Source organism: Microbacterium sp. NPDC055521 (assembly GCF_053619695.1).
This window is the reverse complement of the sequence record NZ_JBSHJX010000010.1, coordinates 1-56775: the sequence shown is the minus strand read 5'-3', so window position 1 is coordinate 56775 and position 56775 is coordinate 1. Positions and strand designations below refer to the sequence as shown.

General features: G+C 70.2%; 51 protein-coding genes and 1 tRNA gene (1 of these 52 only partly in view). 34 read left to right on the top strand and 18 right to left on the bottom strand.

The window, feature by feature from the left end; genetic code table 11:
• The 5 genes from ACWGSM_RS10695 to ACWGSM_RS10675 all read left to right on the top strand — a co-directional run.
• Positions 1-1153: the 3' portion of a peptide ABC transporter substrate-binding protein gene (locus ACWGSM_RS10695; protein ID WP_452322899.1), read on the top strand. The gene continues 485 nt to the left of window position 1, outside the view; 1153 of the gene's 1638 nt are visible here — the last part of the coding sequence; its start codon lies beyond the left edge, outside the window; its stop codon occupies positions 1151-1153.
• A 96-nt stretch (positions 1154-1249) separates the two neighbouring features.
• Entirely contained in the window at positions 1250-2182 is a 933-nt protein-coding gene (locus ACWGSM_RS10690) for an ABC transporter permease (RefSeq protein ID WP_452322898.1), read from the top strand.
• A complete protein-coding gene (locus ACWGSM_RS10685; protein WP_452322897.1) occupies positions 2169-3110 on the top strand; it encodes an ABC transporter permease in 942 nt (313 codons plus the stop codon). The genes ACWGSM_RS10690 and ACWGSM_RS10685 overlap by 14 nt, the downstream gene beginning before the upstream one ends.
• Positions 3107-4756 (top strand): dipeptide ABC transporter ATP-binding protein, encoded by a 1650-nt coding sequence (locus ACWGSM_RS10680; protein ID WP_452322896.1) that lies wholly within the window; start codon positions 3107-3109, stop codon positions 4754-4756. The genes ACWGSM_RS10685 and ACWGSM_RS10680 overlap by 4 nt, the downstream gene beginning before the upstream one ends.
• Positions 4753-5322, top strand: a complete 570-nt coding sequence (locus ACWGSM_RS10675) for a PH domain-containing protein (RefSeq protein ID WP_452322895.1) — start codon at positions 4753-4755, stop codon at positions 5320-5322. The genes ACWGSM_RS10680 and ACWGSM_RS10675 overlap by 4 nt, the downstream gene beginning before the upstream one ends.
• 9 nt (positions 5323-5331) lie before the next feature.
• Here ACWGSM_RS10675 and ACWGSM_RS10670 read toward each other — a convergent pair whose 3' ends face one another.
• Complete coding sequence (locus ACWGSM_RS10670) at positions 5332-6096, bottom strand: CPBP family intramembrane glutamic endopeptidase (protein WP_452322894.1); 765 nt, start codon at positions 6094-6096, stop codon at positions 5332-5334.
• 184 nt (positions 6097-6280) lie between these two features.
• On the opposite strand from ACWGSM_RS10670, the gene typA reads away from it, so the two are divergent.
• Together typA and ACWGSM_RS10660 are read left to right on the top strand one after the other, a co-directional pair.
• Positions 6281-8191 (top strand): translational GTPase TypA, encoded by a 1911-nt coding sequence (gene typA / locus ACWGSM_RS10665; RefSeq protein ID WP_452322893.1) that lies wholly within the window; start codon positions 6281-6283, stop codon positions 8189-8191.
• Between the two features lie 263 nt (positions 8192-8454).
• Positions 8455-9336, top strand: a complete 882-nt coding sequence (locus ACWGSM_RS10660; RefSeq protein ID WP_452322892.1) for an aggregation-promoting factor C-terminal-like domain-containing protein — start codon at positions 8455-8457, stop codon at positions 9334-9336.
• Between the two features lie 17 nt (positions 9337-9353).
• Here ACWGSM_RS10660 and ACWGSM_RS10655 read toward each other — a convergent pair whose 3' ends face one another.
• Positions 9354-9899 carry a helix-turn-helix domain-containing protein gene (locus ACWGSM_RS10655; protein ID WP_452322891.1) on the bottom strand — a complete coding sequence of 182 codons (546 nt, stop codon included), beginning with the start codon at positions 9897-9899 and terminating at the stop codon, positions 9354-9356.
• 65 nt (positions 9900-9964) lie between these two features.
• On the opposite strand from ACWGSM_RS10655, the gene ACWGSM_RS10650 reads away from it, so the two are divergent.
• The 6 genes from ACWGSM_RS10650 to ACWGSM_RS10625 all read left to right on the top strand — a co-directional run bounded on the left by ACWGSM_RS10650 (position 9965) and on the right by ACWGSM_RS10625 (position 14350).
• Positions 9965-10693 carry an AzlC family ABC transporter permease gene (locus ACWGSM_RS10650; RefSeq protein ID WP_452322890.1) on the top strand — a complete coding sequence of 243 codons (729 nt, stop codon included), beginning with the start codon at positions 9965-9967 and terminating at the stop codon, positions 10691-10693.
• Entirely contained in the window at positions 10690-11004 is a 315-nt protein-coding gene (locus ACWGSM_RS10645) for an AzlD domain-containing protein (protein WP_452322889.1), read from the top strand. Before ACWGSM_RS10650 ends, ACWGSM_RS10645 begins: the two co-directional genes overlap by 4 nt.
• A gap of 53 nt (positions 11005-11057) precedes the next feature.
• Complete coding sequence (locus ACWGSM_RS10640; RefSeq protein WP_452322944.1) at positions 11058-11465, top strand: histidinol dehydrogenase; 408 nt, start codon at positions 11058-11060, stop codon at positions 11463-11465.
• 4 nt (positions 11466-11469) lie between these two features.
• Positions 11470-11790, top strand: coding sequence for a ferredoxin (gene fdxA, locus ACWGSM_RS10635; protein WP_452322888.1), 321 nt, complete (start codon positions 11470-11472; stop codon positions 11788-11790).
• On the top strand, positions 11791-12903 hold the full coding sequence (gene dapC / locus ACWGSM_RS10630; RefSeq protein ID WP_452322887.1) for a succinyldiaminopimelate transaminase: 1113 nt from the start codon (positions 11791-11793) through the stop codon (positions 12901-12903).
• Between the two features lie 157 nt (positions 12904-13060).
• Positions 13061-14350 carry a citrate synthase gene (locus ACWGSM_RS10625; protein WP_313358197.1) on the top strand — a complete coding sequence of 430 codons (1290 nt, stop codon included), beginning with the start codon at positions 13061-13063 and terminating at the stop codon, positions 14348-14350.
• Between the two features lie 122 nt (positions 14351-14472).
• Here the strand turns inward: ACWGSM_RS10625 and ACWGSM_RS10620 are convergent, their stop codons facing one another.
• The gene (locus ACWGSM_RS10620; protein ID WP_452322886.1) at positions 14473-15978 is read right to left on the bottom strand and encodes a DEAD/DEAH box helicase; all 1506 of its coding nucleotides are present in this window, start codon (positions 15976-15978) and stop codon (positions 14473-14475) included.
• A 197-nt stretch (positions 15979-16175) separates the two neighbouring features.
• A complete protein-coding gene (gene dapD / locus ACWGSM_RS10615; RefSeq protein ID WP_452322885.1) occupies positions 16176-17129 on the bottom strand; it encodes a 2,3,4,5-tetrahydropyridine-2,6-dicarboxylate N-succinyltransferase in 954 nt (317 codons plus the stop codon).
• 64 nt (positions 17130-17193) lie between these two features.
• Between dapD and dapE the strand changes: the two genes are divergently transcribed.
• From dapE to ACWGSM_RS10600, 3 genes are all read left to right on the top strand, one after another.
• Complete coding sequence (dapE, locus tag ACWGSM_RS10610) at positions 17194-18267, top strand: succinyl-diaminopimelate desuccinylase (RefSeq protein WP_452322884.1); 1074 nt, start codon at positions 17194-17196, stop codon at positions 18265-18267.
• A complete protein-coding gene (locus tag ACWGSM_RS10605; RefSeq protein ID WP_452322883.1) occupies positions 18249-19463 on the top strand; it encodes a hypothetical protein in 1215 nt (404 codons plus the stop codon). The genes dapE and ACWGSM_RS10605 overlap by 19 nt, the downstream gene beginning before the upstream one ends.
• 80 nt (positions 19464-19543) lie before the next feature.
• Positions 19544-19714 carry a DUF3117 domain-containing protein gene (locus ACWGSM_RS10600; protein ID WP_071644972.1) on the top strand — a complete coding sequence of 57 codons (171 nt, stop codon included), beginning with the start codon at positions 19544-19546 and terminating at the stop codon, positions 19712-19714.
• 110 nt (positions 19715-19824) lie between these two features.
• Here ACWGSM_RS10600 and ACWGSM_RS10595 read toward each other — a convergent pair whose 3' ends face one another.
• The gene (locus ACWGSM_RS10595; RefSeq protein WP_313356743.1) at positions 19825-20457 is read right to left on the bottom strand and encodes an O-methyltransferase; all 633 of its coding nucleotides are present in this window, start codon (positions 20455-20457) and stop codon (positions 19825-19827) included.
• Positions 20458-20544: 87 nt separating this feature from the next.
• On the opposite strand from ACWGSM_RS10595, the gene ACWGSM_RS10590 reads away from it, so the two are divergent.
• Entirely contained in the window at positions 20545-20931 is a 387-nt protein-coding gene (locus ACWGSM_RS10590) for a Sec-independent protein translocase TatB (RefSeq protein WP_452322882.1), read from the top strand.
• 6 nt (positions 20932-20937) lie between these two features.
• Here the strand turns inward: ACWGSM_RS10590 and ACWGSM_RS10585 are convergent, their stop codons facing one another.
• The 3 genes from ACWGSM_RS10585 to ACWGSM_RS10575 are packed head-to-tail and all read right to left on the bottom strand — an operon-like array spanning position 20938 to position 23835.
• Positions 20938-22059 (bottom strand): Mrp/NBP35 family ATP-binding protein, encoded by a 1122-nt coding sequence (locus ACWGSM_RS10585; RefSeq protein ID WP_452322881.1) that lies wholly within the window; start codon positions 22057-22059, stop codon positions 20938-20940.
• A complete protein-coding gene (locus ACWGSM_RS10580) occupies positions 22046-22576 on the bottom strand; it encodes a DUF1003 domain-containing protein (RefSeq protein ID WP_452322880.1) in 531 nt (176 codons plus the stop codon). Before ACWGSM_RS10580 ends, ACWGSM_RS10585 begins: the two co-directional genes overlap by 14 nt.
• Positions 22576-23835: a magnesium transporter MgtE N-terminal domain-containing protein gene (locus ACWGSM_RS10575; RefSeq protein WP_452322879.1), complete on the bottom strand. Its 1260-nt coding sequence runs from the start codon at positions 23833-23835 to the stop codon at positions 22576-22578. The genes ACWGSM_RS10580 and ACWGSM_RS10575 overlap by 1 nt, the downstream gene beginning before the upstream one ends.
• Before the next feature lie 76 nt (positions 23836-23911).
• On the opposite strand from ACWGSM_RS10575, the gene ACWGSM_RS10570 reads away from it, so the two are divergent.
• From ACWGSM_RS10570 to ACWGSM_RS10560, 3 genes are read left to right on the top strand one after another with little or no spacing between them, the layout of a single operon-like run.
• A complete protein-coding gene (locus tag ACWGSM_RS10570; RefSeq protein ID WP_452322878.1) occupies positions 23912-24880 on the top strand; it encodes a general stress protein in 969 nt (322 codons plus the stop codon).
• On the top strand, positions 24877-25284 hold the full coding sequence (locus ACWGSM_RS10565; protein WP_452322877.1) for a hypothetical protein: 408 nt from the start codon (positions 24877-24879) through the stop codon (positions 25282-25284). Before ACWGSM_RS10570 ends, ACWGSM_RS10565 begins: the two co-directional genes overlap by 4 nt.
• Positions 25284-25949: an alpha/beta hydrolase family protein gene (locus tag ACWGSM_RS10560; protein WP_452322876.1), complete on the top strand. Its 666-nt coding sequence runs from the start codon at positions 25284-25286 to the stop codon at positions 25947-25949. Before ACWGSM_RS10565 ends, ACWGSM_RS10560 begins: the two co-directional genes overlap by 1 nt.
• Before the next feature lie 256 nt (positions 25950-26205).
• Here the strand turns inward: ACWGSM_RS10560 and ACWGSM_RS10555 are convergent, their stop codons facing one another.
• The gene (locus ACWGSM_RS10555) at positions 26206-27087 is read right to left on the bottom strand and encodes a DUF222 domain-containing protein (RefSeq protein WP_452322875.1); all 882 of its coding nucleotides are present in this window, start codon (positions 27085-27087) and stop codon (positions 26206-26208) included.
• A 331-nt stretch (positions 27088-27418) separates the two neighbouring features.
• Here ACWGSM_RS10555 and ACWGSM_RS10550 point away from each other — a divergent pair, with 331 nt between their 5' ends.
• Positions 27419-27775: a hypothetical protein gene (locus ACWGSM_RS10550; RefSeq protein ID WP_452322874.1), complete on the top strand. Its 357-nt coding sequence runs from the start codon at positions 27419-27421 to the stop codon at positions 27773-27775.
• Between the two features lie 84 nt (positions 27776-27859).
• Here ACWGSM_RS10550 and ACWGSM_RS10545 read toward each other — a convergent pair whose 3' ends face one another.
• Entirely contained in the window at positions 27860-28591 is a 732-nt protein-coding gene (locus ACWGSM_RS10545; protein ID WP_452322873.1) for an alpha/beta fold hydrolase, read from the bottom strand.
• A gap of 73 nt (positions 28592-28664) precedes the next feature.
• On the opposite strand from ACWGSM_RS10545, the gene ACWGSM_RS10540 reads away from it, so the two are divergent.
• Positions 28665-29363 (top strand): helix-turn-helix transcriptional regulator, encoded by a 699-nt coding sequence (locus ACWGSM_RS10540; RefSeq protein WP_452322872.1) that lies wholly within the window; start codon positions 28665-28667, stop codon positions 29361-29363.
• Between the two features lie 367 nt (positions 29364-29730).
• Here the strand turns inward: ACWGSM_RS10540 and ACWGSM_RS10535 are convergent, their stop codons facing one another.
• From ACWGSM_RS10535 to ACWGSM_RS10525, 3 genes are all read right to left on the bottom strand, one after another.
• Positions 29731-31149 (bottom strand): aminopeptidase P family protein, encoded by a 1419-nt coding sequence (locus ACWGSM_RS10535; protein ID WP_452322871.1) that lies wholly within the window; start codon positions 31147-31149, stop codon positions 29731-29733.
• An 87-nt stretch (positions 31150-31236) separates the two neighbouring features.
• Complete coding sequence (locus ACWGSM_RS10530; RefSeq protein WP_452322870.1) at positions 31237-32736, bottom strand: S8 family peptidase; 1500 nt, start codon at positions 32734-32736, stop codon at positions 31237-31239.
• 119 nt (positions 32737-32855) lie between these two features.
• On the bottom strand, positions 32856-33878 hold the full coding sequence (locus ACWGSM_RS10525) for an endonuclease/exonuclease/phosphatase family protein (protein WP_452322869.1): 1023 nt from the start codon (positions 33876-33878) through the stop codon (positions 32856-32858).
• 54 nt (positions 33879-33932) lie between these two features.
• On the opposite strand from ACWGSM_RS10525, the gene ACWGSM_RS10520 reads away from it, so the two are divergent.
• A complete protein-coding gene (locus ACWGSM_RS10520) occupies positions 33933-34811 on the top strand; it encodes a PHP domain-containing protein (RefSeq protein ID WP_452322868.1) in 879 nt (292 codons plus the stop codon).
• A 72-nt stretch (positions 34812-34883) separates the two neighbouring features.
• Here the strand turns inward: ACWGSM_RS10520 and ACWGSM_RS10515 are convergent, their stop codons facing one another.
• A complete protein-coding gene (locus ACWGSM_RS10515) occupies positions 34884-36404 on the bottom strand; it encodes a DEAD/DEAH box helicase (RefSeq protein ID WP_452322867.1) in 1521 nt (506 codons plus the stop codon).
• 162 nt (positions 36405-36566) lie between these two features.
• Between ACWGSM_RS10515 and ACWGSM_RS10510 the strand changes: the two genes are divergently transcribed.
• Positions 36567-37277: a ferritin-like fold-containing protein gene (locus ACWGSM_RS10510; RefSeq protein WP_452322866.1), complete on the top strand. Its 711-nt coding sequence runs from the start codon at positions 36567-36569 to the stop codon at positions 37275-37277.
• A 38-nt stretch (positions 37278-37315) separates the two neighbouring features.
• Here ACWGSM_RS10510 and ACWGSM_RS10505 read toward each other — a convergent pair whose 3' ends face one another.
• Both ACWGSM_RS10505 and ACWGSM_RS10500 read right to left on the bottom strand, forming a co-directional pair.
• Positions 37316-37603, bottom strand: coding sequence for a hypothetical protein (locus ACWGSM_RS10505; protein WP_452322865.1), 288 nt, complete (start codon positions 37601-37603; stop codon positions 37316-37318).
• Between the two features lies 1 nt (position 37604).
• The gene (locus ACWGSM_RS10500; RefSeq protein WP_452322864.1) at positions 37605-37829 is read right to left on the bottom strand and encodes a DUF3107 domain-containing protein; all 225 of its coding nucleotides are present in this window, start codon (positions 37827-37829) and stop codon (positions 37605-37607) included.
• A 149-nt stretch (positions 37830-37978) separates the two neighbouring features.
• On the opposite strand from ACWGSM_RS10500, the gene ACWGSM_RS10495 reads away from it, so the two are divergent.
• Positions 37979-41212, top strand: coding sequence for an ATP-dependent helicase (locus ACWGSM_RS10495; protein WP_452322863.1), 3234 nt, complete (start codon positions 37979-37981; stop codon positions 41210-41212).
• On the top strand, positions 41209-44688 hold the full coding sequence (locus ACWGSM_RS10490) for a UvrD-helicase domain-containing protein (protein ID WP_452322862.1): 3480 nt from the start codon (positions 41209-41211) through the stop codon (positions 44686-44688). The genes ACWGSM_RS10495 and ACWGSM_RS10490 overlap by 4 nt, the downstream gene beginning before the upstream one ends.
• On the opposite strand, the gene ACWGSM_RS10485 is transcribed toward ACWGSM_RS10490, so the two are convergent.
• Positions 44634-46052, bottom strand: coding sequence for a phosphotransferase (locus ACWGSM_RS10485; RefSeq protein WP_452322861.1), 1419 nt, complete (start codon positions 46050-46052; stop codon positions 44634-44636). The genes ACWGSM_RS10490 and ACWGSM_RS10485 overlap by 55 nt on opposite strands.
• Positions 46053-46156: 104 nt before the next feature.
• On the opposite strand from ACWGSM_RS10485, the gene nudC reads away from it, so the two are divergent.
• Positions 46157-47038, top strand: coding sequence for an NAD(+) diphosphatase (gene nudC / locus ACWGSM_RS10480; protein ID WP_452322860.1), 882 nt, complete (start codon positions 46157-46159; stop codon positions 47036-47038).
• Positions 47035-48759 (top strand): ATP-dependent helicase, encoded by a 1725-nt coding sequence (locus ACWGSM_RS10475; protein ID WP_452322859.1) that lies wholly within the window; start codon positions 47035-47037, stop codon positions 48757-48759. The genes nudC and ACWGSM_RS10475 overlap by 4 nt, the downstream gene beginning before the upstream one ends.
• An 830-nt stretch (positions 48760-49589) precedes the next feature.
• Here ACWGSM_RS10475 and ACWGSM_RS10470 read toward each other — a convergent pair.
• Positions 49590-50972, bottom strand: a complete 1383-nt coding sequence (locus tag ACWGSM_RS10470; RefSeq protein WP_452322858.1) for a zinc-dependent metalloprotease — start codon at positions 50970-50972, stop codon at positions 49590-49592.
• A gap of 119 nt (positions 50973-51091) precedes the next feature.
• Here ACWGSM_RS10470 and ACWGSM_RS10465 point away from each other — a divergent pair, with 119 nt between their 5' ends.
• The 6 genes from ACWGSM_RS10465 to ACWGSM_RS10440 all read left to right on the top strand — a co-directional run bounded on the left by ACWGSM_RS10465 (position 51092) and on the right by ACWGSM_RS10440 (position 56683).
• Positions 51092-52183 (top strand): YlbL family protein, encoded by a 1092-nt coding sequence (locus ACWGSM_RS10465; RefSeq protein ID WP_452322857.1) that lies wholly within the window; start codon positions 51092-51094, stop codon positions 52181-52183.
• Positions 52184-52261: 78 nt separating this feature from the next.
• A complete protein-coding gene (locus ACWGSM_RS10460) occupies positions 52262-55177 on the top strand; it encodes a UPF0182 family membrane protein (RefSeq protein WP_452322856.1) in 2916 nt (971 codons plus the stop codon).
• Between the two features lie 121 nt (positions 55178-55298).
• On the top strand, positions 55299-55502 hold the full coding sequence (locus tag ACWGSM_RS10455; RefSeq protein WP_452322855.1) for a DUF1918 domain-containing protein: 204 nt from the start codon (positions 55299-55301) through the stop codon (positions 55500-55502).
• Between the two features lie 64 nt (positions 55503-55566).
• Positions 55567-55640 (top strand) — tRNA-Met (locus ACWGSM_RS10450).
• Positions 55641-55679: 39 nt separating this feature from the next.
• A complete protein-coding gene (locus ACWGSM_RS10445) occupies positions 55680-55865 on the top strand; it encodes a hypothetical protein (protein WP_452322854.1) in 186 nt (61 codons plus the stop codon).
• Between the two features lie 14 nt (positions 55866-55879).
• Positions 55880-56683 carry a carbon-nitrogen hydrolase family protein gene (locus ACWGSM_RS10440; protein ID WP_452322853.1) on the top strand — a complete coding sequence of 268 codons (804 nt, stop codon included), beginning with the start codon at positions 55880-55882 and terminating at the stop codon, positions 56681-56683.
• Positions 56684-56775 lie beyond the last annotated feature (92 nt).

The window sequence follows — 56775 nt, the reverse complement described above, 5'->3', positions numbered from 1 at the left end:
GCAGGTCGACGACCACACCTTCACGATCAAGCTCAACAAGCCGGCCGCCGACTTCGCGCAGCGCCTCGGCTACTCGGCCTATTACCCGCTCCCCGACGTCGCGTTCGAGGACATGGAGGCCTTCGGCGAGAACCCGATCGGCAACGGCTCCTACATGCTCGACGGTGAGGGCTCCTGGAAGCACGACGTGGGCATCAACCTCGTCGCCAACCCCGACTACGACGGCCCGAACAAGGCGGCGAACGGCGGTCTCGAGATCGTCTTCTACGCCTCGCAGGACGCCGCGTACAACGACCTGCTCGCCGACGAGCTCGACGTCCTCGACGCCATCCCGGACTCGGCCTTCGGCAACTACGAGTCCGACCTGGGCGACCGCGCGGTCAACCAGCCGGCAGCCATCTTCCAGTCCTTCACCATCCCCGAGCGCCTCGCGCACTTCGGCGGCGAAGAGGGCAAGCTGCGTCGCCAGGCGCTGTCGATGGCGATCAACCGCAAGGAGATCACGGACGTGATCTTCCAGGGCACCCGCACCCCGGCCAGCGACTTCACCTCGCCGGTCATCGACGGCTGGAGCGACGAGCTCAAGGGCGCCGAGGTGCTCGAGTTCAACGAGAAGAAGGCCAAGGAGCTGTGGGCCGAGGCCGACAAGATCAGCCCGTGGAGCGGCACATTCCAGATCGCGTACAACGCCGACGGCGGCCACCAGGCCTGGGTCGACGCGACCACGAACTCGATCAAGAACACGCTCGGCATCGACGCATCGGGTGCTCCCTACCCGACCTTCAAGGAGCTGCGCACCAAGGTCACCGACCGCACGATCGAGACCGCCTTCCGCACGGGATGGCAGGCCGACTACCCGGGTCTGTACAACTTCCTCGGACCGCTGTACGCGACCAACGCAGGCTCCAACGACGGTGACTACTCGAACCCCGAGTTCGACAAGCTGCTGTCGGAGGGCGTGTCCGAGACCGACCCGAAGGCGGCGAACAAGCTGTACCAGCAGGCTCAGGAGATCCTCCTCCAGGATCTGCCCGCCATGCCCCTGTGGTACTCGAACGTCGTCGGCGGCTACGGCGAGAACGTCGAGAACGTGAAGTTCGGCTGGAACTCCGTTCCGCTCTTCTCGCAGATCGAGAAGAAGAAGGCGGAGTAACCCTTCGCGACGAGGCGGTGGTGCTCGCACCACCGCCTCGTCATCTTTGCCCTCGAGGCGTGTGATCCGCGCCCCGTACCCGAAGGGAGGTCGAGGGTGGCCTTTTACATCCTCAGACGGATCCTGCAGGCGATCCCCGTGTTCTTCGGAGCCACCCTGCTGATCTACTTCATGGTCTTCGCCATGCCCGGCGACCCGATCGCCGGACTGTTCGGCGACAAGCAGCCGAACCCGGCGGTGCTCGAGCGGCTTCGCGCCGAGTACCACCTCGACGAGCCGTTCATCGTGCAGTACGGCTACTACATCGCCGGTATCTTCCGGCTCGACTTCGGCACGAGCTTCTCGGGCCAGTCCGTCACCGACATCCTGGCGCGCACGTTCCCGATCACGCTGCGCCTCGCGGTCATGGCGGTCGCCATCGCATTCGTGCTCGCGATCATCATCGGCCTGTTCTCCGCCCTCGACAAGGGTGGCGCGTTCGACAACTCGATGCTCGTGCTGGCGCTGATCTTCATCGCCGTGCCGATCTTCGTGCTGTCGTTCCTCGCGCAGTACTTCCTCGCCGTGCAGCTGGGCTGGTTCAGACCCACTGTCGGTGCGCGCAACGACTGGGGCGATCTCTGGCTGCCTGCCATCGTGCTGGGCTTCAGCGTCTACGCCACCAGCATGCGGCTCACCCGTGCTTCCACGATCGAGACCCTCGGTCAGGACTGGGTGCGCACGGCGTACAGCAAGGGCCTGTCGCGCAGTCGCGTCATCCCCGTGCACGTGCTGCGCAACTCACTCATCCCGATGGTCACCGACCTCGGAACCGTTTTCGGCGTCCTCATGGTCGGCGCGACGGTGACCGAGGGCATCTTCAACGTGCCCGGAGTGGGCAACACCCTCTATCAAGCGATCATCCGCGGTGAGAATCCCACGGTCGTGTCGTTCGTGACGGTGTTCGTCGTCGTGTACGTGCTCATCAACCTCGTCGTGGACCTTCTCTACGGCCTGCTCGATCCGAGGATCCGCTATGTCTCGACCTGACCTCGACCGCGGCCACTACGTCGCGCCCGCGGACACCACATCGGTGCCCGTCGATGTCGTGCGCATCGACGCCAAGCCGAGCAACCTGTGGCTGGATGCGTGGCGCGACCTGCGTCGGCGTCCGCTGTTCTGGATATCGGCGGCCTTCGTGCTGCTGGTCGTCATCGTCGCACTCGCGCCGAGCCTGTTCACCAACGTGCCGCCGGCCGACGGCTGCGTGCTGACGAAGAGCAACAAGGGGCCCGAGGCGGGGCATCCGCTCGGCTTCACCCGCCAGGGCTGCGACGTGTACTCGCGCACCATCTGGGGAACCCGCACCTCGCTCATCGTGGGTGCACTGGCGACCCTCATCAGCACCATCGTGGGAATCATCATGGGCGCACTGGCGGGCTTCTACGGCGGGTGGCTCGACTCCGTGCTCTCGCGCGTGGGCGACATCTTCTTCACGATCCCGTACATCATCGCCGCGATCGTGGTGATGTCGGTGCTGCCGGAGCGCAACGAGGTCGTGCTGGCCTTCGCGATCGGCGGCTTCGCCTGGGCGTCGACGGCGCGCATCATGCGCGCCGAGGTGCTGCGGGTGAAGCAGGCGGACTTCGTGATGGGCGCCGAGTCGATCGGCATGTCGAAGTTCAAGACGCTGCTCGTGCACGTGCTTCCCAATGCGATGGCTCCCGTCATCGTTGTCGCCACGCTGGCGCTCGCGGGCGCCATCGTCGCCGAGGCGACGCTGTCGTTCCTGGGCGTCGGGCTCAGCGGCACGATGTCGTGGGGCCTGGACATCAGCCAGGCACAGACCAACATCCGCACCGCGCCGATGGCGCTGTTCTGGCCGTCGCTGGCCCTGACCATCACCGTGCTGGCATTCGTCACGCTCGGCGAGCTGCTGCGCGACGCCGTCGACCCGAAGGCGAGGGCTCAGCGATGACCGAACCTCTGCTCAGCGTGCGCGACCTGCGCGTCGCATTCCGCAGCGGCAAGAAGATCCGCGAAGTGCTGCACGGCGTGAACTTCGACATGATGGCCGGCGAGACGCTGGCGATCGTGGGGGAGTCCGGATCGGGCAAGTCCACGACCGCTGCGGCCATCATCGGCCTGCTTCCCGGCACCGGGCACGTCACCGGCGGCAGCATCACGCTCGACGGGCGCGAGCTCACGACCGCGAAGCGGGCCGAGCTCGAGCACATCCGCGGGCGTGAGATCGGCTACGTCCCCCAGGACCCGATGTCGAACCTCAACCCCGTGTGGTCGATCGGCTTCCAGGTCAAGGAGGCCGTGCGGGCGAACGGCCTGGCACAGGGGCGCCAGGAGGTGCACGACCGCGCCGTCGAGGTGCTGCAGCAGGCGGGTCTCGCCGACGCCGCTCGTCGCATGCACCAGTTCCCGCACCAGTTCTCGGGCGGTATGCGACAGCGCGCGCTGATCGGCATCGGCCTGGCCGCCGACCCTCAGCTGCTGATCGCCGACGAGCCGACCAGCGCACTCGACGTGACGGTGCAGCGGGTGATCCTCGATCACCTGGCGAGCCTGACCAGCGAGCGCGGCACATCGGTGCTGCTGATCACGCACGACCTCGGCTTGGCCGGTGACCGTGCAGACCGGATCATCGTGATGAACCAGGGTGAGATCGTCGAGGCCGGCCCCAGCGCCGAGATCCTCTCGCGGCCGCAGCACCCGTACACGCAGCGCCTGGTCGCTGCGGCGCCCAGCCTCGCCTCGAAGCGGATCGGCACCGTGTCGACCCGCGAGGAGGAGCCCCTGAGCACGGCGCCCGCCGTGGTGGAGGTGCGCGACCTCGTCAAGCAGTACTCCATCCGCAGCGGTGGTCTGCGCAGCGAGAAGTTCCTCGCGGTGGACGGCGTCTCGTTCTCGATCCCGCGGGGCAAGACGCTCGCGCTGGTGGGCGAGTCGGGATCGGGCAAGTCGACGGTGGCGAAGATGCTGCTGCAGCTCGAGAAGCCGACCGACGGTGAGATCTTCATCGACGGCGAGGCGACGAGCACCATGTCACGTGCGGAGGTCTTCGCACTGCGCCGGCGCATGCAGCCGGTGTTCCAGGATCCGTACGGATCGCTCGACCCGCTGCGCAGCATCGGCAACCTCATCAGCGAGCCGCTGCACGTGCACGGCATCGGCACGCGCGACGAGCAGCACAAGCGCTCGCTCGAGCTGCTTGACCAGGTGTCGCTGCCGCGGGAGCTCGCCGAGCGGTACCCGAACGAGCTGTCGGGTGGTCAGCGTCAGCGCGTGGCGATCGCCCGCGCGCTGGCCCTCAAGCCGGACATCGTCGTGCTCGACGAAGCGGTCTCGGCGCTCGACGTGCTCGTGCAGGACCAGATCCTGCACCTGCTGTCGGACCTGCAGAACGACCTCGGGCTTACCTACCTGTTCATCACGCACGACCTCGCGGTCGTGCGTGTCGCGGCCGACCTGGTCTGCGTGATGGAGAAGGGCAGGATCGTCGAGCAGGGCACGGTGGACTCGATCTTCTCCAGCCCGCAGGAGGAGTACACGCGTCGCCTGCTCGACGCCATCCCCGGCGCGTCGCTGCCGCTGGGCGGCGTCGGTCTGTGACATCCGAGCCCGCGACACCAGCCGGCGCCGCCTCGCTCCGCAACCGGGGCGGGGTGGCGCTGCTGGTGATCTGCTCGATCCTCTCGGCGGTGCTGCTGATCGACGCCGCGGTGCGCACCGATGCGATCACGGCGGTGCTGCTGGCTCCGTGGCCCCTGCTCGTGCTCTGGGCCGTGTACGTGCTCGGCGTGGCATCCCGGGTGCGCGCGGCGGCGGACGGCGTGTTCGTGCAGAACCTGCTGCGCACCACCTTCGCGCCCTGGGCGCGGGTGGCGCAGATCCGGATGCGCTGGCAGATCGAGATCACCCTCGACGACGGCTCGCTGGTGACCTGCTTCGGCGGGCCGGCCACGCGCCGCCCCCAGCGGCTCGGTCCGGGGCGCACCAAGGAGGACGCCAACGGGCGTGCCGATGATGCCGTCGCGGCGCTGCGCAAGACGAAGGCGAACGCCGTGCCCGTCGCGCCGGTACCGCCCGTGCGGCGCGGATGGGACATCCCGGCGATCGCCGCCCTGCTGGTGATCGTCGCCTGGGCCGTGGTGGCCGTTCTGGTCACCCGCGGCTGAGCCGATCGCTCAGCCCGGCAGGCCGAACAGGGCGGGCCACGTCGCGGCAGCCCACGGGTAGCCGACGAAGACGAGCGCGTCGATCGCGAAGTGCGCGACGAGGAACGGCAGCAGGCGCCCGGTGCGGGCGAACAGCCAGCCGAACAGCAGCCCCATCGCGAGGTTGCCGACGAAGGCCCCCGGACCCTGGTAGAGGTGGTAGGTCGCGCGCAGCACGCTGGTCGCGACGATGATCGGCCAGGCGCCCCAGCCGAGCTGCCGGAGCCTGGCGAACAGGTAGCCGAGCACCACGAACTCCTCCTGGAGGGATGCCCGGGCCGCCGACAGCAGCAGGATCGGCACCGTCCACCAGTGGGCGTCGAGTCCGGCGGGGTCGACGGCCACGAACCAGCCGAGCGCACGGCCGGTGAGATAAAGACCCAGCCCGGGGACGCCGATCGCGGCCACCAGGCCGAATCCCCAGCCGACGTCGCGTGCGGTTCTCGTGCCGTCGAGCCCGAGCATCCCGAGGTGCGGCCGGCGCGACCGCCAGAGCAGGAAGCAGACCAGCAGCACCGGCACGATCCCGAAGCCGATCGAGAGCATCTGATAGATGAGGTCGAACACCTCGCGGTCGCTGCGCGACGGGTTCAGGGTCGCGGTCTGATCGGCCAGGGGAGTGGAGTCGGTGAGGCGGTAGGCGAGCTGCACGATGGCGTACACCGCCGACTGTCCGAGCCCGAGAGCGAGGACGATGCCGATCTCCCACCACAGCCGCGTCCTGGTCGCCGTCACCCTCTCGATGGTAGATGCACCGTTCGGATCGCTCAATCGGCGGCACCTGGGCCCACGGCGCCATGCCAGCGATTCGAAGGCGTCAGGCACTGTCCAGAGAGCGTGCGCTATTCTGGAACGTCGCTCTCGTTCATTCGGCACACGCGGCATCCCATCCCACAACCATCCGCATTGGACTTCTTGAATGGCGCACGCCCTCCGCTCCGACCTCCGAAACGTCGCGATCGTCGCACACGTCGACCACGGCAAGACCACGCTCGTCGAGGCCATGCTGCGCCAGACCGGCTCGTTCGGCGAGCACGCACACCTTGAAGAGCGCTCCATGGACTCCGGTGATCTGGAACGCGAAAAGGGCATCACGATCCTCGCGAAGAACACCGCGATCACGTACAAGGGCATCCACGCCGAGAAGCCCGTCACGATCAACGTGATCGACACCCCGGGCCACGCCGACTTCGGCGGCGAGGTCGAGCGCGGCCTGTCGATGGTCGACGGCGTCGTGCTGCTGGTGGACGCGTCCGAGGGTCCGCTGCCGCAGACCCGTTTCGTGCTGCGCAAGGCGCTCGAGGCGAAACTCCCCGTCATCCTTCTGGTCAACAAGACCGACCGGCCCGACGCGCGCATCGCCGAGGTCGAGGCCGAGGCGCAGGACCTGCTGCTGGGCCTGGCATCCGATCTCGTCGACGACGTGCCCGATCTCGATGTCGACGCCCTTCTCGACGTGCCCGTCGTCTATGCGTCCGGCCGCGCCGGCGCCGCTTCGCGCAACCGACCCGCCAACGGCGAGCTGCCCGACAACGACGACCTCGAGCCGCTGTTCGGGGCGATCCTCGAGCACATCCCGGCGCCGTCGTACGACGACGAGGCGCCCCTGCAGGCGTGGGTGACCAACCTCGACTCCAGCCCGTTCCTCGGCCGCCTCGCACTGCTGCGCGTGTTCAACGGCACGCTGAAGAAGGGCCAGACCGTCGCCTGGGTCCGCGCCGACGGCACCACGAACAGCGCCCGCATCACCGAGCTGCTGATGACGCGTGCGCTCGAGCGCTACCCGGCCGAGTCCGCGGGCCCCGGCGACATCGTCGCCATCGCCGGCTTCGCCGACATCACGATCGGCGAGACAATCGCCGACCCGAACGACGTGCGTCCGCTTCCGCAGATCCACGTCGACGACCCGGCCATCTCGATGACGATCGGCACGAACACCTCGCCGCTGGTGGGCAAGGTCAAGGGCCACAAGCTCACCGCGCGCATGGTCAAGGACCGCCTCGACCGTGAGCTGATCGGAAACGTCTCGCTGAAGGTCGTCGACATCGGGCGACCGGATGCCTGGGAGGTGCAGGGACGCGGTGAGCTGGCGCTGGCCATCCTCGTCGAGAACATGCGTCGTGAGGGCTTCGAGCTCACCGTCGGCAAGCCGCAGGTGGTCACCAGGCAGATCGACGGCAAGATCCACGAGCCGTTCGAGCACCTCACCATCGACGCCCCTGAAGAGTACCTCGGCGCGATCACGCAGCTGCTCGCAAACCGCAAGGGCCGCATGGAGGGTATGACCAACCACGGCACGGGATGGGTGCGCATGGAGTTCGTCGTGCCTGCGCGCGGGCTGATCGGCTTCCGCACCGAGTTCTTGACCACCACGCGCGGCACCGGCATCGCCAACAGCATCTCGCACGGCTACGAGCCGTGGGCGGGGCAGATCACCACGCGCCAGAACGGCTCGATCGTCGCCGACCGCTCCGGCGTCGTGACGCCGTTCGCCATGATCGCACTGCAGGAGCGCATGTCGTTCTTCGTCAAGCCCACGCAAGAGGTCTACGAGGGCATGGTGATCGGTGAGAACTCCCGCAACGACGACATGGACGTGAACATCACCAAGGAGAAGAAGCTCACCAACATGCGCTCGGCCACGGCCGACACGTTCGAGTCGATGACGCCGCCGCGGGAGCTCTCGCTCGAGGAGAGCCTCGAGTTCGCTCGCGACGACGAGTGCGTCGAGGTGACGCCCGAGGTCGTGCGCATCCGCAAGGTGATCCTCGACCAGACGACTCGCGGTCGCGAGGCGTCGCGTCTGAAGCGTCAGGACGCCAACGCCTGACCTGCTCGACTGAACGAAGACCCCGGCCCGGTGCCGGGGTCTTCGTCGTTCTGTGGACACCAAGGTAACGAACGCATAACACACTTTCCCGAGCGTGACGGCGCGTCATTCCCGGGAAGCGCGCACGTTCTGTCCAGATGAGGGCAGGGTTTCGTCCAGGTGCGGGGCGCAGGCTTGTATCTCGTGCCCGGGAAACGTCGCTCCCACGAGCGCGCCCCGTGAGGGTCCGGGCCGTCGACAACCCGAAGGTCGAACCTCACCCCATGATCGATATCCAGAACACGCGTGCGTCTCAGCGGGTCGCACACCTCGCATCCGCTCACACGCGCATGCGTCGTCCGCTCATCGCCGTCGCGGTCGGTGCCGTGCTGGCGGCCACCGCCGCCGCCGGCGCGATCTTCGCTCCCGCGGCGCTCGGCGCCATCCCCTCCGAGCAGGCTCTCGAGCAGGCCGCCGATGCCGCAGACGACGGCAAGATCGCCCTGGTGAACGCCGAGTCGCTCAACAACGTAGTGGCGCAGGTGGACTTCGCGCTGCCGACCGAGCGCACCGAGGTGGGCCTGAGCGACCTGATCGCCGACGTGAAGAGTCTCGCCAGGGCCGATCAGCTGTCGTCCGAGGAGGTCGCCGATCTCACCGCCGACGTCGTGCGCGGCACCACCATCGTGCAGTCGAAGACCGCCGACCTGCAGAACGCGCTGACCGCCGGGAAGGAAGCCGAGGCCGTCCGCGTGGCCGAGGAGGCCGCCCGCGCGAAGGCCGAAGCCGAGCGCATCGCCGCCGAGGAGGCGGCACGGCGAGCAGCCGAGGAGCGGGCCCGTCTGGCCACGGCCAACACCCCCGAGGGCGCGAAGGCGACCGCGCGTGCCATGGCGGCCGAGCGCTACGGCTGGGGCGAGGGCGAGTTCTCGTGCCTCGCGAAGCTGTGGACCAAGGAGTCGGGCTGGAACTACCAGGCCTACAACTCCAACGGCGGAGCCACGGGCATCCCGCAGTCGCTGCCCGGCAGCAAGATGGCGTCGGCCGGTGCCGACTGGCGCACGAACGCGGCGACGCAGATCGCCTGGGGCCTCGGCTACATCGACGGCGTGTACGGCTCGCCGTGCTCGGCCTGGGGCCACTCGCAGGCGATGAACTGGTACTGAGCCGCTGACGCGGCGGGTCAGCGCAGCTCCGACACCAGCACCGCGCTGGTGCCGGGGCTGTGCGCCTCGAAGATGTGCGGCGCGTCGCCCGCGTACGACAGGTAGTCGCCGGGGTGCAGCAGCTCGGGTGCGTCGTTCGGCCCGACCAGCGCCTCGCCGCTGATCAGCACGACGTGCTCGGTCGTGCCCGCGTGGTGCGGCAGCGAGCGCCTCGGCTCGCCCGGCTCCGCCTGGATGAGGTAGATGTCGCGCCGCGTGCCGGGGGCGGCGGCCGACAGCAGCGTGGCGAGATAGGGGGATGCCGCCGACGGCACGCCCGCGTGATCTCCGACGCGGATGAGCCGCGCCGCGGGCGCACGGTCGTCGACGAGAGTCGCGAACGGCACGCCCAGTGCGTCGCCGATGGCCCACAGCGTCTCGACGCTGGGGTTGCCCGAGCCGCTCTCGAGCTGCGAGACGGTCGCCTTGGAGACGCGCGCGCGGCGGGCCAGTTCCGAGACCGACAGGCCGGCACCCTCCCGCTCGCGGCGCAGGGAGAGGGCGAGTCGTTCACGCAGGTCCATGCGTTCAGTATGACAAACGATCGTTCGATTTGACTGAACAGGTTCACCTGTTCAGAATGCTGTTCATGCGTTCAGCAGAGCGAACACGGGAACAGGATCACGCCCTCCGGGAAGTCTGGCGCGAGGGACTCGGCGTCGCCGTCGCCACCAGCGCGTACGGCATCTCGTTCGGCGCCCTGTCGGTGGCATCCGGTCTCGACGTCTGGCAGACGTGCGTGCTGAGCCTGCTGATGTTCACCGGCGGGTCGCAGTTCGCCTTCATCGGCGTGTTCGGCGCGGGCGGCATCGCCGCGCTGCCCTCGGCGGTCGCCTCCGCCGCGCTGCTCGGTGTGCGCAACGTCGCCTACGGCATGCGCATGTCGTCGATCATCGGCGACGGCTTCTGGCGCCGGGCTGCCGCCGCGCACGTCACCATCGACGAGTCGACGGCCGTCGCGATCTCTCAGGGGACGCCCCGGCTGCGTCGGCTGGGATTCTGGCTCACCGGCCTCGGAGTGCTCGTCGGCTGGAACCTCACCACGCTCGCGGGCGCCCTGCTCGGGGACGTGCTCGGCGACCCGAAAGCATGGGGGCTCGATGCGGCGGCCGCCGCCGCGTTCCTCGCGCTGCTGTGGCCCCGGCTCCGGGAGCGTCAGGCGGTCGCTGTCGGCGTGGCCGCCGCAGTCGTCGCCGCCGGCCTCACGCCCTTCCTCATGCCGGGTCTTCCGGTGCTCGTCGCCGCGCTCGTCGCGATCGTGGTCGGCTGGTTCAACTGGCTCGGCCGCCCCGACACGACCGCGGAGGCATCTCGATGACCGTCTGGAGCGCGGTGCTGCTCGCCGCCTGCGTCTGTGTCGGGTTGAAGGCGGCCGGATACCTGGTGCCGGCCGGACTGCTCGAGGCGCCGAGACCCGCACGGATCTCGGATCTGCTCACCGTCGCGCTGCTGGGTGCGCTGGTCGCGGTGCAGAGTCTGGGCGCAGGTCAGGCCGTGATGGTGGATGCCCGGGTGCCGGCCGTGCTCGTCGCCGCCGGTCTGCTGTGGATGCGGCAGTCGTTCCTCGTCGTCGTGTTCGCCGCCGCCGCTGTCGCGGCGCTGCTGCGCATGGTCGGCCTCGCCGGGTGAGTGCTGCTCAGGTAGGGGAGAGCGGCGCGCAGTAGGCTCGATCCGTGCGCAGAATGCTCTCCCGAGGCCTCTCCTGGCTGGCCGCGGCCCTGGTCGGGGCCGTCTACGGCGTCGCCGCGACCATCGCGCACAGCTTCACGATCGGGCCCGTCCCCGTGGGCCTGATCCTGGGGGGCATCGCGTGCGCCGCCCTGCTCGTCGCGCTGCGCGCTCTCACCGGCGATCGCTGGGCGGCGCTCGCCGCGGGGCTGGGCATGATGGCGCTGCTTCTGGTGATCTCGCAGCGCGGGCCGGGGGGATCGATCGTCGTGCCGAACACCGCGCTCGGCAACATCTGGATGTACGTCGCGGCGGGCATCGTCATGCTCATTGTGGCCTGGCCGGACACCCGCCGGCTCCGGGAGCTGTCCGCGAGTGCGGCCGCACCGCGGGGCGAGGCGAGCCGAGGGGCCGTAGACTGAAGCCGTGACGTACGTGATCGCCCTTCCCTGCGTCGATGTCAAGGACCGCGCCTGCATCGACGAATGCCCCGTGGACTGCATCTACGAAGGCGAGCGGATGCTGTACATCCACCCCGACGAGTGCGTGGACTGCGGCGCCTGCGAACCGGTCTGCCCGGTGGAGGCGATCTACTACGAAGACGACCTGCCCGAGGAGTGGGCCGACTACTACAAGGCCAACGTGGAGTTCTTCGACGAGATCGGCTCTCCGGGTGGCGCGTCGAAGGTCGGCGTCTACGATTTCGATCACCCTGTGGTCAGCGCCCTGCCGCCGCAGGGGGACTGAGTGGGAGTCCGGGACCTGGCGGACTATCCCTGGGATGCGGTGGTTCCCTACCGCGAGCGGGCGGCCCGGCATCCCGACGGACTCGTCGATCTGTCGATCGGCTCGCCGGTCGACCCCACGCCCGAGGTGATCCGCCGGGCACTCGCCGAGGCGACGGACGCGCACGCCTACCCGCAGACCGTCGGCACGAGCGACGTGCGCCAGGCCATCGTCGACTGGTACGCGCGCAGGCGCGGGGTCCCCGACCTCACCGAAGCGAACGTCATGCCGACGATCGGCTCGAAGGAGCTCGTCGCGCTGCTGCCCCTCCTGCTCGGCCTCGGGGCCGGCGACGTCGTCGTGCACCCTCGCGTCGCCTACCCGACCTACGCGATCGGTGCGGCGGTAGCAGGCGCCACGGCTGTCGCCGCCGACGACCCGGCGGAATGGCCCGAGGGTACGAAGCTCATCTGGATCAACAGCCCTGGAAACCCTGACGGCCGCACCTGGGACGTCGAGGCTCTCCGCGCCGCCGTGCGCCGGGCGCGAGAGCTCGGCGCCGTGCTGGCGAGCGACGAGTGCTACGCCGAGCTCGGCTGGGACGGCCCCTGGCAGAGCGAGGCGATCCCGTCTGTGCTCGATCCGCGGGTCACCGACGGCAGTCGTGCGAACCTGCTCAGCGTCTACTCGCTGAGCAAGCAGTCCAACCTCGCCGGCTACCGCGCCGCGTTCATCGCCGGCTGCTCGACGCTGATCGGCGACATCCTCGCGGCGCGCAAGCACCTCGGACTGATGCCGCCCGCACCCGTGCAGCACGCGATGGCCGTGGCCCTGCGCGACGACGAGCACGTCGCCGCGCAGAAGAAGCTCTACCGTCAGCGCCGCGAGGTGCTGCTGCCCTCGCTCGTCGAGGCGGGGTTCCGCATCGACGGCTCCGAGGCCGGCCTGTACCTGTGGGCCACCGAGGGACGCGACGCCTGGGAGTCGATGGATCGCCTGGCATCCCTCGGCATCCTGGCCGGGCCCGGCCACTTCTACGGCGACCACTCCGCACAGCACGTGCGCCTCTCGCTCACCGCTCCGCTGGAGCGGGTGCAGCAGGCGGCAGCGCGTCTGGTCGTCGCAGATCGATGACTTTTGTGCGCACCGCCCGGTGATGACGCACATCTCTTGGCGGATGTCACAGTAGGCTCAGGTCGCGGCTAGGCTGTAGAGGCGATGTGGTCTGCTGGACCGGCGCTGCGTGCGTCTCTCATCGCCCACGACGACACGAACGCAGCAGGAGGTTGGCGTGAGCGCAGCTCAGCCCGAGAAGGCGACTCTTTCGATCGGCGACACCACGGCGGAGTTCCCCGTCGTGCGCGCAAGCAGCGGCACCGACAGCATCGACTTCTCGACGCTCACGCGTCAGACCGGGTACACGGCGCTCGACTACGGCTTCGTCAACACCGCGTCCACCAAGTCGGCCGTCACCTTCATCGACGGCGATCAGGGCATCCTGCGCTACCGCGGATACCCGATCGAGCAGATCGCGAAGAACTGCAGCTACCTCGAGGTGGCGTGGCTGCTGATCTACGGCGAGCTGCCCACCGCGACCGAGCTCGCCGAGTTCGACGAGAAGATCCGCCGGCACACCCTGCTGCACGAAGATCTCAAGCACTTCTTCTCAGCCCTCCCGCACACCGCCCACCCGATGGCGGTGCTGTCGTCAGCGGTCGCCGCGCTGTCGACCTACTACGAGGGCCAGACCGACCCGCACAACCCCGAGCACGTCGAGCTGAACATGGTGCGCATGCTCGCCAAGCTGCCGGTCATCGCCGCCTACGCGCACAAGAAGAGCGTCGGTCAGGCGTTCCTGTACCCCGACAACTCGCTGAGCTTCGTCGACAACTTCCTCAAGCTCAACTTCGGCGTGCACAGCGAGCCGTACGAGGTCAACCCGGTGATGTCGAAGGCGCTCGAGCTGCTGCTGATCCTGCACGAGGACCACGAGCAGAACGCGTCGACGTCGACGGTGCGTCTGGTCGGCTCGACCGGCGCCAACCAGTTCGCATCGATCTCGGCCGGCATCCAGGCCCTCTCCGGACCGCTGCACGGCGGCGCGAACGAGGCGGTGCTGACCATGCTCGGCCAGATCCGCGAATCGGGACAGAGCGTGCAGCGCTTCGTCGAGAGCGTGAAGAACAAGGAAGCCGGTGTGAAGCTGATGGGCTTCGGGCACCGCGTCTACAAGAACTACGATCCGCGCGCGAAGCTCGTCAAGGAGGCCGCCGACGAGGTGCTCTCCGAGCTCGGCGTGACCGATCCGCTGCTCGACCTCGCCAAGGAGCTCGAGGAGATCGCGCTCGCCGACGACTACTTCAAAGAGCGCCGGCTGTACCCGAACGTCGACTTCTACACCGGTGTGATCTACAAGGCGATGGGCTTCCCCACGCGTATGTTCACCGTGCTGTTCGCGATCGGTCGGCTGCCCGGCTGGCTGGCGCAGTGGCGTGAGCTGAACCTCGACCCGCAGACCAAGATCGGTCGCCCGCAGCAGCTGTACGTCGGCTCGCCGGAGCGCTCCTTCCCGACGCGCTGAGTCGCGGGGGGAGCCGCGCTCGCGGTCGCGTCCCGCTAGCTCAGAGCACGCACCACAACAGAGCGGCCCGTCACGGAATTCCGTGACGGGCCGCTCTCGTGAGCAGTCGGAGGAGCTGTGCGTCAGAGGCCCTGCGGGCGGCTGGCCCGGCGCGAGCCGGTGCGCGCGCGACCCGCGCCGTGCTGCTGCCCCGTCGACGACGGGCGCGCGGCGCCGTGGTCGCCCTGGCGCTGCTGGCTCGCCGGGGCTCCGGTCTGCGTGGAGTAGCGCGGCTGGCTGCTCTGGGCGTGCGTGCGGCCGCGCTCGCGACCTGCATCCGTGCGCTGGACCGTGTCGCCGGTGCGACCAGAGCGACGGCGGCCCGAGCCGGAGCGTGCGCCGGTCTGGCCGCCCGACTGCTGCGCCGGCTTCGCCTTCGGCTTGTTCTGCTGCGGAGCGACCAGGACCGTCTTGACCTTCGCGGCGCGCTCGCCGACGAGCTCGTCGACGATGGCGGGAGTGACGTCCTCCAGGCCCACCGCGATCTGCGCCTTGCGCAGGATGTCCTTCACGTCGCGGCGCTGCTCGGGCAGCATCAGCGTGACCACGGTGCCGGCGGCACCCGCACGAGCGGTGCGGCCGGAGCGGTGCAGGTACGCCTTGTGCTCGACGGGCGGGTCGACGTGCACGACCAGCTCGACGTCGTCGACGTGCACGCCGCGCGCGGCGACGTCAGTGGCGACGAGCACACGCACGCCGCCGTTCGCCGGATCGGCGCCGAACGCGGCGAGGTTGCGCTCGCGCGCGTTCTGCCCGAGGTTGCCGTGCAGGTCGACCGACGGGATTCCCGCCGAGGTCAGCTGCTTGGCGAGCTTCTTGGCGTGGTGCTTGGTGCGGGTGAACAGGATCCGACGGCCCAGACCCGAGGCGAGGTCCTCGACGAGCTTCTTCTTGGCATCCGCGTCAGACGCGATGAGCACGCGGTGCGTCATCTCGCCGACGGGCACGCTGGCCTCGTCGACCTCGTGGCTGACCGGGTTGCTGAGGAACCGCTTCGCGAGCGAGTCGATGCCGCGGTCGAGGGTGGCGCTGAACAGCAGGCGCTGCCCTCCGGCCGGAGTGGCCGAGAGGATGCGGGTGACGCCCGGCAGGAAGCCCAGGTCGGCCATGTGGTCGGCTTCGTCGAGCACGGCGACCTCGACGGCACCGAGTGAGACGACGCCCTGCTTCATGAGGTCTTCGAGGCGGCCGGGGCACGCCACGACGATGTCGACGCCGCCGCGCAGCGCCTGCTCCTGCGGGCGCTGCGAGACACCGCCGAACACCGTGGTGACGCGCATGCCTACGGCCTCGGCGAGCGGCTTGATGGTCGCGGCGATCTGCGTGGCGAGCTCGCGGGTCGGCGCGAGCACGAGTCCGCGCGGCCGGCCGGGCTGGCGGCGAGTGCCGGATGCCGACAGGCGGGCCACCAGGGGCAGCGCGAAGGCGATGGTCTTGCCGCTGCCGGTGCGGCCGCGGCCGAGCAGGTCGCGACCCGCGAGGGAGTCGGGAAGCGTGTCGCGCTGGATGGCGAACGCCTCGGTCTTGCCGTCGGCGGCCAGAACGTCGGCCAGCGCGGCGGGTACGCCGAGATCGAGGAAGGAAGGCATAGGAGTATCTCCGGGAAGGCGCAGCATGGCTGCGGAAGGGGGCGACGGCGCGGGATCGCGCATCGTTTCGCCGCTCGAGTACCGCGACCGGATGCCGGTGCGGAAGGATTTCGACGACGCAGACGTCTCGCTTCGCGAGGGGCGTCGGGTTCCACACTAACAGCAGGCGTGGGCGCGGGCCTGAACGTGCACCGTGATCAGGCGTGCAGCTTCTCGTTCAGCGTCACCCCGTGGCCCGAGCGCTGCACGACCTCGACCGCGCCGCTCAGCGAGTTGCGACGGAACAGCAACCCGCTGCGGCCCGACAGCTCGGCGGCCTTGATCGTCTGACGCCCGCCCTCCGGCGAGGCCGGGGCGTCGGCGACGATGACCTTGGTTCCCGCGGTCAGGTACAGCCCGGCCTCGACGATGCAGTCGTCGCCGAGCGAGATCCCGATGCCCGCGTTCGCTCCCAGCAGCGTGCGTGCGCCGATCGAGACGCGGTGCTGACCGCCGCCCGAGAGGGTGCCCATGATCGATGCGCCGCCGCCGATGTCGCTGCCGTCACCGACCACGACGCCCTGCGAGACGCGTCCCTCCACCATCGAGGCGCCGAGGGTGCCGGCGTTGAAGTTCACGAAGCCCTCGTGCATCACCGTCGTCCCGGGGGAGAGGTGGGCGCCGAGGCGAACCCGCGACGCGTCGGCGATGCGCACGCCGGCGGGCTGCACGTAGTCGGTGAGGCGCGGGAACTTGTCGAGCCCCTGCACCTGGATGCCGTGCCTCTGCAGCACCGGCCGCAGTCTCGCCGCATCGGCCGGATGCATGGGCCCGGCGTTGGTCCACGCCACGGTGGGCAGGTGCCCGAAGATGCCGTCGAGGCTGAGCTCGTTGGGACGAACCAGCAGGTGCGACAGGGCGTGCAGGCGCAGATACGCGTCAGCGGTGGATGCGACCGGCGTGTCGAGGTCGACGGAGAGCTGAACGAACTCGACCGTCACTCCGCGGCGCTCGTCGTCGTCGGCGAAGGCGCCCCACGCGGATGCCGCAGCTGCGGCATCGTCGGGCTCCTGGGCGCCGAGCCCGAGTTCGGGGTACCAGGCATCGAGGACGGTGCCGTCGGACGCGATCGTGCTCAGGCCGACGCCCCAGACCGTGCGTGCAGTGCTCATGCCTCTACGGTACGGTGCCACGCTCATTCGCGGCGGGATGTGTCGGCGTGGCTAGGCTGGGCGCATGGCGCTGGATCTGACTGCATCCTCTCTCGAGCTCACCCGCACGATCTGCGACATCCCGAGTGTGTCCGGCGGCGAGGCGCCGCTGGCAGACGAGATCGAGGCGGCGGTGCGGACGTACCCGCATCTCGAGGTTGTGCGTCACGGCAACACCGTCGTCGCCCGCACGGCTCTCGGCAGGGCGCAGCGCGTGGTCATCGCAGGGCACATCGACACCGTGCCGATCAACGGCAACGTGCCCACCCGCGACGTCGAGATCGACGGCGCGGGATACCTGTGGGGGCGCGGCACGGTCGACATGAAGGCCGGCGTGGCGGTGCAGCTCAAGCTGGCCGCCGAGCTCACCGACCCCTCGGTCGACATCACCTGGATGTGGTACGACAACGAGGAGGTGGACGCCTCGCTGAACGGTCTCAACCTGCTCGCCCAGGCGCGCCCCGATCTCTTCGCCGCCGACTTCGCCATCCTGGGCGAGCCGTCCGACGGACGCGTCGAGGGCGGATGCAACGGAACGCTGCGCGCGGTCGTTCGCGTGCACGGCGTTCGCGCGCACAGCGCGCGCTCCTGGATCGGCGAGAACGCGATCCACGCCGCAGCGCCGATCCTCACCCGGCTCGCCGAGTACCGGGCCCGTGAGGTCACGGTCGAAGGCCTGGGCTATCGCGAGGGGCTCAACGCGGTCAGCATCCGGGGCGGCGTCGCCGGCAACGTCATCCCCGACCTGTGCGAGGTCGAGGTCAACTACCGCTTCGCGCCGAGCAAGAGCGTGGCCGACGCGGAGGACCACGTGCGCGCGGCATTCGCGGGGTTCGAGGTCGACGTCCTCGACGCGGCCGGCGGCGCTCGTCCCGGCCTGGACGCGCCGATCGCTCAGCAGTTCCTCACGGCCGTCGGGGGAGAGGCGCACGCCAAGTACGGCTGGACCGATGTCGCGCGCTTCTCGGCGATGGGTGTTCCCGCCGTGAACTACGGCCCCGGCGATCCGCACCTCGCACACCACGATGAGGAGCGCGTGCCGGTCGAGCAGATCGCGGACGTCGAACGCGGACTGCGCGCGTGGCTCACCGCGTCCTGACCGGCGCACTGCGCGGCTGGGCGCGCACTCCGTTCCCCGCCCGTATCGCGATCATCTACCTGCTGTCGCGGCTGGTGACGACCGGGCTCTTCATGCTCGCCGCGGCCGGCTCGAGCGTCTCATCCCGGTTCGGGGTGGCGCCGACGCTGGGCGACTACGCCCTCGGCTGGGACGCCCAGTGGTACTGGACGGTCGCGGTTCTCGGCTACCCGGACGTGCTGCCGGTGAACGACGCCGGTCAGGTTCTCGAGAACGCCTGGGCGTTCATGCCGGTGTACGCATACCTCGCGCAGGTCGCGGGTCTGGGCGACTGGGGGGCCGGGGCGGTGCTGGTGTCGCTCGTGTCGGGCTACCTCGCCTGTCTCGCCCTGTTCCGGCTGCTCCGGACCCGGATCGGGGCGACCGCGGCAGTGTGGGCGGTGGCGTTCTTCGCGAGCGGGCCGCTGGCCGCCCTGTTCCAGGTGGGGTACGCCGAGAGCCTGTTCGTGCTGCTGCTGCTCGTGGCGATCGACCTCGTGTCGCGACACCGGTACCGGTGGCTGTACCTCGTGATCCCGGTGATGGGTTTCACTCGGCCCGGAGTGCTGGCGTTCGCGCTGTTCCTCGGCCTGCACGGCATCTCGCGGTGGGCCACGCGTCACAGGCATCCGCTGCCGGTGAAGGACATCGTGCACATCGTCGCGCTCGGCGCGTTGACGACGGTTGTCGGCTTCTCGTGGCAGGTGATCACCGGGGTCGTCACGGGCGATCCCGGCGGGTACCTGAAGACAGAGCTGTCGTGGCGCCGCAACTGGCTCAGCGACGCGTCTGAGGACTTCATCCCGTTCGAGGGTTTCGTACGCGGTGCCGAGTTCTGGGCCGAGCAGTGGGGGATGCCCGCATGGGCGGGCTGGGTCATCCTCGCGGTTCTGGTGATCGGCGCGGCGTACGCCCTGCTGCGCGCGCGCAGCGTGCGGCGGCTCGGCCTCGACATCCGGCTCTGGAGTGCGAGCTACCTGCTGTACCTGCTGGCGGTGTTCTTCCCGCAGTCGAGCACCTTCCGCCTGCTCTTCCCGCTGACCCCGCTCGCAGGAGCCGTCGCGGTGCCGCGTTCGCGGGCGTATCGGTGGGGGGTGCTGCTGGTGTGCCTGCTGCTGCAGTGGGTCTGGATTCTCGCGATGTACGGCTCGGCGCAGACGTTCTGGCAGATCCCGTGACCCGGATGTGACGCGCGTAACGCCGAAGGCGAAGGGTACCGATAAACTTGAGGTATACCACCGAGGGAAAGGGTGCCACGATGGCAGCGATGAAGCCGAGGACCGGCGACGGACCGATGGAGGCCGTGAAGGAGGGGCGACTCATCATCGTGCGGGTTCCGCTCGAGGGCGGCGGCCGTCTTGTCGTCTCCGTGAACGACGCAGAGGCGAAGGAGCTTCACGACGTGCTGGGTGCCGTCGTGAGCGCCTGACCTTCCGATGAGAGGGGCGGTGGATCTGCGGATCCACCGCCCCTCTGCTGTTTCAGCCCGCCCGGTGCCTGTTGCGCGGCGCGTGATCGGCAGGCACCCGCGAGCCGGGTCTACTCGGCGATGCGGGCGAGCTGCAGCAGTCCCTCGCCGACGGTCGAGAGGGCGGCGAGCACCGCCTGCGACTCCTGGGTCTCCTGCACCAGCGATCGGTAGGCGCTGGTCACCGCGTCGCGCTGCACCGGGTCGGCGACGCGGCCGCCCTGCAGCACACGCGGCACGAGCACCAGGCCGCCCGTGCGTACGAGACGCAGGCCGTGCTCGACGTACTCGATGACGTTCTCGGCGTCGGCGTCGATGAAGACGATGTCGTATGCGCCTTCGTTCATGCGCGGCAGCACGTCGGCCGCCCGGCCCGTGATGAAGCGGCCGCGGGCAGCGGGGATGCGCGCGTCGGCGAATGCCTGGCGAGCGGCTGCGAGGTGCTCGCGCTCGTTGTCGATGGTGGTCAGCACCGCCTGCGGCGCTCCGCGCAGCAGCCACAGGCCGGAGACTCCAGCGCCGGTGCCGATCTCAAGGATCGATCGCGCGGCGCTGGCGGCGGCCAGCACCGCGCTCTGCGCGCCCACCGCTGCGCTGATCGGGGCGGCTCCGAGTTCCAGGGCGTGGGCGCGCGCGCGTGCGATCGCGGCGGGTTCCACGATCGTCTCTCGTGCGAAACGGGCGTTCGCGTCGTGCTCGCTCATGGGGTCTCTCCTCGGAAAAGCTTGTGTTCACCAGCGTAAGCGGCGGCGGCGGATCACGCGGGGAGGCGCGGCGGGTAGCCTGGGGGGATGGAACTGGGGTTGACCTTCGACAAGCTGCTGCTGATCGGGCTTATCGCTGTCATCATCATCGGCCCCGAGCGTCTGCCGAAGGCCGCGGAATCGTTCGCGAAGTTCGTACGCCGCGCGGGGGAGTACCTCCGCGACACGAAGAGCAGGATGCGCGACGAGCTCGGCCCTGAGATCGACGAGGTCGACTGGCGCAAGCTCGATCCGCGCCAGTACGACCCGCGCCGGATCATCCGCGACGCGCTCTTCGAAGAACCGGAGTTCGAGGCGAAGCCGGTGTCCGCGCCGGCCGTCGCCACCGATCCGGTCGCCCCAGTGCGGCCGCGCATGACGCGCACGTACTTCTCCCGCCAGACCCCGCCGCCGTTCGACGTCGAGGCCACCTGACCGCGCTCAGCCGAGCCGCAGCGGAAGCGCACGGCCGGACAGCCCCCGACCGCGGTGGGCGATCCGCTCGGCGACATCGACGATGGCGCGTGCCGCGATGTCGTCGGGATCGCCGAGCACGACCGGTACGCCCTGGTCGCCGCCCCGGCGCAGCGCCGGGCTGAGCGGGATGGATGCCAGCAGCGGAACGTCATCGCCGTCGGTGCTGAGAGCCCTCGCCACCTCGGCGCCGCCGCCCTCGCCGAACAGGTCGAGCAGAGTTCCGTCGGGCAGGGCGAACGCCGCCATGTTCTCGATCACACCGATCACCCACTGACCGGTCTGCCTGGCGACGAGTCCGCTGCGGATCGCGACGTCGGCCGCCGCCGGCTGCGGGGTGGTCACCACGATCACCTCGGCGTGCGGCAGGATCTGGCCGATCGAGATCGCGATGTCTCCGGTGCCCGGGGGCATGTCGATCAGCAGCACGTCGAGGTCGCCGAAGAACACGTCGGTGAGGAACTGCTGCACGGTGCGGTGCAGCATCGGCCCGCGCCACGCGACCACGGCTTCGCCGTCGCGCAGGAACATGCCGATGGACACGGTCTTCACGTCGTGTGCGACCGGCGGCAGCATGAGGTCGTCGATGCGGGTGGGCTGCGTGCCGGGCGCGATGCCGAGCAGCCCCGGGATCGAGAAGCCGTGCACGTCGGCATCCACCAGTCCGACCCGGAGCCCCTGACGGGCGAGTGCGACGGCCAGATTCGCGGTGACGGTGGACTTGCCGACGCCGCCCTTCCCGCTCGAGACGAGGATCACCCGCGTCAGCGAGTCCGGTCCGAACGGCATCTGCCGGGCGGGGCGACCCGCGCGCAGCTTCTCGGTGAGCGCGCGCCGCTCGTCGGGGGTCATGACGCCGACGTCGACGGTGACCTCGTCGATGCCGGGGATGGATGCCGCGGCATCCCGGACATCCTGCTCGATGTGCTGGGCGGCGGGGCATCCGACGATCGTGAGCACGATCCCGACCCGCGCGGCCGTGCCGTCGACGGAGATGTCGCGCACCATGTCGAGGTCGCCGATCGGGCGGCGCAGCTCGGGGTCGGTGACGGCGGCGACAGCCGTGCGCACGCGGTCAGCGAGCGTCATGGCTGTTCTCGGCTGCGCTGTCGTCGCTGAGGTCGGCGAGCAGCGCTTTCAGCTCCTGACGCAGCGCGTCGCGGGTGATCTGCTGGTTCGAGCGTTCCTCGAGGGCCATGCGCAGCGCGACGATCTCGCGGGCGAGGTACTCGGTGTCGGCGAGGTTGCGCTCGGCGCGCTGACGGTCCTGCTCGATCTGCACGCGGTCGCGGTCGTCCTGGCGGTTCTGCGCGAGCAGGATGAGGGGAGCGGCGTACGAGGCCTGCAGCGACAGGATCAGCGTGAGGGCGGTGAAGCCCAGCGCGGCGGAGTCGAAGCGCCACCACCCGTTCTGCTCGGCCAGCAGCGTGTAGCCGATCCAGAGCGCGCAGAACAGAGTGAGGATCGTGAGGAAGGTCGGGGTGCCCATCGCTCGAGCGACCCACTCGGTGAACCGTCCGAACCGGTCGCGCGACGGCGTCGGGGGGCGCGAGACGCCGCGGGTGCCCGGGGTGTCGAGGCGCGCGGAGCGCGACGGACGCGCCATCATCGGATTCCCGCTGTCGGCTCGTCGGCGTCATGGGTGCGCCAGTCGTCGGGCAGCAGGTAGTCGAGCACGTCGTCGACGCTGATGGCGCCCACCAGGCGGTGGGCGGTGTCGATCACGGGGAGCGAGACGAGGTCGTAGCTGGCGAGCATGCGCGCGACCTCGGCCGCCGACGCGGTGACGGCGACCGGCTCGACGGACTCGTCGAGGATCGCGCCGAGCCGCTCGTGCGGGGGATAGCGCAGCATCTTCTGGAAGTGCACGACGCCGAGCAGGCGCCCCGTCGGGGTCTCGAACGGCGGCAGCGTGACGAACACGGCTGCGGCGAGGGCCGGGTGCAGCTCGTGGCGACGGATGAGCGCCAGCGCTTCGGCGACGGTTGCGTCGGCCGACAGGATGATCGGCTCGGGGGTCATCAGTCCGCCGGCGGTGTCGGCGCCGTAGCGCAGCAGCTTGCGGACGTCCTCGGCCTCTTCCGGGTCCATCAGGGTGAGCAGGTGCTCGAGTCGCTCCGGCGGCAGCTGGGCGAGCAGGTCGGCGGCGTCGTCTGGCTCCATCTCGTCGAGCACGTCCGCGGCGCGCTTGTCGCCCAGCCGATCGAGGATGCCGACCTGGTCGTCTTCGGGCATCTCCTCGAGCGCGTCGGCAAGTCGCTCGTCGGGCAGCTCCTCGGCGACCTCGATCCGTCGCTCCTGGGGAAGGTCGAGCAGGGTGGTGGCGAGGTCGGCGGCGTGCAGCTCGGAGTATGTGGCGACCAGCTGCTCGGCGGACTGCGCCTCGCCGGGCTCTCGCAGCTCGGCGACCTCGTTCCACGCGGCGAATGTCGTCGGACCTTTCGCGAACGGCGACGCGCTGGACTTCGCCTTGCGAAGGAACAGCTGGGTGATTCCCCATTCGCCGTGTCGGTCCTGCTCGATCGCGACGTCTTCGACTACGGCGGTGGCGCCGCCGTCGATGAGGCTGACCCGGCGGCCGAGGAACTCGGCGACCACGCGCACCTCGCCGGGGCGGGGCTGGAAGCGACGCACGTTGATGAGGCCGGTGGTGATGACCTGGCCGGCGCGGATGGAGGTGACGCGTCCGATGGAGAGGAAGACGTGGCGGCGGCCGGGGATCTCGACGACGAGACCGATGACGCGTGGCGAGGCCGTCTTGCGGTACACGATGACGACGTCGCGCACCTTGCCGAGGCGATCGCCGGCGGGGTCGAAGACGGCGCATCCTGCCAGTCGTGCGACGAAGACCCGTTGTGTGCTCACGCGTCAAGCGTAGTCCGCGAGGTCGCTGTCGGCCGGGCGGGTGACGTCGCATAGGGGTCGATGGGACAATGGCCGGATGAGCATGCTGAATCGACCGGGAAAAAGCACCGATCTCGGCGAGGTGATCGCCTCGACGAAGGATTACGAGGCTGCCCAGAAGATCGTCTCGAAGCTGATCGCGGGAGAGGTGCCCGCGCGCGACATCGCGATCGTCGGTGAGGGTGTGCGCACGGTCGAGCGTGTGACCGGCAAGCTCGGATACGCGGCTGCGGCGCGGTCGGGGGCGACCAACGGCGTGCTGATCGGTCTGCTGCTGTCGGCTGTCATGCTGTTCGGCACCCCGGATGCCCCGATCTCGCTCTTCCTCGGCTTCCTGCTCATCGGTGTCGCGCTGGGCATGATCATGAGCCTCGTGACGTATTCGATCGTGCGCCGTCGTCGCGACTTCGCGAGCATGATGCAGATGCTCGCCGACCACTACGAGGTGCGGGTGCAGCCCGCGTCACTGACCAAGGCGCGTGGCGTCGTCGGTCCGGAGCGGTCGCAGACGGTGCGTCCGCCGGTGGATCTCAGCGAGCCGCCGCGGTACGGCGAGCGTGTTCCGCCTGCGGGGCACGGCGGCTCGAGTGCTGCCGGGCAGGGTGGTTCCGCGGGTGCGGTGGGTCACAGCGACTCCGCCGGGCCGACGGATGCATCCGGTCCCGGGACGCCGGGGGGCCCGGTGTCTCCGATGCCGCAGCCCGTCGCGGACCCTGCTCCTGCGCCGGATCCTGCGCAGGCCCCGGACCCCGCCGCTCCCGGATCGGATCCTGTTCCCGGGTCGGATCCTGTTCCCGGGTCGGATCCTGATCCTGATCCTGCTCCTGCGCCGAACCCGGCCCCGGGGTCGACCGGCGGACCGGTCGTTCCGCCGAAGCCGCCGCTCCCGGGGGCGGAGCCCGGCATCGAAGCATCCGGGAGCGCCGCTGACCCGGCACCCGGCATCCCGGCTGCGCCGAAGCCCGGCATCGGCAGCGACCTGTCGACCCCGACCGACCCGCGATGACGGACTCGAGCGGCCAGGCGACGGGCGCTTCGGCGTGGGCGCTCGGGCTGCTCGTGCTGCTGCCGGTTCCGTTCTTGGGGTCGTTGGCCGCCGGCGGCGGGATGATCGCGGCCTACGGATCGCTGTCGCGCCAGGGGCCGCTGGCGAAGCAGAACGCCGCTCTCGCACGTTCGTGGGGCCGCCTGTTCCTGGTCGTGTCGACGGCGCTGCTGCTCGTGCAGCTCACTGTCGGGCTGGTGCGGCTGACGCAGCCGAGCGCCGCTGCGTCGGGTCTTCTGCCGCAGGGCATCCCGCTGCTGCTGTACGTGATCGTCTGCGTCGTGCATCTGGTCGTGGTGCTCGTCGCGCTGCGGCGCGCCCGTCGCGGTGAGATCGTGCGCCTTCCGTTCGCTCGGAGCGTCTGATGGCCGTCTCGGTGCAGCTGCCGTCGGGACCGGTGACGGTGACGATGGCCTGTGAGGAGCCGAGCGGAGCCTCGCGCGGTGTCGTCGCGATCGCTCACGGGGCCGGCGCGGGTATGGATCACCCGTTCCTGATCGGTTTCTCCGAGGCGCTGCGTGCCGAGGGGTTCACGACGGTGCGCTTCAACTTCCCGTACGTCGAGGCGGGGCGGCGGATGCCCGGGCCTGCCGCACATGCGGTGCTGACCTGGCGCGCCGTGGTGGCGTCGATCCGTTCCGAGCGGCCCGAAGCCGCGATCTGGGCGTGCGGCAAGTCGTACGGCGGCCGGATGGCGTCGATGGCTGTCTCGGAGGGGCTGGAGGTGGATGGGCTCCTCTATCTCGGATACCCGCTGCATCCGCCCGGCAAGCCCGATAAGCCGCGGGTCGAGCACCTGCCCATCGTGCGCCCGCCGCAGCTGTTCGTGGAGGGCACGAATGATCCCTTCGTGCAGCCGCTGTCGCAGCTGGAGGAGGCGGTGGCGTCGTGTCGGGATGCCCGGATCACATGGATCGACGGGGGCGGGCACTCGTTCGAGGTGAAGGGCGCCAAGCGGCCTGCCGACGTCGTCGGCGCGGAGCTGGCGCCGCTGGTGGTGGCGTTCATCGACGAGGTCGAGCCGCGCTGACACCGCGCCGCGCCGGACAGAGCACGGCCGGCGAGGCTCGCCGAGCACGTGGGACTGCGCTGAGCACGTGGGACTGCGCTGAGCACGTGGGACTGTGCTGAGCACGTGGGACTGCGCTGAGCACGTGGGGCTGCGCTGATCACGTAGGGCTGCGCTGAGCACGTCGAGGTTGACGGTTCGCAAGTCGCAGCAACGATGGGCGTGTCGGGGCTGCGCTGCCACCTGTGCGCTCAGAGTGTCAGGTGCGCTGAGGATTTCAGGCGGCGGGTCTGAACCGCTTGGGTGGCGGGTCGATGCGGGCCCAGGCGGCGGTCAGTGCTGCGCGTGGCCGTAGCGGGATGGCGGATCGTCGTCCAGGCGGGTGCAGGAGGAAATCACTCCGACCGTCGCGGGTGATGCGCCAGCCGCCGTGGTGCAGCTGCATGTGGTGGTGCCGGCAGAGCAGGATGCCGCGGTCGATGTCGGTGCGTCCGCCATCCAGCGCCCATTCGTCGATGTGGTGCGCTTCGCAGTAGGAGGCAGGGCGGTCGCAGCCGGCCCAGCGGCATCCGCCGTCACGGATCGAGAGTGCGATGCGCTGCCTCGGTGTGAACAGGCGGTGCTCCCGCCCGACGTCCAGCGGGTTCCCGGACGCATCGACGGTCACTCGCACTGCGCCCGTGTCGCATATGCGTTTGTCGACCGCGGCCCCGGGGAGCGAGTGTCCGTAGTCCTCGGTGCGGGCAGACACGCCGGCACCTGAGTCGTCGATGACCTGCACGATCCGCACGCCGGCTTGCCGTGTGCCGAAGACCGTCTCGGCGTCGGCGAGTGCTCCCGCTCGCAGCAGGTCGATGAGCAGGTCGTAACTGAGCTGGTCGTTGGTGCGCGTGTCTGCTGCCAGGTCGGCGGCCTGACGGCTTTCCGCGGAGTCCACGAATCGCGGCCCACCGCGCCTGGGGCGCAGCGCCGCGTCGCGGACGGCGTGGATCCAGGCGGCGCCATCGTCTTCGAACTCGATCCGGCCGTGCTCGATCCCGTCCGCGTCGGTCCACGTGCGGAATGAGCGCCGCTCGTATCGTTCTGTGAAGCGCCGTTCGGCACCGTCCGGGTCGAGCTGGTCGCGGATCGCCCTGGCCTGGATGCGCAGTTCCTCCACTGCGGGAGGTCGCGTCGGCGATCAGATGCTCCGCCGCCGCACTCCAGGCCGCGTGCGTGTCGCCGGCGTCATCGATCGGGTGGCCGAGGCCGCGCTGGATCGCATCGTGCTGCGCGGAGGAGATCCGTCCCTGCAGCAGCGCCGCCGACAACGGGGCATACCAAGGGGCGCGCGGTAGACCGGCCGGCCCTGCATCGGCATCCGGACCTGACGCGGAATCGGTTCCGCCGTCGTCACCGCCACCTGCATCGGTATCAGGGCTCGGTCCTCCGTCGGCAGCTCCGCTGTCGAGGATCGACTGCCCCAACCGGACCTGACGCTGCGCGTCGGCATGACTGCTTCGGGTGAGCTCCTGTACGAGCGCTGCGGGAGAGCGGTGTCCGCGGGACTGCGCCAACCCGTCCTGCCCCGCCTCACGCGTGGACCGGGCGGCGACGATGCCCGCGCCCACGATCCCGATCCGCTCCGCCGAGCGCACCAGCGCCGCCGCCGCACCCAGCGCCTCGACCAGCTTGTCGCCCGGAAACGACGACATCCGCGCCGGCAGATCCTGCACCTGCGCATCGGCGCCGAACAGGTCGCGCAGAACCGCGACCTGAGCGTCGATGTCGGTGAAGAGGGCCATGAGTCGATTGTGCGAGGGACCACCGACATTCGAACGCACATTCGAGCAGATTGCGACCCTTGAAGGTCACAGACGTATAACGACTGTCGAGATGCTCGCGACGGGCCTCGCGCGGGGGTGGTGCAGCGTGGAAGACCCCTGCGCGAGTCAGTCGATGGTGGACGCAGCCGAGGCGATGATCTCGGCGAGGGCTTGGGGCCGGCTCCACATGGGCCAATGCCCCGTGGGAAGATCGACGACGTCGACATGCTCGAGGTTCGCGACCTCGGCGAACATGGGGTGGCCTGTCTTCGCCAGCTGCGTCACCTGCTGGCCCGAGATGGAGCAGCACACCAGTGTCGTCGGAACGCGGCGGCGGGCCTCGTTCGTGAGCTCGACGGACTGGCGAAGCACCGCGGCGGGCTCGGGGACGGCCTTCGCCCGGAAATGCTCGAGGCTCTCGTCGTTCAGGCCGTCAAGGCTCGCCTGCTGAGCGAGGTCATCGAACGACGGCAGCGGCAGGTCTTCGAGTGCGGCCGGGAAGTCGGCGGCGAACGCACTGCCGCTCGCCACGGGACCGGAGTCGACCCACACCACCCGGGCGACCAGCTCGGGATGCCGGTCCACGAAGACGCTCACGGGGGCGTTGGCCCCGCTGTGCCCGACGAGGACTACGGGCTGATCGTCCTGCCGGGCGACCACCGCTCGGATCGCCGCCACCTGGTCGTCGATGGTCTTCGCCGTGCGCTCCGAGTCGTCTGCGTCGAGCCCGGGCAGGGTCATCGCCACGGCGCGGGTGCGGCCGGTCTCGAGATGCACGAGGACTTCGTCCCATGCCCATGCTCCCAGCCAATGGCCGGGGATGAGGACGACGGTTGGAGTGCTGGTCGAGGTAGTCATGTGACAAGCCTCCCAGCCGAGATGGACAAGAGCATGTCACCATCTATGTCATGAATTTGTTGAGATCTGAACGGTGAGGCGAGCCGAGCGATTGCACGCCTTGTCGGAGATGCTGCGTCGCAGCGGAGCGCGGGGCGTCTCGGCCGAACGGTTGGCGCGAGAGTTCGAGGTGTCGGTGCGCACCGTCAAGCGCGACCTCGATGCGCTCGAGAACAGCGGGGCGCCGATCTGGTCTCGCCCTGGCCCGGGCGGCGGATACGGGCTTGCGAAAGGCGGTTCGCTGCCTCCCGTCAGCTTGTCTCCGGCGCAGGCCGTGGCGCTCATGGCGGCGGTGTCCGCCGCGCCGGATGCACCGTACGCCGATCTGGCGAAGGCCGGTGTCCGCAAGATCGTGGACGTCCTTGACCCCAGAACCCGATCGCGGGCGGACGAGCTCGCCGACCGCGTTTGGGTCAATGCCCTTCCCTCTTCCTCTCGCTCCCTGCGGTCGGCGCTGGAGGAGGCGATGATGGAGCAGAGGGTGCTTCACATCCGCTACACGTCGCGGGACGGCGTCACCACCACCCGCGACGTCGAACCCGTGTTGTTCGCGTCGACGGGCGGCCGGTGGTATTTGGTCGGATGGTGCCTTCTGCGCGACGCGATGCGATGGTTCGCCGTGTCGCGCATCGAGCGGGCCACCGTCACCAAGACGGCCTGCAGCGGCCACACCATCCGGGAAGTCGGGGAATCCCCGGCAAACGCCAGACCCGTTCACGGTCACGGCCAGTAGATCGGGCTGACAGCCGTTCCCCGCCAAGACCGTCGGGCTTTCTCGGACCGGGCGCACGGCCCGTCTCGGAGATCGAGACGCTGCTTGGGCTCGCCGCGGGCAGCATCCACGCGACGGCGTTCGAACCCGCGTTGCTTGCCGCGGTTACCACCGGCGGGATGACGCGAGAGGAGTGGAGGCTGCGCATCGGCGACCTGCTCGACATCCCGGCGGCGGCCGCGACTGGGCGCCCAACCCCGGTGATGACCGAGCTCGGCCACCACCGGGTTGGAGTCTGCGTCGAGAAGCCACCCGCCTCAGGAGAGATCACGTCAGACAGCGTTTCTCGTGACGAGATGGACTCCCGAGGAGAACCCGACTCAGGCGCTCAGCCCTTCAACCGCGCGATCCACGCCTCGACGTCCTCGACCGTGCGCGGGATGTCGGCCGACAGGTTCACGGGTCCGTCGGCGGTCATCAGGATGTCATCCTCGATGCGCACGCCGATGCCGCGAAGCTCTTCGGGCACGGTGAGATCGTCGATCTGGAAGTACAGACCAGGCTCGATCGTGAAGACCATGCCCTCTTCGAGCACACCGTCGTAGTACATCTCCCGCCGCGCCTGTGCGCAGTCGTGCACGTCGATGCCGAGGTGGTGCGAGGTGCCGTGCACCATGTATCGACGGTGCTGGCCGCCGTTGTCGGCGTCCAGGGCCTCGTCGGCCGAAACGGGCAGCACGCCCCACTCGGCGGCGCGCGTGGCGATGACCTCCATAGCGGCTTCGTGCACGCTGCGGAACTTCACGCCCGGCTTCGCCGCTGCGAAGGCGGCGTCCGCGGCCTCGAGCACGACCTCGTACACGCGGCGCTGCACGTCCGAGAAGGTCCCGTTCACCGGCAGGGTGCGGGTGATGTCGGCGGTGTACTGGCTGTCGACCTCGACACCGGCGTCGATCAGGATCAGATCGCCCGGCAGGACCGCACCGTCGTTACGCGTCCAGTGCAGGTAGCAGGCGTGGTGGCCGGACGCGGCGATCGTGTCGTAGCCCTCCCAGTGCCCGTCGCTGCGGGCGCGCTGGTGGAACACACCCTCGACGATCCGCTCCCCGCGCGGGTGCGCGATCGCGCGGTCGAAGTCGCGGATGATGTCGTCGAATCCGGATGCCGTGACCGCGACCGCATGGCGCATCTCGGCGATCTCGTACTCGTCCTTCACGAGGCGCAGCTCCGACACGAAGCGGGTGAGGTCGTCATCTGCGTCGACGACGAGGTCATCGCCTCCTGCGACGAAGGAGTCGATGTGAGCGGTCGCGACGTCGAGATCGGCGGCGACGCCGGCGAGCGACGGGCGCGGCCCGATCCAGAACTCGCCGATCGTGGCATCCGAGTAGAACTCGCTCGTGGTGCGGTCGGCGCGCTCGCGGAAGTACAGCGTGACGTCGTGGCCGTTCTCGGTCGGCTCGAAGACGAGCAGCGAGTCGGGCTCGGACTCGTTCGCCCACCCGGTCAGGTGCACGAAGGCCGAGTGCGCGCGGAACGGGTAGTCGGTGTCGTTGCTGCGCTGCTTGAACGAGCCGGCCGGCACGACGAGGCGCTTGCCGGGGAAGGCAGCCGAGACCTTCGCTCGGCGGGCGGCGGCGTACGGCGCCTGGGCGCGCGGCGCGGGCATGGATTCGGGGCGATCGGCCCATCCGGTCGAGATGGTGTCGAGGAATCCTCGGGGGAACGGCTGCTTGCGGGGGTTCTTCTCCGCTGCGACAGCCTCGGCGGGGGTCTCGACGGCGGCGTCAGTCTCTGCGCTGGTCATGCATCCATCCTCTCACTCCTGATCTCCGAGAACCCCGGGCGATCGTGATGATCACCCGGGGTTCTCGGCCGTCACGAGACGGTCAGATCACTGCACGGCTTTCAGCGCGTCGACGATGCCGTGGCCGTAGTAGCTGTTCAGTTCGGTCGTGCCCACGCAGGCCGCGCCCCTGTTGCTCTGCGGCGGCGAACACGGGGTGGCCGTCGCGTCTGCGCGCAGCTTGTCGACCATCTGCGCGGGGGTCAGCTCGGGGTGCACCGACTTCATCAGTGCGAGCACTCCGGCGACGTGGGGCGAAGCCATCGACGTGCCGCTCTTGTACGCCCAGCCGCCGGGGACGGTCGACGCGATGCGCGAGCCGGGGGCCGCGACGTCGATCTGCCCGAGGCCGCGGTTCGAGAACGACGACAGCTGGCCTGACTCGGTGATCGACGACACGGTCACCACACCCGGAAGCTGGGCCGGCAGGTCGAGGCATCCCGAGTTGATCGTGCGCGCCACCGGCTGCGGTGCGTCGTTCGGGCTGCCGTTGTCGACCGTGTTGGTGCTCAGATCGAGCGCGGAGTTGCCGGCCGCCGCGGCGCTGACGACACCCTTGTCGGCCGACCAGTTCACCGCACGCCGGACGGCCTCCTGGACAGCGCCCTGATCGGCCTGGTCAGCGCACCAGAACTCGAACGGGTCGACGTAGTAGCTGTTGTTGGTGACGTCCATGCCCTGCTGCGCGGCCCACATGAAACCGCAGATGGCGTACTCGGGGTAGATGTATCCGTCATCGTTGACGACCTTCACCGATGCCAGGCGCACGTTGGGTGCGACGCCGACGATACCGACGCCGTTGCGTGCCGCGGCGATCGTGCCGGCGACATGCGTGCCGTGGTCGGACGTGGTCGGATACCAGCCCGTCGCGGACTGGTCGGGGCGACCGCCGACCGTGCAGTTGACCGAGTTGGCGACGTCGATGTTCGCCTTGAGGTCGACATGGTTCGGGTCGATTCCCGAGTCGAGGACGCCGACGAGCACGTTGCGGCTGCCGTCGGTGACGAGGTTGGCCTGGTCGGACTGGATCATCCGCATGTCCCACTGCAGCGACGTGTACTGCTCGTCACCCGAACCGGGGATCGGCGTCGACGGCTCGTCTCCGTTGACCGGCTTGTTCTTGCCCTGGTTCCAGCCGGACGATCCGGGACCCCACGGTACGCCGGGACCGGTGACCTTGTCCTTCACCTCGGCGGTGCGCGTGGCGCCGACCGATGCGACGACGTTCTTGCCGGTGACCCTGACGGCATCGCGGAACGCCGCACGGTCGGACTGCGCGACGATCACGCCGATCTGCGGCCAGCTCTGCACGACCACGCCGCCGGCGGCGACGACCGCCTTCTCCGCCTTGCGGGTCTGACCGGGATTCGCCTGGCCGATGTTGACGACGTAGCTCATGACGGTGCCGTCCGGCGGCAGGATCGGCACCGGGGTCGAGGGCTCGGAGGTGGCAGCGTTCGCGCTGAGTCCGCCCGCGAGGACGAGTCCCAGCACGGCGGCGGTGCCGACGATGCTGCGCAGTGTTCGGCGTCTGGATTGGGGAGTCATGACGGCCTTTCATCTTCGGAAGACCGGCTGTGAGCCGGGAGGGGTGGGGACCTCCCGACCTTTCTAGCGTCCGCTCACGGCAGATTCAATGATCTCGCCAAGACGACTCTCAGACTCGCTCAGCGGGCAGGCTCCAGCTGGGCGACCAGCGCCCGGTGGTCGCTGCCACCCGAATCCTCGAGCACGAGAGTGCCGCTCGCTTTCCATTCCGGGCTCGACATGATGTGGTCGATCGGCGCGCCGGCCAGACGCGGGAGCTGGGCCGGCCATGTGGCGACCATGCCGTTGCCGGTGCTCGCGGCGGCGTCCACGCAGCGCCCCATGGTGCCGCCGTCGACGCCGAACGACGCCATGTGGTCGAGCGTCGCGTTGAAGTCCCCGGCGAGGATGAACTCGCCCTCGGGGCACTGGTCGGCGATCCACTCGAGATCCGACCGCCACTGCGGCATGGCGTTCTGGCGGGGTGCCACCGCGTGCACGGCGACGATGGTGGGGCCCGTGCCGTCGACGGGCATCGCCACTGCGCTCGGCACCGAGCCGGTGTTGCTCGACCCGTCGCGCGACGAGTCGATCACCGAGTACTCGCCGAGGTCGGCCGAGATCAGGATCGTCGTCTGCCAGGCCTGCGGCCCGTCGGGCACGTCGGGGTGGATGTTGACGTGATGCACCCACATCGGGCGGCCGGCGTCGCGCATCATGATGGCGATCTGCTCGCCGACCTCCTCCGACGTCTCGGGCAGTGAGACGACATCGATCTGCTGGTCGGCGATGACTCCCGCGATCGTGTCCGCCGACACGGCGGCGCCCGCGGTGTTCCACGACAGCACCCGCACCGACTCGTCCGTCTTCTGCGGCAGCGCGTCCGACCCGAAGCCGCGCATCGCCCCCACCACGCCGTTGGCCCCTGCGCCGAGCAGCGCGATGATCAGGATCGACGCCGCGAAGCCCCGCAGCGGCCTCGCGAAGAGAAGCAGCGCGGCGACCAGCGCGACGAGCAGGAAGACGCCGACGAGGGCCGCCCGGGAGGCGATGATCTGAGTGATGGGGAAGGTCAGCTCGAGCCGGAAGAACTGCGGCCAGACGAGCACCGCCGTCGCCATGGCGAACAGCGCCGAAAGAAGGATCCCGATCAGACGTAGCATCGCCCGAAAGCCTAGGGGAGCCGGCTGTGACGGCCCTGGCGGTACGCTCGGATCATGACCTCAGGCGCCCCCTTCCGCTTCTCGGGGCCGAGTGATCTGCACCTGCACTCCAACCATTCCGACGGCACCGAGTCGCCGACCGAGGTGGTGCGCCAGGCGCACGCGCACGGCATCCGGACGCTCGCGCTCACCGACCACGACCGCACCACAGGCTGGGCCGAGGCGGCCGAGGCGGCGTCCGAGCGGGGGATGACGTTCCTTCCTGGCATGGAGTTCTCGGCACGGCACGACTGGCGCAGCGTGCATGTGCTCGGCTACCTCTTCGATCCGACCGACCCTGCGCTCGCCGAGGAGGCCGAGCGGATCCGCGCCGATCGGGTGGGCCGCGCCGAGCGGATCGTCCGCAGCATCGCCCGCGACTACGACCTGCGCTGGGACGACGTGCTCGAGCAGACGACGGCGGATGCCACGGTCGGCCGACCGCACATCGCGGACGCGCTCATCGCCCGCGGCCTCGTCGTCGATCGCACCGAGGCGTTCGAAGGGATCCTGCACCCGCGCAGCGGCTACTACGAGCCGCACTACGCGCCCGATCCGCTCACCGCAGTGCGTTTGATCACCGCGGCGGGCGGAGTGTCGGTCATCGCGCATCCGGTCACGGAGGGCAGGGATCGGATGCTGCCCGTGCCGTTCCTCAAGCGGCTGATCGCCGAGGGACTGGCCGGTTTCGAGATCGACCACCGTGAGAACACCGAGCCGGGCAAGAGGGAGCTGCGCCGGCTCGCGGCCGAGCACGACCTCATCGTCACCGGCTCCAGCGACTACCACGGCATGGCCGGCAAGCCGAACCGTCCGGGCGAGAACACCACTTCCGACGAGATGGTCGCCCGCATCATCGCTCGCGCGAGCGGGAGCGAGCCGATCTACCCGTAGCGGGCACCCGCGCCGCACATGATCGAGGCCCCTCCTGGCGAGCAGGAGGGGCCTCGATGTGCAGAGCGTGTGTCAGGCGCCGGCCGGTGCCGCACCGCCCGAGCGGCGACGGCGCCGACGGCGCTGCGGAGCGGGCTTGCCGTCGCGGTGCTCGCTGGTCGCGTCGCCGTCGTGCGTGCCCGCACCGTCGGCCTCGCGTTCGGGGGAGGAAGGGGATCCGGATGCCTGCGGCTCGGCGCCCTCGGCGCCCTCGGCGAAGGTCGAGCCGACCTGGTCGCCGCCCGAGCCGCGGCGGCGGCGCCGGCGGCGCTTGGTGGTGCCGTCATCGGTCCCCTCCGCGGCGGCCTCCGCGGCCTTCTGCGGCTGACGCTGACGACGCTCCGACGCCGGCTTCTCGGCTTTCGGAGCCGTGACCAGACGGCCCTTGGTGCCCTCGGGGATGTCAAGGTCGGTGTAGAGGTGCGGGCTCGACGAGTACGTCTCGACGGGCTCCGGCTGGCCGAACTCCAGAGCGCGGTTGATCAGCGCCCACTTGTGCAGGTCGTCCCAGTCGACGAACGTGACGGCGATACCCGTCTTGCCCGCGCGGCCGGTGCGGCCGGCGCGGTGCAGGTACGTCTTGTCCTCGTCGGGGATCGTGTGGTTGATGACGTGCGTGACGTCGTCGACGTCGATGCCGCGGGCTGCGACGTCGGTGGCGACCAGCACGTCGCGCTTGCCGGCCTTGAACGCCGCCATCGAGCGCTCCCGCTGCTCCTGGCCCATGTCGCCGTGCACGCCGCCGACGTTGAAGCCGCGGTCGCTCAGTTCGTCGACGAGCTTCTGCGCGGCGCGCTTGGTGCGGGTGAAGATGATCGTCTTGCCGCGGCCTTCGGCCTGCAGGATGCGGGCGATGATCTCGTCCTTGTCGAGCGAGTGCGCCCGGTAGACGATGTGCTTGATGTTCGCCTGCGTCAGACCCTCATCCGGATCGGTGGCGCGGATGTGGATCGGGTTCGTCATGAACCGACGCGCCAGCGCGACGATCGGGCCGGGCATGGTCGCCGAGAACAGCTGGGTGTGACGCACGGCCGGCACCTTCGAGAAGATCTTCTCGATGTCGGCGAGGAAGCCGAGGTCGAGCATCTTGTCAGCCTCGTCGAGCACGACCTCGGTCGCGTTCGACAGGTCGAGCAGGCGCTGGTTGGCCAGGTCGATGAGACGCCCGGGGGTGCCGACGACGATCTGCGCGCCGGCCTTGAGCTGGTCGATCTGGCCCTCGTAGGCCTTGCCACCGTAGATCGCGACCACACTGGTGGAGCGGTTCGACGTGAGCAGGTCCATGTCCTCGTAGACTTGCACCGCCAGCTCGCGGGTCGGCACCACGATGAGCGCCTTGACGCCGTGCTCGGGATCCTTGCCCAGGCGCTGCACCACGGGGATGCCGAAGCCGAAGGTCTTGCCGGTGCCGGTCTTGGCCTGGCCGATGATGTCCTGCCCGGGCAGGCCCAGGGGGATGGTCTGCTCCTGGATGGGGAAAGCGTCGACGATGCCCTTCGCGGCGAGCGCGTCGATGATGTCCTGATCGATTCCCAGATCAGCGAATGAAGTCACAGTGTTCTCTTGCCTGTCCGGCGCGAGCGCGGAGTGTGCCACGCGGGCGCCTCGTAACGGATCCACGCCGTCTCAGTGCAGCCACAGGCGCGGGGCCCTGCTCCGATGGCAGGACGGGACAAGCCTACCGGAGGACGGCCGTTCGCCCAGTAGTCTGGGCGGGTGGTCAACTGGTTCTGGAAGCGCACGCCCCAGCGGCGGACGCTGAAGCTGCGCGGCCGCGGCGACACGAGCGGCACCACACGGGTCGACTTCGCCGAGCTCGCCCCCGAGCTGAACCGCTTCCTCGGGCAGGCCGCCTATCTGCAGCTCGGGTACTTCGAGACGCTCAGCCGCGGCATCCGGGGCACTCAGGAGCTGGCCCGCAAGGAGGCGCTGTCGCGCGCCGCCGGTGCCGCTCTCGACAAGCACCGCGGGATCGTGCAGGTGATCGCCGAGCGCGGTGACGACCCGACGCAGATCATGCTGCCGTTCCGCGAGAACCTCGACGAGTTCCGTCGCAAGACCATCGGCGAGCGGCAGGAGGAGACGCTGCTCGCGGTATACCTCACGGCCGGGATGCTCGACGACTTCTATCTGGCGCTGGCCGGCAGCTACGGCGACACCGGGGCGCGGGTCGCCGCCATCCTCCGGCAGGACGACCGCGGCGGGGAGATCGTCTCGATCATCCAGCAGACGATCGAGAGCGACGACGAGTGGCGCTCGCTGCTGTCCATGTGGGGACGCCGTCTCGTCGGCGACACGCTGCTGGTGTGCCGTGACGCGCTGCGCCCCGGCCGTCTCGTGGCGGACGATCTGCGCATCGAGCCGGTGTACACCGAGCTGATGGGCGCGCACGCCAGGCGGATGGATGCCATGGGGCTCGCCTCGTAGCATCCCGACCCCGCCCGGGCATCCGGCGGCGACTCGCGTCAGATGCCGAGCGCCTGCTTCTCGAGCGCATCGCGGCGGGTGCGCTGCGCAGTGAGGACGAGAGTGGATGCCGTGGCCAGCGCGAGTCCGGCGCCGATGCTCACGACCCAGAGCCACACGTCGCCCGCGACGATACCCGCCCACTGCATGATCGTGTAGACCGTGGCGGTCGTGGCGGTCGCGATGGCCGGGGTGACGGCCACGCCGCGCAGCTGCCGCTGCGGCAGGAGGAAGTGCAGGGCGACACCCAGCGAGCACGCCGCGATCAGGGCGAGCAGGATGTACATGTCAGGCGAAGAAGCCGACGCGGCGGGACTCCTCGGTGCCCAGTTCGATGTAGGCGAGGTTCGCTGTCGGCACGATGTATGAGCTGCCCTTGGCATCGGTGAGGCTGATGTGGCTGGCGTTCTGCTCGAGAGCGGCGACCACCTGAGCGCGCACCTCGTCAGCGGTGCTGGAGGTGTCGAAGCTCAGCTCACGACCGGTGTTGATGATGCCGATGCGGATTTCCACGCGATCTCCTCAGGTTGGGCGAACACCGGCAACTCTACCGGCTGGCCCGACGGCCGGCGGGCGGGCGGCCGCGATTTCGCCGTGGGCGCACAGGCGCACCGTACCCGGCCTCGCCGCCCGGTGTCGGCGGGCCGCTATACCGTGGAGGCATGATCCCGGATGCCGCGCAGCTCGCCGTCGTGAACGGCGACGCCGCCGCATCCGGCGTCATCATCGGGGCGCCGGGCACGGGCAAGACGACCACGCTGATCGACCGGGTCGTGCATCTGCTCGCCACCGGTGTGACCGCCGACGAAATGCTCGTGCTCACACCCAGCCGCCAGGCGGCCACGGCACTGCGCGACAGGATCGGCGTGCTCGTCGACCAGGCGACGCCGGGTCCGCTCGCGCGCTCGCTCGGGTCGTTCGCCTTCCAGCTCGTGCGCGGAGCGATGGTGCACGCCGGGCACGAGCCGCCCGCCCTGCTCACCGGCGCCGACCAGGACCGCATCCTCGCCGATCTGCTCGCCGGCGACGCAGAGGACGGGACACGTCGCTGGCCCGACTCGCTGAGCCCGGCGGTGCGGGCGTCGAAGGGGTTCCGCTCCGAGCTGCGTGCCTTCCTCGCCGAGTGCACCGAGCTCGGCATCCGGCCCGGCGAGCTCGCCGGCTCCGATCGCGAGGTCTGGCGCGCCGCCGACGACTTCCTCTCCGAATACCGCGATGTGATGGGCGGCATGCGCGTCGCGCATCGCGATGTGCCCGAGCTGCTCGCCGAGGCCACCGCGATCCTGCACACGGCGCAGCCCGTGGCACTCGGCCCGCTGGCCCGGCTGCGCGTCGTGCTGATCGACGACGCCCAGGAGCTCACCCGCGGGGGAGTGCGGCTGGTGCGGGCGCTGCGCGCGCGCGGCGTCGCGGTGCTCGCGTTCGGCGACCCCGACATCTCGTCGGGTGCCTTCCGCGGTGCCAGCCCGCAGCTGTTCGCCGAGCTCGCGCGGGTGCTGGGCGACGTGCGCGTCCTCGACGCCGCGCACCGCCAGAGTTCCGCGCTGACCGCGCTGACCCGCACCGTCACGCAGGCCATCGGCGTCGCCGGCCGCGTCGACCACCGGCGGGCGCCCGAGGCGAGTGACGGCGCGGGGGTGCGCACCCTCATCGCGCCGTCGCCGCACGAGGAGGTCGACCGCATCGCGGGCGTGCTGCGCGACTGGCACCTCAGCGACGGGATCCCGTGGAGCAACCTCGCCGTCATCGCGCACGACACCCGCCAGATCGTCATGCTCGAAGCGGAGCTGGCTGCCCGCGAGGTGCCGACCAGAGCGGCCGGCGTGCCGCGTCCGCTGGGCAGCGAGGGCATCGTGCGCGAGATCGTCGAGATCGTGCGGCTCGGACTGACGCCACCCGACGAACGTCCCTCCGAGCTTCTCGCCGAGACCCTCACCTCGCCGTTCGGTGGTCTCGACGCGGTCGGCCTGCGCCGGCTGCGCGCGCGGCTGCGGCACGTCGAACTCGAGCAGGGCGGGTCGACACCGGCACGCGAACTGCTCAGAGAGGCGATGCAGTTCCCGCACCTCTTCGACCGGGTGGACGCGCCCGAGGCGAGGGTCGCCCAGCGGTTCGCCGATACCCTGCGGATGCTGCACGACGAAGGGGCCGCGGGACGCACCATCCATGAGCTGCTGTGGACCGTGTGGGATCGCGCGCGCTCGATCGGCGGCGGCTCGCTGCAATCCGCCTGGCGCGTGGCGGCGGACCAGCCCGGCGGCGCCGAGATCTCGCGCTCGCTCGACAGCCTGGTCGCGCTCTTCGACGCCGCGAAGCGCTTCGTCGAGCGCACGCCGAACGAGAAGCCGGCGCTGTTCATCCGCGACATCCTCGACAGCGAGGTGCCCGAAGACACCTTGTCGACACCCGACCGGCCGGGGCTCGTAACGCTGCTGACACCGGCGACCGCCCTCGGCACCGAGTTCGAGGCGGTCGTCGTCGCGGGGGTGCAGGACGGCATCTGGCCGAACGTCCGCCTGCGCGGCGGCATGCTCGAGACGTGGCGGCTGGGCGAGGCGATCTCGGCCGCCCGCGCCGGCGAGCCCGAGACGGTGCCCGGCGTGCTCGATCGGCGCCGGGCCGCGCTGCACGACGAGCTGCGCCTCTTCGTGCGCGCGATCTCGCGGGCGCGCACGCGGCTCGTCGTCTCGGCGGTCGATGACGACGACATGACGCCGAGCCCGTTCTTCTCGTTCCTGCCGGCGCCGCCGCCGTACGAGGAGGACGAGGTGCGCTTCGCGCACCCGCTGACGCTGCGCGGGCTCGTCGCCCGCCATCGGCGCGCGCTGACGACCTCGACCGACCCCGCGGAGCGCGCGTTCGCGGCAGGACAGCTGCGGATCCTCGCCGACGAGGGCGTGCCGGGCGCGCACGTCGACGACTGGTACGGGGTCACCGAGAGATCCAGCACGACACCGCTGCGGGATCTGCAGGCCGCTCCCGTGCGGGTGTCACCCTCCCGGCTCGAGGCCTTCGAGGAGTGCGGGCTGAACTGGGTCGTGTCCTCGCTCGGCGGCGACAGCGTCATGCCGCCCTCGGCGGGCATCGGCACGATCGTGCACGAGGTGATGGAGAGGGTGCCCGACGGCGACCCCGACGCCATGCGTGCCATCATCGACGAGCACTGGCCTGAGCTGGACTTCGAGACCGCGTGGATCGGCCGGAAGGAGCGCCGTCGCGCCGACCTGTACCTCGAGCGGCTGCGTGCGTATCTGGCAGAGGTGTCGCGAGACGGCGGCCGGGTGGTGGGTGCGGAGGCGGCGTTCCGGTTCACCGTCGATCTCGACAGCGGGGCCGTGCTCGCGGATGACGGCGGCGATGCGGTGAGCGCACACGGCGACGAGACGGGCACGGGGGCGAACGCCGCATCCCCGCGGGCGCTGGTCAGCGGCGTCATCGACCGCGTCGAGGTGTACCCCGCCGGGGCGGGCGAGCACGATGCCGCCCGAGGCCAGAAGTGGGAGCGGATGAGCGGAGAGGGCGAGCGGGTCGTCGTGGTGGATCTGAAGACCGGCAAGTACGAACCCGACACCGAGGCGAACGTGCGCGAGCACGCGCAGCTCGCCGCGTACCAGATCGCGGTGCAGGAGGGTCTGCTCGAGGGGGCACCCGCGGACTCGCTCGCCGGTGCCCGGCTGGTCATCGTCTCGAAGACCGTCGGCAAGGCGCAGTACCGCGTTGCGCATCAGCACACGCTCGGCGACGAGGCGCGCACGGCGTTCCTGCAGCGGGTCACCGCCGCGGGTCGTGGAATGGCCGCCAGCAGCTTCACCGCGCAGGTCGAGGCGCACTGCGCAGACACCCAGGTGCGGGTCTCGCCCTGCCACATCCACACCGTCCCGGCGGTGAGCTCATGACCGCGGGCGGCACCCTGGCCGGCACGGCCACGATCTCCGCCGAGACCATCGCGCTGGCGCTCGGCCTCCCCGTGCCCACCGACGCTCAGCAGCGGGTTATCGAAGCCCCGCCCACCCCGGCGCTCGTCGTCGCAGGGGCCGGCAGCGGCAAGACCGAGACGATGTCCGGTCGCGTGGTCTGGCTCGTCGCGAACGGCAGGGTGCGCCCCGACGAGGTGCTCGGTCTGACCTTCACACGCAAGGCCGCGGGTGAACTGGCTGAGCGCATCGGCATCCGGCTCGAGATGATCGATCACTTCGCCCGGCGCGGGCTTCTGCCGCACCTCGCCGAGATCGTCGCCGACGGCGCGCTGCGGCGGGTGCACGTCGCCGTCGCCGGCCCGCAGCGCGACGCGGTGCGGGTGCAGGTGCTCGACGAGCTCGCCGAGCAGTACGGCACGGGCTGGGACCCCCGCACGCCGCGCTCGGCGGAGGATCTCCTCATCCGCCCGCGGGTGTCGACCTACAACGCGTTCGCCGACAGCATCGTGCGCGAGCACGCGGCGCGCATCGGACGCGACCCCGAAGCTGCCATGCTCAGCCAATCGGCGTCGTGGCTGATCGCCCGCGCCGTCGTGCTGCGCGCCGACATCCCCGACCTCGAAGAGATCGACCGGTCGCTCGGCGGCGTCATCGACGCCGTGCAGAAGCTCGCCGCCGAGGTGCTCGACCACCGTGCCGACCTCGATGCCGTCGAGCGCATCGCCGCCGAGCAGGCGGCCGCGTTCGAGCCGTACCGCACGAGTCGCGACGTCGACACCGCGGCACTGAATCTGCGCAGCATCCCGGTGCTCGCCCGCCTCGTGCGCGACTACATGGCTGAGAAGCAGCGCCGCGGGGTGCTCGACTTCGCCGACCAGGTCGGCGGGGCCTTCGACATCGTCGAGAGCGCGCCGGACGTGCGCGCCGACCTGCGCGAACAGCATCGCGTCGTGCTGCTCGATGAGTACCAGGACACCTCGGTCATCCAGACCCGGTTCCTCGCCGCTCTGTTCCGTGACAGCGCGGTGATGGCGGTCGGCGACCCGCACCAGTCGATCTACGGCTGGCGCGGTGCGAGCGCCGACAACCTGTACGCGTTCAGCCGTGCGTTCGCCCACGACGAGCCCGCTACGACGTACAGCCTGATGACGAGCTGGCGCAATGACACACGAATCCTCGACGTCGCCAACCGCGTGCTCGAGCCCCTGGCGCGGGCGGGCCTCGACGTGCCGGCTCTCGCGCCGCGCCCCGGCGCCGGTCACGGCCGCGTCGAGGTGCTCTTCCCGCACACCGTCGACGATGAGGCCGCGCAGGTCGCCGAATGGTTCGCAGCCCGGCGGCGCGAGCACGAGCGGTCCGACCCGGGTCGCGCGCACACCGGCGCGATCCTGTTCCGCTCGAAGCGCCACATGCAGACTTTCGCCGCCGCGCTGGCTCGCGAGGGCATCCCCCACCGCATCCTCGGACTCGGCGGGCTGCTGTCGACCCCGGAGGTGGTCGACGTCGTATCGATGCTGCGGGTGATCCACGACCCGACGGCGGGCTCGGCTCTGATCCGCCTGCTCGTCGGACCCCGGTTCGCGATCGGCGTCGCCGACATGGCGGCGCTCTACGACCTCGCGACCGCGCTCGCCGGACGCGATGCCGATCTGTCTCCGCTCTCCGACGAGGTGCGGCAGCGGCTGCGCGCGTCTCGCGGAGCCGACGAGGCCGTGTCGATCGTCGACGCCGTCGACTTCCTGCGCGCCGCTCCCGACGACTACCGTCTGATCTCGGCGATCAGCCCCGAGGGACGTCGACGGATGCGCGCGGCGGGAGAGATCCTCGAACGGCTGAGACGGTCGGCGGGCCTGCCCATCCCGGAGCTCATCCGCCTGATCGAGCTCGAGCTGCGACTCGACATCGAACTCGCTGCGAACGAATCGCGCGGCCCCGCTCGGATCGCCGCCACGCAGCTGCGCGCCTTCGCCGACGAGGTGCGCGCGTTCCTCAGCGCCGACGACCGCGGCACGATCGGAAGCCTGCTGGCCTGGCTCGACAAGGCCGAGAGCACCGACGAGCTCATGCCGCGGCCCGAACCGCCCGAGCCCGGTGTGGTGCAGCTGCTCACCATCCACGGCTCGAAAGGACTCGAGTGGGATGCGGTCGCGGTCGTGCGGCTCGTCGACGGCGAACTGCCGGGGCGCCCGCAGGACACCGCCGGATGGTTCGGATTCGGGGTGGTCCCGTTCGCGCTGCGCGGCGACCGCGACGCGCTGCCGGTCTTCCGCTGGGACCCGCAGGCCGAGATGGAGGCCGCAGGCGACCTCCCCGCGAAACGGCACAAGGCCGCGCTCGACGCGCTCGCCGCGGGCGTGACGAAGGCGTACCCGAACGGCGGGGCGCTGCGCCGGTTCAAGAACGAGTACCGCGACTACCAGCAGCAGGAGGAGCGCCGGCTCGCCTATGTGGCGTTCACCCGTGCCCGTAGCGACCTGCTGCTCTCCGGTGCGCACTGGGCGGGTCAGGTGAAGCCACGCCAGGCCAGCCCGTACCTGCTCGACGCGATCGACGTGCTCGGTCTTGATCCGATCACCGACGTCGACCCCGACGACAACCCGTACGACGGTCCGGGCATGACCCGATCGTGGCCGATGGATGCCCTGGGCGACCGCCGCCCCCGCGTCGCCGCTGCCGAGCACGAGGCGCGCGCCGCCCTGGCCGATCCGGTGCGGCCCGAGCCCACCGAGCAGCTGAGACGGCTGCTCGTCGAGCGCGCGGCACGGCAGCGGGGCGCCCCCGCCGAGGTGCCCACACGCGTTCCGGCATCCCGGTTCAAGGACTGGGTCACCGACTATCGCGGCACCCTGCGCGACCTGGGACGGCCGATGCCCGAGCGGCCGTACACGCAGACCCGCATCGGCACCCTGTTCCACGCCTGGGTCGAGCACCGCTCAGGACTGGTCGGTGCGAGCTCCACCGCCGAGAGCGCACTCTGGGAGCTCGACGACGGTGCAGACACGGCACCCGCGGCCCATCTCGGCAGCGACGACGAACGTGCCCTCGCCGAGCTGCGCACGGTGTTCGAGCGCAGCGAGTGGGCGCCCCTGCAGCCGATCGCCGTCGAGATCGAGATCGACTTCGCGTTCGGTGAAGCAGAAAGGGCGGCCGAGGGGGGCGGCCACATCGTCATCTGCAAGCTCGATGCCGTCTACCGCCGTGAGGACCGCGGCGGGCGCATCGAGATCGTCGACTGGAAGACCGGCCGGGCACCGCGCACGGCCGGCGAGCGCGAAGAGCGGATGCTGCAGCTGGCGCTCTACCGGCTCGCCTACCACCGGCGGTTCGGCGTGCCGCTGGAGGAGATCGACGTGGCGCTGTTCTACGTCGCGGACGATTTGGTCATCCGCGATGACCGCATCTACTCGGAGTCGGACCTCGTCCAGCGCTGGAGCGCTGCGCGGGCGGCCCGCTGAGCCTCGTCGGAGTCAGATTCGGAGTCGGCGTCGGATTCGGAGTCGGCGGATGCCGGCTGATCCGAGTCCCCCGCGCCTCCGGCGTCCCGCGGCGCCGCCTCGCCGTCGGCGGTCGTCACGGAGCCGCCGACGGCGCTGCGCGTCGATCCGCGCACGCCGGTGATGTCGGTGAGATCCTGCGTGGGCTCCTCCCACGACGCGTGGACGGGGCCGGTCGGTGCGTCCGCGCGGGGTTCCTCCTCGTCGGCCGGCGAATCGGGCCGTGTCGCTTCGCGATCATCGCCCCCCTCATCCGGATCGGCCTCGTGCCAGAGGTCCTCGGGACGGTACGCGTCGGTCTGCATCGACGTGTCGATGTCGCTCGAGGCGGTGGCGGGCACGCGGTCGAGCACGTCGAGAGCCGAATCGACACCGCCGGTGTACGTCGAGGCCACACGCAGATCATCGCCGCGCAGACCAGAGCTGAGCGACTCCAGCAGGGCGGCGGCGTCGTCGACGATGTCGGGCCGACGCAGCTCGTCGCCGTGCACGAGCCAGCGGGCGAATTCGAGCTCGGCGTGCAGGCGGGCTCGCGCCCGCAGTGCGTCGTCGGCCGCACGCTGCGACGCGGCGGCGTAGGTGGCCAGCACGTCCGGTGCGGCATCCGGGGCGCCGGACAGCCAGCCGAGGTCTTCGGCAGGGTCGCCGACCGAGAGCCCCCGCCAGCCGAGCACCGCGACCACCTGCGGACCGTCGTGCGGGTCGTCTTCGAACAGGAACGAAAGTGCCTGGATGCCGCCCAGGGTCACGGCGCTCTCGAAGTGCCACAGGTCGTCATCGGCGACCGCACTCCGCCAGCGCGCGCTGAGACGTGCCGGCACCCGGCCGGTCGCCGACGCCCGGTCGACCAGCTGGCCGGTCTCGGCGCGCACCGCGGCGGCATCGCGCACGCTGAGGCCGGCTGCGCGCACGACCGATGGCGGCAGGGCGTGCACGGCGGCGATCGCGTGAGCGATCGACACGGCCGCACCGCGTCCGGCGGGCAGGTGGGCGGCCTCGACCTGGAAGCCGGGCATGAGATCGGTGACCAGCGCACGTGCCTCGCCGACGCGCGTCTCGCCCATCGCGGTGGGCACGCGGAAGGGCAGCATCTCCCTGGCGCCGGCGGTCAGGGCGCGTAGCGCGAGCGCCTCTTCGGCGAGCTCGATGGCGGCCGCGTCATCGGCGGCGACCCGGATCACGAGCTCGCTGCCGTCGGCGAGTGTGGCGATGGCCGAGTCGAACCTCCCGTCGCCGTCCGCGGTCAGAGCGCGAGCGCCCGTGACCTCCGCCCCGGGCACAGCGGCCGTGACCGCCGCCACTAGAGTGAAAGGAGAGCGTGCCATGCTCCCCAGCGTAGGTCTGCCCCCGCGCGGTTTGCGTCCACGCCACGCGAGTGCCGCGGCATACGTCGCGTTCCGGGAGGCGACGCACGAGAGCAGGAGGACGCATGAGCACCAGGTCCGACATCCTCGACAGGGCCGCTGAGCTGCGCCCAGAGCCCGGCGTCATCGATCGGCTGCGAGCCGAGGAGGCGACCCGGGTCGTCGTCGTGCGCGACCGTCGCCTCCGGGTCTCCGGCGGGGCCGTGGTGCGGGTCGGCGCCGCCGAGGTGGGCGACGCCGACTGGGCGCTGCTGGGGCGGGATGCCGATGGCGCGGCCCTGCTGCTGGCATCCGTCCCGCCACAGCGTGACAGCATCGACGCGGCACCGGAGGAGACGTGGTTGGGGCTGCGCGATGTCGGCGGTCTGCTCGAGCCCTTCGAAGCCGAGATCTTCGTGACCGCGGTCGCGGTGGCCGCGTGGCTGGTCGATGTGCGGCACTGCAGCCGCTGCGGAGGGGTGCTCGAGCTTCGCAGCGCCGGCTGGTCGCGGCATTGCTCAGCCTGCGACTCGGATCACTTCCCGCGCACCGACCCCGCGGTGATCGTCGCGGTCGAGAGCCCGGACGGCGAGCGGCTGCTGCTGGGCGCCAACGCCGCGTGGCGCGGCACCATGTACTCGTGCTTCGCCGGCTTCGTGGAGGCGGGGGAGTCGATGGAGTCGACCGTGCACCGTGAACTCGCTGAGGAGGCGGGGGTGCGCCTGCGCGAGCTGCGCTACGTCTCGTCGCAGCCCTGGCCGTACCCGCGCTCGCTGATGGTCGGCTTCCGCGCCGTCGCCGCCGATGAGAGCGCGACGGCCGACGGCGAGGAGATCATCGACGTGCGCTGGCTGACGCGCGACGAGATCGGACGCGCGCTCGGCGGCGACGGCCCCGTCGGGCTGCCCAGCCGATCATCGATCGCCCGCCGACTCATCGAGGACTGGCACCGGGGTGAGGGGGTGTGAGCGCCCTGGACGCCCTCGACGACCGTCAGCGGGAGGCGGCCTCGGTGCTGCGGGGCCCCGTCGCCGTGCTCGCCGGCGCGGGAACGGGCAAGACGCGCGTCATCACGCACCGCATCGCGCACGGCGTCGACACGGGTGCCTACTCGCCCCAGCGCGTGATGGCGGTGACCTTCACCGCGAAGGCCGCCGGAGAGCTGCGCGGGCGCCTGCGCGCCCTCGGCGTCGGCGGCGTCGCCGCGCGCACATTCCACGCGGCGGCCCTCAAGCAGCTGAACTTCTTCTGGCCCACCGTCGCGGGTGATTCCGCGCCCTCGCTCATCGACAACAAGGTGCGGATGCTCGGGCAGGCGGCCGACGCGATGCGGCTGCGCCCGAGTACGGCGACGCTGCGCGACATCGCCTCCGAGATCGAGTGGCGCAAGGTCTCGATGCTGTCGATCGAGCAGTACGCCGAGCGGGAGCGGCCGATCAGCGGCATCCGCCCCGAGCAGCTGATCGAGCTGCAGGGCGCCTACGAGGCGCTGAAGGACGAACGGCGCCAGCTCGACTTCGAGGACGTCCTGCTCGCCTGCGCGGGCATGCTCGAGGCCGAGCCCCGGGTGGCCGCCGCCGTGCACGAGCAGTACCGGCATTTCACGGTCGACGAGTTCCAGGACGTGTCGCCCCTGCAGAACCGTCTGCTCGAGCTGTGGCTCGGCGATCGACGCGACATCTGCGTGGTGGGCGACGCCAGCCAGACCATCTACTCGTTCGCCGGGGCGCAGCAGCGCTACCTGCTCGAGTTCGAGCGCCGGTTCAGTGACGCGACCGTCGTGCGGCTCGAGACGAACTACCGCTCGCAGGGGCCGATCCTCACCGCCGCGAACGCGCTGATGAAGGGGCGGCCCGGTGCGCTGGCCCTGGAACCGGCGGGCGCGCCCACGGGCGACGAGGAGCCGCCCACCGTGACGGCCTACGACAGCGAGACCGACGAGGCGGCGGGCATCGCCGACAACATCGTGCGCCGCATCGCCGGCGGCGCCGCGGCCTCGGACATCGCCGTCCTCTATCGCGCGCACGCCCAGTCGGCCGTGCTGCAGCAGGCGCTCGCCGCGCGCGGCGTCGCCGCAAGCGTTCTGGGCGGCACGCGCTTCTTCGACATGCCCGAGGTCCGCCAGGCGGTGCTCGCGCTGCGGGGGGCCGCGGTCGCGCCGACGGATGCCGGTTTCCTGCCGACCGTTCGCGACGTGCTGCGCGGCCTCGGCCTCACCGACGAGCCGCCGCAGGCCGGCGGTGCGCAGCGGGACGGGTGGGAGGCACGCCGCGCGATCCTGCGTCTGGCCGAGGAGGCACAGCCCGGCACGACGCTGCGCGTCTTCGCAGACGATCTGATGGCGCGGGCGAAGGATCAGCACGAGCCGACCCTGCAGACCGTCACCCTGTCGACCCTGCACGCGGCGAAGGGCCTGGAATGGCCGCACGTGCTGCTGGCCGGGTGGGCGGAGGGCTCTCTGCCGATCTCCTACGCGACGACGTTCGAGAACATCGACGAGGAGCGCCGTCTGGCCTACGTCGGCATCACGCGAGCCGCGCGAACCCTGGCGGTGTCGTGGGCGCGGTCAGCGGGGCGGGGGGAGAGGTCTGCGTCGCGCTTCCTGGCGGAGATCGGAACGACAGCTCGCGGCACGGGCATTCTGCGTGATGTCGCACCGACCGCCAGGCGTGCCGCCCGTCGGGGCTGACCCGCACCGTCAGTCCTGCTGAGGGTGTCGGGGTGCGCAGGATGCGTGCCGCGAGTGACGCGGCGTGGGCGATGCGCGCCGAGGTCACCTGCGTCGTCGTGCCCACGAGCTGCGCATGCATGCGCGGCCATGCCTCGTCGCGGTCGCGCTCGTGCGCGTCGCGACACGACAGGCACGGTGTGTGCCCCGGCACGACGAGGGGTCCGATCACCGCGGCGTCCTGCTCGAAGCCGATCGGAAGGTGCGGCAGGTCGTCGCGCAGGTATGAGGCGAGCTGCAGGGCGGCCGCGGCTCCGCCGACCATGACCACGGCCACCGCACCGGGGGAGCGGGGGTCTGCCTCGTCGAGTCCCTCGTCGATCAGAGACTGGCGGAGCCGTTCCTGCCCCCGCCCGTCGGCGAGGTTGATGCCGTCGGCCCAGAACGGCGGCGCCGGCAGCGCGTCCTCGACGAGCAGCGGACGCAGGGCCGCCAGCATCCGCCGTGCGTCGCGACGCGGTGCGCCGACGCCGTGCGCGATCACATCGAAGGAGCTGATGCGGATGCCCGCGCGCAGCCGATTCAGCAACGGCTCGACCCAGGAGCCTGCGACGTCGAGGCGCACGACGTCCTCCAGGCCGAACTGCACCGTGTCCTCATCGCGCCAGAGCAGCGGATAACGCGGGTCCAGACGGGTCAACGTCGTCGGCGTCATCGGGCTCATGCCCTGATTGTGCGCCGATGCGAGCCGTCTGCGGGGCGGAGAACGACGATCTGTGGACGGATCGGGCGCTTCGGCGACTGTGCAGGATCAGTCCCGCAGCTCCCGATCTCCCGCGAAAGACGCGCCGTCAGACCGGTCGGTCGCCCTCGGGACGATCACCCTCGGGTCGGTCACCCTCGGGGGAGTCCTTTCCGAAGTCCTCGCCGTCGAGCAGGCGTGCGAGCGCCTCGTCGAGCTCGTCCGCCACCGGCGTCTCCCCGCGCTGCAGTGCCTCCAGGCGCGCGATGAGCGCCGACGGGTCGTCGATGTCCGAGGCGAGCGGCATGATGTCGGGGTAGTCCCACAGGGCATCTCGCTGGGCGATGCCGACCGCATCCGTGACCGACCGCCACATCGCCGACGCCTCGCGCAGGCGCCGCGGGCGCAGCTTGAGCCCGACGAGTGCACCCAGGGCGTCTTCGGCGGGGCCGCCCACCGCACGGCGCCGGCGGGCCGCCTCGGCCAGCCGCGGGCCGTCGGGCAGGCGCGAGGTCGCCTCCTCGGTGACCACGTCGACCCAGCCGTCGATCGTGGCGATCAGGTTCTCGAGGCGGGCGAGCGCCTCGCGCTGCGCGTCGGTCTGCGCCGGAAGCAGCGCACCGCCCTCGATCGCCGCGCGCAGCTCTTCGGGGTTGGTCGGGTCGAGCCGGGATGCCAGGTCGTCGAGCACCTCGACGTCGACCGTCACCCCACGGGCGAAGTCGGTGATCTGCGAGAGCACGTGCAGGTGCAGCCACTTCGCGTGGCGGTACAGCCGGGCGTAGGCGAGCTCGCGCACGGCCAGGTACAGCGCGATCTGGTCTTCCGGGATCTCGAGGCCCTCACCAAAATCGGCGATGTTCTGCGGGATCACGGCGGCTGTTCCGGCGGGGAGCACGGGGATGCCGACGTCGCCGCCCGAGACGACCTCGAGCGAGAGCCGACCGAGCACCTGCCCGAACTGGGCGGCGAACAGCGACGCACCCAGGCCCCGCATCAGCTGCCCTGCGCCCTGCACCATGCTCTGCATCTCGGGCGGAACCTGCGTCTCGAGGGCGCCGGTGAGGGCATCCGCGATCGACGTCGACACGGGGTCGGCGATCTCCTTCCAGACCGGCAGGGTCTTCTCGATCCACTCCCCGCGGGTCATCGCCTGCGGCGCCGAGGCGAGCTCTGAGATCGTCGTCGCCTCGCCGAGCCACAGGTTCGCCAACCCGAAGGCATCCGCGAGCGACGCGCGCGAGCCGTCGGCGATGCCGAGACCGTCACGGTTCGCGATGTGCAGCGCACTCTGCCTGGCGCTCTGCCACGGGTCGCCGCCGAACATGCCCTGCAGCTGCGACATGAACCCGGACATCTGGGCCGGGTCGATCGACATCCCGCCCATTCCCGACAGGGCGTCGCGCAGCGCCTCCGGGTCCACCTGCCCACCCGACATCATGCGCCGGAGCATCTCTTCGAAGTCGGAAGGATCCCGATCGTCATCTGCCATGCGATAAGCCCTCTCAGCATGCCCGTAGCGTGTGCGCTCTACGCTAGTCACACGATCCTGTGCTCGTACCCGATGCGCCCGGATCGCTGTACGCCGCTCGCGAACGCCCCGGAGGTTCCGTGTCATCACGCCGCAGCAACGGCACGGTCACCGGCATCGTGGCGTTGAGCATCTCGCTGGTCGCGCTGGTCGCGCTCACCTTCGTGCCGACGCCGTACGTCATCCAGCGACCGGGACCGGTGTACGACACCCTCGGCACCGCTCGCAGCGCGGACGGCGACAAGGTGCCGCTGATCGAGATCGACGGCGCCAAGACCTACCCCACCGGCGGCACGCTCGATCTCACGACCGTGCAGGTGATCGGCAACCGCGAGCGCACTCCCACCTGGTTCGAGCTCGCCATGGCATGGACCGACCCGACGCGCGCCGTCGTGCCGATCGACACGGTCTTCCCGCAGGGCGTGAGCTCGAACGAGCGCGACGAGCAGAACGCCGCTCTGATGGTCGACTCGCAGCACGAGGCCACCGCGGCGGCGCTCACCGAGCTCGACTACGACGTCGGTGCGAAGGTGCGCGTCGTCGAGGCCGTCGCCGACAGCCCGGCAGACGGAAAGCTGCACGCCGACGATCTGGTCCTGGCGCTCGACGGCGAGGCGATCGACTCGGCCACCGGATTGCGGGATGCCATCCAGCAGGCCGAGGGAGCAGAGGTCACCCTCACGATCGAGCGCGACGGCAAGGAGAAGACCGTCGCGGTCACGCCCGAGAAGTCCACCGACGCCGAAGGCAAAGACGTGTGGCTGATCGGGATCTCCCTCACCACCGACTACGACTTCCCCGTCGACGTGCGGCTTCAGCTCGACAACGTGGGGGGTCCCAGCGCCGGCATGATGTTCGCCCTCGGGATCATCGACACGCTCACCCCCGGCGAGCTCAACGGCGGCGCAGACGTCGCCGGTACCGGCACCATCGACGCCGCGGGCACCGTCGGGCCGATCGGCGGCATCCGGCAGAAGCTGTACGGGGCGCGGGATGCGGGTGCGACCGTCTTCCTCGCGCCGGAGGGCAACTGCGACGAGGTCGTGGGCCACATCCCCGACGGCCTGAAGGTGTTCCGCACCGGCACACTGGAGGAATCGCTCGACATCCTCGAGGTGGTCGCCGAGGGCGGCGACACGTCAGCGCTTCCGGTCTGCACCGCGAAGCGCTGAGCCGCAGATGGGTTCCTGAGCTCGTCGAAGGACGCGCATCCGGGGCCGCGTCATAGGTGGCCTGCCTAGGATGGAACGGTGACCTCGACCTCAGCGCCGCAGCCGGCCACGCCCAGCACATCACGACGGATACTCGCGATCTCGGTGGCGATCATCGCTGCCATCATTGCGGCGTTCTTCGTGTTCTCCTCTCTCTACACCGAGTTCCTCTGGTTCGACCAGCTCGACTTCGCGTCGGTGCTGACCACCCAGTGGATCGCCACCGCCACGATGTTCGTGGTGGGCTTCCTCGGCATGGCGCTGCCGATCTTCCTTTGCATCCAGCTGGCGTACCGGCTGCGGCCCGTCTACGTGCGGCTCAGCTCACAGCTCGACCGCTATCAGGAGGTCATCGAGCCGCTGCGCCGCCTCGCGATGTGGGGCATGCCGGTGTTCTTCGGCGTGTTCGCCGGCTTCGCGGCCGCGGGCAACTGGAAGACCGTGTGGCTGTGGGCGAACGGCGTGACCACCGACGCCCTCGACCCGCAGTTCGGCGTCGACACCGGCTTCTACCTCTTCGCGATGCCCTTCTACTCGGCTCTGCTGGCCTTCGCGTCGGCCGTGCTGCTGCTCTGCCTCGTGATCACCGCTCTCGTGTCGTACCTCTACGGCTCGGTGCGCATCGGGCAGCGCGAGCTGCGCATCTCGAAGCCGGCGCGCATCCAGCTGGCCGTGCTCGCCGGGCTCTACCTCGCCGTCCAGGCCGTGAGCCTCTGGCTCGACCGCTACCTCACGCTCGTGCAGCCCGAGGGTCGCATCACGGGTGCCGCGTACACCGGCGTCAACGCGACCATCCCGGGTCTCGCGATCCTGTCGATCATCGCCGCGGTCGTCGCGGTGCTCTTCCTCGTGACCGCCGTGATCGGCCGCTGGCGGTTCCCGCTTGCCGCCACCGCGCTGTTCGTGGTCGCGTCGCTGGTCGTCGGCATGGGATACCCGTGGGTCGTGACCACCTTCCAGGTGAAGCCCAACGAGAACGCCTACCAGGCCGAGTTCTACGACCGCAGCATCGAGAGCACCAAGGAGGCGTACGGCGTCGCCGACATGGAGGTCACACCGTTCGCCGCGACGACTGACACCGAGCCGGGGCAGCTGCGCGAGGACGCCGACACCACGGCATCCGTGCGCATCATGGACCCGTCGATCATCAGCCCGACGGTGCGCCAGCTGCAGCAGTACCGCTCGTACTACCAGTTCGCTCCCGAGCTCGACGTCGATCGCTACCAGATCGACGGCAAGTCGCAGGACACCGTCGTCTCGGTGCGCGACCTCGATCTGACCAAGCTCGGCGGCGGCGACAGCTGGAACAACCGCGCCGCGGTGTACACGCACGGCTATGGCCTCGTCGCCCTCGCCGGCAACCAGCGCACCAGCGACGGCGAGCCCGTGTTCCTTGAGCAGGGCATCCCCACCTCCGGCTTCCTCAGCGACACCGAGAAGTTCGAGCCGCGCGTGTACTTCGGCGAGTCCTCGCCGGAATACTCGATCGTCGGCGCGCCCAAGGGAACTGATCCGGTCGAGATCGACTACCCACGGGGTGAGGACGGCGCCAGCGACACGAAGACGACTTTCAACGGCGACGGCGGCCCGCGCATCGGCAACACGTTCGTGAAGCTGCTGTACGCGATGAAGTTCCAGTCCGAGCAGATCCTGTTCTCGAACCTGGTGAACCCCGAGTCGCAGATCCTCTACGACCGCGACCCGAAGAAGCGCGTCGAGAAGGTCGCGCCCTACCTGACCCTCGACAACGACCCGTACCCGAGCGTCGTCGACGGTCGCATCGTCTGGATCGTCGACGGCTTCACCACGAGCGCCAGCTACCCGTACTCGAAGACGGTGAGCCTGCGCGATGCCATCGCGGACTCCCGCACCCCGGCATCCGTGGTCTCGTTCGACAACATCAACTACATCCGCAACTCGGTCAAGGCGACGGTCGACGCGTACGACGGGTCGGTGAAGCTGTACGCGTGGGACGACGAGGACCCGATCCTCAAGGCCTGGCAGAAGGTGTACCCGTCGACCGTCGAGCCGATCAGCGAGATGTCGGGCGACCTGATGAGCCACGTGCGCTACCCGACCGACCTGTTCAAGGTGCAGCGCGACGTGCTCGGGGTGTACCACATCGACGACGCACGCTCGTTCGCGCAGGAGGACAACCGCTGGCAGACCCCGGACGACCCGCGCGCCAAGGACCGCCTGCAGCCGCCGTACTACCTGTCGATGAAGATGCCGGGCCAGGATGAGCCGCGCTTCTCGATGTTCTCGACCTTCATCCCCGCCGCGCAGCAGGGTGAGAGTCGTGAGGTGCTGATGGGCTACCTCGCCGTCGATTCGGACGCCGGCAACAAGAAGGGCGAGAAATCCGACGGCTACGGCAAGCTGCGCCTGCTGGAGATCGACACCAACACCACGGTTCCCGGCCCCGGTCAGGTGCAGAATACGTTCGACTCCGACACCGAGATCGCCAACAAGCTGAACGTGCTGACGCTCGGCAAGTCGGACGTCAAGTACGGCAACCTGCTGACCCTTCCGGTGGGCGGCGGACTGCTGTACGTGCAGCCGGTCTTCGTGCAGTCGTCCGAGGGGACCAAGCTGCCGAACCTGCGCAAGGTGCTTGTCGCGTTCGGCGACCGGGTGGCCTTCGAGGACACGCTCACCGAAGCGCTCGACGTGCTCTTCGGCGGCGACGCGGGAGCCGCGGGCGGTGACGGCGACGTGGAGCCCACCGATCCCGAGACGCCCGCTGATCCGGATGCCCCGGCCGACCCGGATCAGGGGAGCACGCCGCCCGCCGGCGAGACGCTGACCGCGCTCGAGGAGGCACGTGCCGCGCTGTCGGCCCGTGAGGCCGCGCTGAAGTCCGGTGACCTCGAGCGCTTCGCCGCCGAGGACAAGAAGCTCACCGCCGCCATCGAGAAGCTGCTCGCTCTCGAGGACGAGGCCGCGAAGAAGTAGAGCCGACAGCAGAAGGAGGGCATCCCGGCGGGGTGCCCTCCTTCTGCGTCCCCGCCCTCTGGCGCCGCGACGATTCCGCACGCACAATGGGTGCACCGGATACTTCGAGGAGGCGATCGCGATGCGAGCAGCAGCGGGTTCGAGGATCGTGATCCACGGCGCGCACGTCGACAGTGCCGAGCGTCGCGGTGAGGTGCTCGAGGCGCGGGGCGAAGACGGCGGGCCGCCGTACCTGGTGCGCTTCGACGATGGCGGTGAGTCGCTGATCTTCCCGGGCCCGGATTGCGAGCTCGAGCACGCACCGTCAGGCCCCGACGCGCCGTGACACACCCGGGGGGCACCCCTCGATTGGCCCTCTCCCCGAAGCCGTGTTAGGCTTTCTGATGTGCCGCGGGGTGGAGCAGTTCGGTAGCTCGCCGGGCTCATAACCCGGAGGTCGCAGGTTCAAATCCTGTCCCCGCAACAAGAAGAAGGCCCGGTCCGCAAGGATCGGGCCTTCTGCATGTCGGCCCTTGTCCGCCTCTTGTCGCCCGGTGCGCAGCCGGGCATGATCGGCGCGGTCGCCCAGTTCTTCCTGCCGTACACGCGCCGCGTCGAAGCCGAGCTCAGCGCGTTCTCGCGCGAGCGTCGTGGTGTGCGCATGGTCCTCACCGAACCCGAGACTCGAACGCGCGCACCGCGGGAGTGAGGGAGGATGGCAGCATGACCGCAGCCGCTCCTCTCGTCGCCGTGTGCCAGTTCGCTCCGGATGCCTCACCCGAGCGCAACCGCGAGCGGATCGCCGTGCTCGTCGCCGCCGCCGCACAGCGCGGAGCGGACGTCGTCGTGCTGCCGGAGTACTCGAACTACTTCACACCCGAGATGGACGATGCCCTCGCGCCCAACGCCGAGAGCCTCGACGGCGCGTTCGTCGAGACGCTGCGCGCGCTCGCCGCCGAACGCGAGCTGGTCGTCGTCGCCGGGATGGTCGAGACCGCCGACGCCGGTCGGGTGCACAACACCCTCGTCGCGGTGTCGGATGCCGGTGTGCAGGCCGTGTATCGCAAGCAGCATCTGTATGACGCGTTCGGGCAGCGGGAGTCGGACTGGATCGAGGCGGGAGAGCTCGGCGACGCGGCCGTGTTCGAGGCCTGTGGCCTGCGGTTCGGGCTGATGACCTGCTACGACCTGCGCTTCCCCGAGGTGGCGAGGACTCTGGTGGACGCCGGGGCGGATGCCCTGATCGTCCCAGCCGAGTGGGTGCGCGGCCCCCTCAAGGAGCACCACTGGAACACGCTGCTCTCCGCTCGGGCCATCGAGAACACCGCGTACGTGATCGCGGCCGACCATCCGGCTCCGATCGGCGTCGGCTTCTCGCAGGTGATCGATCCGCAGGGCGTCGTCGTCGCCGGCGTCAGTGCGGGGGAGGGCGTGGCCGTGGCATCCCTCGACCCCGGCCTCATCGCCCGCACCCGCGAGACGAACCCGTCACTGCGGCTGCGACGCTACCGCGTCGTACCCCGCTGAACGCCCTCCCCCGCGCGCCCGATCGCGTACGAACCGGGGGCCGACACTCCAGATGTCGGACCGATCCGCGTGAAGCGTCCGACATCTGGAGC

Coding starts and splice junctions, on each gene's coding strand:
- ACWGSM_RS10685 (WP_452322897.1), top strand. CDS start 2,169: ATGTCTCGACCTGACCTCGACCGCGGCCACTACGTCGCGCCCGCGGAC.
- ACWGSM_RS10680 (WP_452322896.1), top strand. CDS start 3,107: ATGACCGAACCTCTGCTCAGCGTGCGCGACCTGCGCGTCGCATTCCGC.
- typA (WP_452322893.1), top strand. CDS start 6,281: ATGGCGCACGCCCTCCGCTCCGACCTCCGAAACGTCGCGATCGTCGCA.
- ACWGSM_RS10660 (WP_452322892.1), top strand. CDS start 8,455: ATGATCGATATCCAGAACACGCGTGCGTCTCAGCGGGTCGCACACCTC.
- ACWGSM_RS10655 (WP_452322891.1), bottom strand. CDS start 9,899: ATGGACCTGCGTGAACGACTCGCCCTCTCCCTGCGCCGCGAGCGGGAG.
- ACWGSM_RS10650 (WP_452322890.1), top strand. CDS start 9,965: ATGCGTTCAGCAGAGCGAACACGGGAACAGGATCACGCCCTCCGGGAA.
- ACWGSM_RS10645 (WP_452322889.1), top strand. CDS start 10,690: ATGACCGTCTGGAGCGCGGTGCTGCTCGCCGCCTGCGTCTGTGTCGGG.
- ACWGSM_RS10640 (WP_452322944.1), top strand. CDS start 11,058: ATGCTCTCCCGAGGCCTCTCCTGGCTGGCCGCGGCCCTGGTCGGGGCC.
- ACWGSM_RS10620 (WP_452322886.1), bottom strand. CDS start 15,978: ATGCCTTCCTTCCTCGATCTCGGCGTACCCGCCGCGCTGGCCGACGTT.
- dapD (WP_452322885.1), bottom strand. CDS start 17,129: ATGAGCACTGCACGCACGGTCTGGGGCGTCGGCCTGAGCACGATCGCG.
- dapE (WP_452322884.1), top strand. CDS start 17,194: ATGGCGCTGGATCTGACTGCATCCTCTCTCGAGCTCACCCGCACGATC.
- ACWGSM_RS10600 (WP_071644972.1), top strand. CDS start 19,544: ATGGCAGCGATGAAGCCGAGGACCGGCGACGGACCGATGGAGGCCGTG.
- ACWGSM_RS10595 (WP_313356743.1), bottom strand. CDS start 20,457: ATGAGCGAGCACGACGCGAACGCCCGTTTCGCACGAGAGACGATCGTG.
- ACWGSM_RS10590 (WP_452322882.1), top strand. CDS start 20,545: ATGGAACTGGGGTTGACCTTCGACAAGCTGCTGCTGATCGGGCTTATC.
- ACWGSM_RS10585 (WP_452322881.1), bottom strand. CDS start 22,059: ATGACGCTCGCTGACCGCGTGCGCACGGCTGTCGCCGCCGTCACCGAC.
- ACWGSM_RS10580 (WP_452322880.1), bottom strand. CDS start 22,576: ATGGCGCGTCCGTCGCGCTCCGCGCGCCTCGACACCCCGGGCACCCGC.
- ACWGSM_RS10570 (WP_452322878.1), top strand. CDS start 23,912: ATGAGCATGCTGAATCGACCGGGAAAAAGCACCGATCTCGGCGAGGTG.
- ACWGSM_RS10565 (WP_452322877.1), top strand. CDS start 24,877: ATGACGGACTCGAGCGGCCAGGCGACGGGCGCTTCGGCGTGGGCGCTC.
- ACWGSM_RS10560 (WP_452322876.1), top strand. CDS start 25,284: ATGGCCGTCTCGGTGCAGCTGCCGTCGGGACCGGTGACGGTGACGATG.
- ACWGSM_RS10550 (WP_452322874.1), top strand. CDS start 27,419: ATGACTGCTTCGGGTGAGCTCCTGTACGAGCGCTGCGGGAGAGCGGTG.
- ACWGSM_RS10545 (WP_452322873.1), bottom strand. CDS start 28,591: ATGACTACCTCGACCAGCACTCCAACCGTCGTCCTCATCCCCGGCCAT.
- ACWGSM_RS10535 (WP_452322871.1), bottom strand. CDS start 31,149: ATGACCAGCGCAGAGACTGACGCCGCCGTCGAGACCCCCGCCGAGGCT.
- ACWGSM_RS10530 (WP_452322870.1), bottom strand. CDS start 32,736: ATGACTCCCCAATCCAGACGCCGAACACTGCGCAGCATCGTCGGCACC.
- ACWGSM_RS10525 (WP_452322869.1), bottom strand. CDS start 33,878: ATGCTACGTCTGATCGGGATCCTTCTTTCGGCGCTGTTCGCCATGGCG.
- ACWGSM_RS10520 (WP_452322868.1), top strand. CDS start 33,933: ATGACCTCAGGCGCCCCCTTCCGCTTCTCGGGGCCGAGTGATCTGCAC.
- ACWGSM_RS10505 (WP_452322865.1), bottom strand. CDS start 37,603: ATGTACATCCTGCTCGCCCTGATCGCGGCGTGCTCGCTGGGTGTCGCC.
- ACWGSM_RS10495 (WP_452322863.1), top strand. CDS start 37,979: ATGATCCCGGATGCCGCGCAGCTCGCCGTCGTGAACGGCGACGCCGCC.
- ACWGSM_RS10490 (WP_452322862.1), top strand. CDS start 41,209: ATGACCGCGGGCGGCACCCTGGCCGGCACGGCCACGATCTCCGCCGAG.
- ACWGSM_RS10485 (WP_452322861.1), bottom strand. CDS start 46,052: ATGGCACGCTCTCCTTTCACTCTAGTGGCGGCGGTCACGGCCGCTGTG.
- nudC (WP_452322860.1), top strand. CDS start 46,157: ATGAGCACCAGGTCCGACATCCTCGACAGGGCCGCTGAGCTGCGCCCA.
- ACWGSM_RS10470 (WP_452322858.1), bottom strand. CDS start 50,972: ATGGCAGATGACGATCGGGATCCTTCCGACTTCGAAGAGATGCTCCGG.
- ACWGSM_RS10455 (WP_452322855.1), top strand. CDS start 55,299: ATGCGAGCAGCAGCGGGTTCGAGGATCGTGATCCACGGCGCGCACGTC.
- ACWGSM_RS10445 (WP_452322854.1), top strand. CDS start 55,680: ATGTCGGCCCTTGTCCGCCTCTTGTCGCCCGGTGCGCAGCCGGGCATG.
- ACWGSM_RS10440 (WP_452322853.1), top strand. CDS start 55,880: ATGACCGCAGCCGCTCCTCTCGTCGCCGTGTGCCAGTTCGCTCCGGAT.